The sequence below is a fragment of the Rhodococcus sp. 1163 genome (assembly GCF_002091985.1).
GTDB lineage: Bacteria > Actinomycetota > Actinomycetes > Mycobacteriales > Mycobacteriaceae > Rhodococcoides.
The window spans coordinates 57,672-100,636 of sequence record NZ_MKKX01000037.1 but is presented as its reverse complement, the minus strand read 5'-3'; the positions used below and the strand labels follow the sequence as shown (position 1 = coordinate 100,636).

Below are 42,965 nucleotides of genomic sequence, written 5' to 3'. Positions count from 1 at the left end.
CTGCCGGATTTGTTGGCGTCGGCGGTGGAGCGGAGTCCGGATTCGTCGGCGTTGGTGTGTGGTTCTGCTGAGGTGTCGTATCGGGTGTTGGATTCGTTGTCTTCGCGGTTGGCTCGGGTGTTGGTGGGTGCGGGTGTGGAGGTGGATGGGTTTGTCGGTGTGGCGTTGCCGAGGTCGGTGGATTCGGTGGTGTCGGTGTGGGGTGTGGCGAAGTCCGGTGGTGCTGTGGTGCCGTTCGATCCTGGGTATCCGGTGGAGCGGTTGGAGCGGATGGTGGTGGATTCGGGGGTGCGGGTCGGTGTGACGGTGCGTGAGTTCGTGGGGTTGTTGCCGTTGGGTGTGGAGTGGATCGTGTTGGATGATCCGGCGGTGGTGGCGTTGTTGGCGTCGGTGTCGGGTGATCCGGTGTCGGCGGTGGATCGGGTCGGGCGTTTGCGGGCGGAGTCGGCGGCGTATGTGGTGTATACGTCGGGGTCTACTGGGGTTCCGAAGGGTGTGGTGGTGACGCAGGCGGGGTTGGCGAATTTTGCGGTGGAGCAGCGTGATCGGTATGGGTTGACGGGGGAGTCGCGGACGTTGCATTTTGCGTCGCCGAGTTTCGATGCGTCGATGTTGGAGTTGTTGTTGGCGGTGGGTGCGTCGTCGACGATGGTGGTGGCGGAGGCGTCGGTGTTCGGTGGGGTGGAGTTGTGGGAGTTGTTGGTTTCGGAGCGGGTGTCGCATGCGTTCGTGACTCCGGCTGCGTTGGCGTCGGTGGATCCGGTGGGGTTGGTCGATCTTCGGGTTGTGGTGGTCGGTGGTGAGGCGTGGTCGCCTGAGTTGTTGGGTCGGTGGGCGGTGGAGCGTGGTGTCGGTGGGGAAGTGCGTGAGTTTTTCAATGGGTATGGTCCGACGGAGACGACGATCATGTCGAATATTTCGGGTGCGTTGGTGGCGGGGGACGTGGTGTCGATCGGTGCGCCGATCCGCGGGATGTCCGCCCTGGTGTTGGACGGTGGACTCCAGCCGGTTCCGATTGGCGTCTCCGGTGAATTGTATTTGGCTGGAATGCAATTGGCGCGCGGTTACCACCGCCGATACGGCCTCACTTCGGAGCGATTCGTAGCGAATCCCTTCGGTGTCGATGGTTCCCGGATGTATCGCACCGGCGACATGGTGAGGTGGATCGGCGACGACCGCGGTGAGCCCATCTCGATCGAGTATGTGGGGCGCAGTGATTTTCAGGTGAAGGTGCGTGGTTTCCGGATCGAGTTGGGTGAGATCGATGCTGTGGTGACCTCGTATCCGGGGGTCGAGTTCGCGGTGACGGTGGCGCGTTCGGGGGAGCAGGGTGTGGCGGGTGCGACGGTGTTGGTGTCGTATGTGTTGCCTGCTGTGGGTTCGGATCTGGATGTGTTGGAGATTCGGGGGTGGGTGAAGGAGCGGTTGCCGCGGCACATGGTGCCTTCGCAGGTGGTTGTTCTCGATGAGTTGCCGTTGACTCCGGTGGGTAAGTTGGATCGTGCTGCTTTGCCGGAGCCTGCGGGTGTGGTGCGGGAGTTCCGGGCGCCGGTGTCGGAGTCGGAGCGGGTGGTGGCGGGTGTGTTCGAGGATGTGCTCGATGTCGATCGGGTGGGGCTCGATGACGACTTCTTCGAGTTGGGCGGCAACTCACTCATCGCAACGCAAGCGGTCGCTCGGCTTCGTAGGGTAGCTACGTCCGATGTTCGAGTGCAGTGGTTCTTCACTGATCGGACAGTCGAGGACTTGGCCAGGCGGATCGATGAATTCGATAGCGAGGCAACACGTTCTGCCGGCGACGCACTCGACATTCTTCTTCCGATTCGCGACCACGGAGATGTTGCGCCTGTATTCTGTGTTCATCCGATGCTCGGATTCGCATGGCCGTATGCGGGGCTGATGTCCTTCCTGGATGAAGACCGCCCCATCTACGGACTTCAATCTCCGGGACTCTCGATGTCGGAGGAGGTACCGACTTCGATTCACGAGTACGCGGCCCGATACGTAGTCGAAGTCCGTCGTGTGCGTCCGACGGGGCCTTATCACCTTCTTGGATGGTCGCTCGGCGGTGTCATCGCGCATGCGATGGCAGCGCAGTTACGCGAAGCAGGGGACACGGTGACGTTGACGATGATGGATTCGGTGTTGCACATCGAACGAAGCGAGTTCGAGGCGGAGTTGAAGTCCTTACTCGTTCCGGTGGGCGTGATCGAGGAAGATGAGTCGACACCGACCGTACTGTCCACCGAACAGGCTACTCGGGCCGCCGCTGCCATCGTTCAAGGTCCGGTAGGACTAACTGTGGGACAGGTGCATTCGGTCTACAAGAGTGCAGTCGCGTCTCCTGGCCAGATAAACGACTACAAGCCTGCACGTCTCGATGTGCCGCTGCTCTACTTCACTGCGGGTAGAACGCATCCCGAGGATGTCGAGGCGGCCGCACAATGGACCGATCATGTAGTCGAGGTCAGGGAGGTTGTTGTCGATGCGGCTCACGAGGATATGACAGGTGCGGAGGCCCTCGCGCTGGTCGGGCCAATCCTGAACGAGTACCTGAATACGAGTGACGGGCGTAACGGGTGATGAGACAGACACGATAAACTCTGCGGCTAGTGCAGTGCGCGGGGGGGATCGATGTAGTTCCTGCGCGTCAGCAGGTTGCACGACCGACAGCATTCCCACACAAGGGTATGTCCAACAAGTTAGGTAATCGATTTATGCGGAGAGTCAATTCACGTCCCTCGGCGAGGGGTGCCAAGTTAGCAGTGGCAGCCGCGGCAATGGCTCTGCTGCCGCTTGCCGCAAGTGGTTTCACGGCTTCGGCCGATCCAGTCACCGACAACGGAGACCTCTACGCCTACCCGAGCGCACCCAACGGCTCGAAGATAACCCACACCAAGGTCATGGACGATCAGCATTTGATTGTCTATGTCTATTCCGCTGCGATGGACAAGGAAGTGCCGCTCGACGTATGGCGACCGGCCGACACAAGCGTTCCTCGCCCCACTCTCTACCTCCTCAATGGAGCGGGCGGCGGTGAAGACAGCGCAACCTGGCGCTACCGCACGGATGCGATCGACTTCTTCGCAGACAAGAACGTCAACGTGGTCTCGCCAGTCGGTGGCAAATGGAGCTACTACACCGACTGGAAGCAGGCCGACCCAGTTCTCGGTGTCAACAAGTGGACTACGTTCCTCACCGAAGAACTACCCCCGCTGATCGATGCAGGTCTCGGCACGAACGGCGTGAATTCGATTGCCGGTGTGTCTTCGTCGGGCACCTCGGTTATGCAGTTGGCGATCAACGCGCCGGGGCTCTACAAGGGTGTAGCCGCATACAGTGGTTGCGCTCAGACCAGCGATCCGATCGGCCAGCAGTTCGTCAAGCTCACCACCGAAACGTGGGGTGGAGGCGACACACTGAACATGTGGGGGCCGCCCACCGATCCGATGTGGGCCGACAACGATCCTTATGTACACGCTGAAGGCCTTCGCGGCCTCGAACTTTACATCTCCAATGGCAACGGATTGCCCGGGCAATACGACAACTTGAACGGTCCCGAGATCAACGGGAAGCCGGGCACCCTGGCGAACCAGGTCATCGTCGGTGGAGTCATCGAAGCTGCCACGAACTACTGCACCCACAACATGGCCAACCGTTTGGGCGAACTCGGCATCCCAGCCACGTTCAACTTCCGTGATTCCGGGAGCCACTCGTGGGGCTACTGGCAGGACGATCTGAAGAACTCGTGGCCCGTACTCGCACGATCGCTCGGGGTCTGACAGCAGAGACCCACAGAATAAGGAAGGCCCCATCCGAGAAATCTACGGATGGGGCCTTTTCATGTCGGCGGGAAATGTATCGCTACTGTCCAGTCAGGAACATGGGGCGGCGTTCTTGGTCGAGAAGGTCGGATCGAGCGCGGATTGGACGATATAGGTGACGCGATCATCGAAAGTCAAGCCCTGATGCGGAACTGTGTTGGACTCACAGCCGTCCTGAACCCACATATTCCGGACCTCGGCTGAACCTCTCGGATCGAGGAAAGTTCTTTCCGGAGGTGTGACGACTTTGTCGAACTTGGTGCCCACTACCGTGTACCGCACTCCCGGTTCGACTTCGCCGCCTGCATTGAGTCGTTGCAGGGTGGGTGAGCCGATCAATTGCTGACGACCGGCAGTGCCGAGTCCGGTCAGGCCGAAAAGTACTTCCGAGATGATCGTCTGATCCAGTCCAGCAGCGGCGAGGATCAGGTACATCTGCTCGATACCGCCGAAGTTGGTGCCATGATTAGTGCCACCCAGCGTCACCAGGTTCTCAACCTTGCTGTTGGAAGAATTGACATCGTCGACGCCACCGTTGAACTTCAGATACTGGCGGGCAACTGTTCCGCCCTGCGAATGACCGACGATGTCTACCTTCGGCGCGCCCGTTCGAGCAAGTACCGCGTCGATGAACGTAGCCAAACGCGCTGCCGACGCCGGTATATCTCCGAGGCCCCAGATCACTTGGTTCGGGTCGAGTAGCGTCTGCACGGCGCCGTAGTCGAGTGCGTACACGCAGTAGCCTTCGCCGGCTAATGCAGGCGCCATGGTTTGCCACGTCGTGGCCATATCCACACCGGTGCCATGTACGAGTACCACCGGACGGGGGTGTGCTTCGGATGGGACGCACGACCAGTCGTTCGCACCTGCCGGGGCCGGTCCCATGTCGGAGAACTCGAGAGGCAGCGGGGAAACCGACTCCTCTGCGGCGGCCAACGGAGTCGCAACTGCTGTACTGCCCAGTGAGATCAACGCCGCGGACGCGAGAGCTATGGCGACCCTGCCTCTGTGTTTCGGCACGTACAACGACCCTTCGTTCGGTTCGACTACTCGGAAGTGGCGGCTCAAAGCAAAAACCAGAGGCGAGGTTCGTCTCCGGTTGATCTCTCACGATAACAGCGCCGGGTGCAGGTAAAACAACCTGAAAGCGTAGATAAGTGAACTTTTACCTGCTATCCAGTCTCGGCCGCACGCTTGTAGCCTCGGATTGCGGGGTACAGAAATACCGCCACCATGCCGACCGCCCACGCGAGCGTCTGCAGCACCGGGACCAACACTGGCCCGCCGAGGGATAGGCCGCGCATCGCGTCGACCGCGCACGACATGGGCTGAGCTGCTACGACGGGCTGGAGCCACGGTGGGTACGCAGCGACTGGAACGAACCCGGAATTGAAGAACATCAGCAACGTGCAGCCAATAGAGACGACCTCCACGAGAGGAGTTTGACCAGCGACGGTGGCGAGGAATGTCACCATGACCGCAAAGCCGATCCCGAACGCAATCGGTAGCAACAAGAGTGCAATAGCCGAAGGAATTCCCTGATTGAAGCGGAAACCGAGGACCATGCCCACCGCGACGATGACGATCGTCGTCGCGAACACTCGAATGGCTTCGGCCATCATGCGTCCGACCAGACCGGATGCTCGGTGGGTGGGCGTAGTCGCGAACCGACTGAGCAAACCGCTCGTCTTCTCGCCCTTCAAGCCGACGGCACTGACGATCGATCCGAACATCGCACCGACCAGCGCGATCATAGGAACTGTCCCGTACACGCTCGGTGAGCCGGTCGCGGCGGAGATCGAGTTGCCGAGCACGATCCTGAACATGAGGAGCGTCAAGGCAGGGTAGAGCAGTGCCTGAATCATCGTCGACGGATCGCGAGTCCATCGGATGAGAAGCCGCTTGCACTGAATCAGACTGTGCGCCCATAGTGCGCGGGCAGAATTCTCGGCATAGTCGAGGGTCGGCTCCGGGAACGTCAATCGGCTTACCGGCGGGGTGCTACCGGGCGCGATGGATGAGGCAGTCATGAGCGCCTCGAACTAGCCCACATGGCCAGGGGAATGAATACCGCTAGCAATCCAAAAATCCAAATGAGCGATGGAAACAGTACGTGGAAACTGACGCCGCCCTCGGCCATGTCGCGCATCGAGAACGAAAATTGGGAGATCGGCTGATTCCGCACCCAGGGTCGGATCCATTCGGGAAACCCCGATTCGGGAACGAAGCCGCACGAAGCCATCCCGAGGATCAACTGGGGAAGCGTGAGCATTTGGCTGGTCGATTCCGGACTCTTCGACAGAGTGCCGATCGCGTCTGCGCCGATCGAGAGCATCGTGCTGATCGCCAACGCGAACGTGCAGAACAGGACGGCCTGTCCCAACCCCGCGCTGAACCGGAAGCCGATGACGTAACCGAATGAGAGGGCAGCCGTCAGCGACACCACTGATCGGACGACTCCGGACGAGATCCGTGACACCAGCGGGACTGCGCCTACTACTGGCATGGTCTGCAATCGCATATTGAGCCCACTCAACGATTCGGACGAAGCACGTTGCGACGCTGAGATCGCTGTGAACGCCATCGCCTGGAGCACGATGATCGGCATCAAGAACTGGGCGTAATCGATACCCTGAAGTTGCATGACGAACTTGAGTGGCAGGTAGAAGCCGACGGTGAAGATGAGCGGTGCAATGACCGCCACCACGAGCTCGCCGTGACGCACCATTGTCCATACCGACCGAGCCGTCAGGACCTGCCATTGAACGAAGCCGGACGGGCGGCCCTGTCGTCGGACCGAGGTAGTGGACATCGAAGAACCGCTGACAAGGTCCGAACCGGATACACGCGTGCGTGCGCTCGTCGCCGTCATCGGTACTCGACTTCGGACCCGGTCCGTGTAGTTGGGGGCGTAGGCGGCCCGACCTCGGTCGAAACCGGAACCTCTTCATCACTCGAATGTGAGTGGCCGGTCAGAGTGAGGAAGACATCATCGAGCGAGGGACGGCGAAGTGCGATGTCGGCGAGGGCAATTCCAGCGGTGTCGATGCGTCGCAAGATTTCGGACAAAGTTGCAGCACCGTCCGGGGCAGGGACCGAGAGTTGCACCGCTTCCGGACCGAGGTCGACGCGATTGGCGGGAGGAAGGAGTTCGCCGAGCACGTGGGCGACATGCTGCAACTGCGACGGGTCGAGGGGGACCACTTCGCAGTAACTGCCACCGGTTCGAGCTTTCAACTCGTCCGAGGTTCCCTCAGCGATGACGGTGCCCTTGTCGATGACGATGATGTTGTCGCTCAATACATCGGCTTCCTCGAGATATTGAGTGGTGAGCAGGACTGTGATTCCCTGTGCTTTCAGCGCTTCCACGAGCGACCAGACGCCCTGGCGGCTCCGGGGATCGAGTCCGGTAGTCGGCTCGTCCAGAAACACCACCTGGGGACGGACAACGAGACCGCACGCGATGTCGATTCGCCGACGCATGCCACCGGAATAGCCCCGGACGGGTCGCTTGCCGGTGTCGGCCAGATCGAACTCTTCCAGAAGTGCGAGTGCCCGCGTCTTCGACGCCTTCTTGTCCAAGCCCATCAGACGGCCGAACAATTCGATGTTCTCTCGGCCTGACAAGGTGTCGTCGAGCGCCGCATACTGGCCGGTCATCATGATCGACCGACGCACCGATGCGGCATCGGTGACGACGTCGTGTCCAGCGACCAGAGCTCTTCCCGTGTCCGGGCTGAGCAGTGTCGAGAGGACCTTGACAACGGTGGTCTTACCGGCGCCGTTCGGGCCGAGGATTCCGAGAACCGTCCCTTTGGGCGCCGAGAAACTGATCCCGCGGAGAGCATGAACGTCACCGAACGATTTGTGGACGTCCTCCACAAGTACAGCTACGTCCTCGGATAAGGGCATCGATACTCCGTGCGGTCGGTTCTGGAGCGGGCAGAAGGGCAGTGGAGCAAATTGTGAGGGGCATCCTTCACGTCACTCATCGGGTGCACCACGTCGAAACGTTACCTGCCGGTTGCTCCAACGCAATTTTGTGTCTAAGCCCAATCGATACCGATTTCGTCTTCTACGTCGAGTTTCCTGCACAATGATCGAATTCCGCCGTAGTCCTGAACCAATTGCTTGCGACTGCCGTCCGTCTCGACTTCGCGCAGCATAAGATCCCCGCCGACGATGCCTTCTTGGTGGAGAATCGCAGACCAAGTCGAGAAATCGGTGCTGGAAAATGCGTCCATTCCGTCGGCAAGACCGTCGAGAAACATCCGACGATCTCCCGAATTCAAGGATTCGAACACAATCGCGGCCATCTCGTCGGCGATCGACGCATGGCAGTACTCGTCTCGATTGTGTAGAGCGACAGTGGCACGATTCACCGGTTGGATGAGTGCGTTGTCTTCGATCAGATTCAGGTAGGACGTAATCGATATCTCCGCCACCGTCATGAATGCCAGTGAATTGAGCGCAGCCTCGTTGGAATCGACGGCTCTCGCCTGAGTGGCGTGCCTTCTGCGGACTGTGCCGCTGAGTGGCAGGGTCCGCTCCGGCAGGGCCCAGCCCCTCTTGCGACGCGTCAGCGCGCTCGCATTCAGGTGCATAAGGGTGTGGTACTGCTCGTCGACCATGGCCTGCGTGACGGCAACAGCCAGGACGTCGCCCATACCGATGTCGAACGCATCCTGAGCGAGTAGGGCAAAGCCTGGGTGTACTACATGCTGTTCCACGTCCATGACGTTCTTGTTGAAGGCGATCCAGCCCCACGCTCGCAACTTTGCCCGGGTCGTGTCCGAAAGAGTGCGGTAGACGTCGTGATCGGCGAACGGGATCAAGGCTTCGGGGTAGTCATGCTTCGAGGTGTCGAAAAGATCGTCCAGGTCGGGCTCGCTCTTCTTGACAGTGGCACGTTTGCTCCAGTTGCCTGCCAATCGTGACACGACGGCACTCTCGACGACGTCGTCCGCGTCGAAGTCCGGTAGTGACGGCTTCTCGATCATGATCGATCCCCCTCGCGTGCGGTACCACGAACGATACCGAAAAGGCGGGCACACAGGGCCCGGTACGCAGCGTGGTTCGGGACGGCGGCGCCGGCCTTTCCCATGAAGGAGGTGAAGTCGGTCTCGGATTCGGAGGTCACGATCTCGTTCAATTCTTGGAGTGATTCGGCGAGCGCAGCTCTCGCGCGCTCGGCGTAGGGGTTGCCGGCCTGGACATCCCAGTACACCGCGGGCTCACCGCTGGCGACGCGATCGACGAGAGCCAACAGCGTGGATGCAGGCGGTGGAGCGAGAGAATCGATCGATCTCGGGTCCACTTCGAGCTTCGCCAGGGCCGAACCGAAGGCCAGCACAGTGGCGTGGGTCAGCGCTTGCGTCGCCGCGGCCAGTCGATCGTGCTGGTCCGCATCGACCTGCACGACTCGACCGCCCCAGCCGGAGATTCGGCCGAGGAAGTTCTCGGCAGCGCCTCCGCCGCGGTGAACCACAGCGGCCACTGGGCGGCCGTCCATCCCGAGAGACGGAGCGAACATGGGGTTGATGCCCAGAATCGCACCGGGAGGGTCGGCATCGGCGACCTTCCGGGCGAATCCGGACTTGACCGACAGAGTCTCCACCAGCAGTGAGCGCGCGTCGAGGAAGCCCAGTTCGGTCTCGAAAGCCACCGATTCGGGCACCGCGAGTACGACCAGCGGGGTGGCTCGCAGCACCGCGCGCACTTCGGCGTCGGGGTCGACGATGTCGCCGAAGAGGTGCTCGATGCCGGGCCTCGAAACGGTCGGGACGACCGGGTCGAGAGCGAGCACCGTGTCGCCATCAGCGGCCAGTAGGGAGGCGATCAATCGACCCACCTCACCGCTGCCGCCGATGACCACCGCGTCGAACCTCTTCATAGGAGCAGTATCGCCTCTTCCAGCGCCCGGCATCGCTCAACGGTTGCGGGAGATCCAGACCGTGATGTCGGCGTGCACCACTTCGAGGCCGTGGGCATCGGTGATGGAGACGGGTACGACGAGATCGAAACCGTCGTCGACGGAATCCTCGACCGCGTCGAAGTCGGGAAGTTCGGCCAACTCTGCGACAGCAGTCAACGACGTGGTGGCTTTTGCCAGATAGCGGACGTTCATCGCTTTGGGTATCCAGCGATGGGTTGTCGGTACGGTCGCCTCGGCGAGCATTCCCATGGCAGCTTCGGCGAGATTGCATGCGGCGATGGCGTGGAAGGTCCCGAGGTGGTTTCGGATTCCCCACCATTTCGGAGCCGTCACGGTGCATTTGCCCGGTGCCATCGAGCGCACGCGGGGGAGAACCGAGCCGAAATATGGCACGCGTACACACAGCGCGAGCGAGAACACAGCCGATCCCACGGTATTCCGAGGGAGCCTTGACCAGGCGCGATAGGTGAATCCGGTGGTGGGTAGCGTCGCATCCATGGACCTACCTTACTGCTGGGTAAGTTCGACTGGGAAGTTGATCGTGAGTGTGCACGAGGCCTGATTTGTGCTCGCGCCATGTCTGCGGCATACTGGTCGGGTTGCCTGGACACGGGACGCGGTCTTTCGCGGCCGCACCTGGGTGAGTAGTTCCAAGCAGTTGGATCAAGCATTACGAAGAACCAGCACTCCGAGTGAGTGCGTCCGGTTCTGCAGCTTCGAAAGCGAAAACCTCCGGGTTGGAGCAATGAAGCAACGGTCGAAGTGTGAGTAGAAATGCGACACGCCCGACCGCGTGGACCGGAGAACCATGACAGATGAACAGCGGCAACGGATCGGGTAACGCCTGATCGCCAACGTTCGGTTCGTCGTGTGAGCACGAAGGCAGTTCGAGTTCGACGGCTCCCGAGTCGGCCGGACTCGGGGACTGTGCATACGAGGTGGAGCAGGCCGAACGGCCGGTTCTACGACAAGCGGCAAGAAAAGGACACTAAGCGTGGCGGGACAAAAGATCCGCATCAGGCTCAAGGCCTACGACCATGAGGCGATCGATGCGTCAGCACGCAAGATCGTCGAGACGGTCACCCGTACGGGTGCCCGCGTCGTCGGACCGGTGCCGTTGCCGACCGAAAAGAACGTGTACTGCGTCATCCGTTCGCCCCACAAGTACAAGGATTCGCGCGAACACTTCGAGATGCGCACTCACAAGCGGCTCATTGACATCCTCGACCCGACGCCGAAGACGGTCGACGCGCTCATGCGCATCGATTTGCCTGCCAGTGTCGATGTCAACATCCAGTGAGCGCGGAGACAACGATGACTGATAACAAGAATCGGCCTGCAACAGGAATTCTGGGCACCAAGCTTGGAATGACCCAGGTCTTCGACGAGAACAATCGCGTCGTTCCAGTGACCGTGATCAAGGCAGGCCCCAACGTGGTCACCCAGATCCGCACCATGGAACGCGACGGCTACAGCGCCGTCCAGGTCGCATTCGGTGCGATCGACCCGCGCAAGGTCAACAAGCCGATCACCGGCCAGTTCGAAAAGGCAGGCGTTACGCCTCGTCGTCACGTCGTGGAGTTCCGCGTCGCCGACGCCTCCAAGTTCGCGGTAGGCCAGGAGCTCACCGCTGCAGTGTTCGAGGACGGCGCATACGTCGACGTCACCGGCACCAGCAAGGGCAAGGGCTTCGCCGGAACCATGAAGCGTCACGGCTTCAAGGGTCAGGGAGCAAGCCACGGTACACAGGCTGTGCACCGTCGCCCAGGATCTATCGGTGGCTGCGCCACTCCGGGTCGCGTATTCAAGGGAATGCGTATGTCCGGACGTATGGGCGGCGATCGCGTAACCACGCAGAACCTCTCGGTCCACAAGGTGGACAGCGAGAACGGGCTTCTGCTGATCAAGGGAGCAATCCCGGGCCGTCGCGGCAACGTCGTGATCGTCAAGTCTGCATTGAAGGGTGGTGCACGGGCATGACCAGCCTCGACAAGAAGACCGAAACCAACCTGACGCTGAACGTCAAGGAGCTCGGCGGCAAGACCAACGGAACCGTTGATCTGCCTGCCGCGATCTTCGACGCGCCTGCCAACATCGCGCTCCTGCATCAGGTCGTCGTTGCGCAGCTCGCAGCAGCTCGTCAGGGAACCCACTCCACGAAAACTCGTGGCGAGGTTCGCGGTGGCGGCAAGAAGCCATACCGTCAGAAGGGAACCGGTCGCGCCCGTCAGGGCTCGACGCGTGCACCTCAGTTCGTCGGCGGTGGCACGGTCCACGGACCGAAGCCGCGTGACTACAGCCAGCGCACACCCAAGAAGATGAAGGCTGCCGCTCTGCGCGGTGCCCTTTCCGATCGGGCTCGCAGCGAGCGCATTCACGTCATCACCGAACTGGTTGCCGGGCAGGTTCCTTCCACAAAGGGTGCCATGACGTTCCTCGCCGAGCTGTCGGACCGTAAAAAGGTCCTGCTCGTCGTCGGCCGCGAAGACACTGCAGCGTGGAAGAGCGTCCAGAACCTGGACGGAGTGCATCCCATCGCACCCGACCAGCTCAACACGTACGACGTGCTCGAAGCTGATGACGTCATCTTCAGCGTGGAAGCGCTGAATACGTTCATCGCAGGTCCTGCGAAGAACGAGGAGGATAGCAAGTGACCACCATCGCCGATCCCCGCGACATCTTGCTGGCGCCGGTCATCTCCGAGAAGTCCTATGGGCTGATCGAAGAAGGAACGTACACCTTCCTGGTGCACCCGGACTCGAACAAGACGCAGATCAAGATCGCCGTCGAGAAGATTTTCGACGTCACCGTGACCAGCGTCAATACGATGAACCGTCAGGGCAAGCGAAAGCGGACCCGATTCGGTTACGGCAAGCGCAAGGACACCAAGCGCGCGCTCGTAACGCTCTCCGCCGACAGCAAGCCCATCGAGATCTTCGGAGGTCCGGTCGCGTAAGCGACTGGGACTCTTCGGATATAGAGGACGAGAAGACTCATGGCAATCCGTAAGTACAAGCCGACCACTCCGGGCCGTCGTGGTTCGAGCGTCTCCGATTTCGCGGAGATCACTCGCAGCACGCCCGAGAAGTCGCTGGTTCGCCCCCTGCACGGTCGCGGTGGACGTAACGCACACGGTCGTATCACCACCCGGCACAAGGGTGGCGGACACAAGCGCGCGTACCGTCTGATCGATTTCCGTCGCAACGACAAAGACGGCGTGCCGGCCAAGGTCGCTCACATCGAGTACGACCCGAACCGCACAGCCAACATCGCATTGCTGCACTTCGCAGACGGCGAGAAGCGCTACATCGTTGCACCCAAGGGCATCGCCCAGGGGTCTCCGATCGAATCGGGCGCCAACGCCGACATCAAGCCGGGCAACAACCTGCCTTTGCGCAACATCCCGACAGGTACGACCATTCACGCGGTCGAGCTTCGTCCGGGCGGCGGCGCGAAGATGGCACGCTCTGCCGGTTCGAGCATCCAGCTCCTCGGTAAGGAAGGCGCCTACGCCACGTTGCGTATGCCTTCCGGTGAAATCCGTCGCGTCGACGTGCGCTGCCGCGCAACTGTCGGCGAGGTCGGCAACGCCGAGCAGTCGAACATCAACTGGGGCAAGGCCGGCCGCATGCGTTGGAAGGGCAAGCGCCCCTCCGTCCGTGGTGTCGTCATGAACCCGGTCGACCACCCGCACGGTGGTGGTGAGGGTAAGACCTCCGGTGGCCGCCACCCGGTCAGCCCGTGGGGACAGGCCGAAGGCCGTACCCGCAGTAGGAAGAAGGCGAGCGACAAGCTCATCGTCCGTCGTCGCCGTACCGGCAAGAACAAGCGCTAGGAGGGAGTTCAGAATGCCACGCAGCCTGAAGAAAGGCCCGTTCGTAGACGATCACCTCCTCGCGAAGGTCGACGTCCAGAACGATAAGGGAACCAAGCAGGTCATCAAGACCTGGTCCCGTCGCTCGACAATTCTCCCCGACTTCATCGGACACACGTTCGCGGTGCACGACGGCCGCAAGCACGTGCCGGTGTTCGTATCCGACTCGATGGTCGGACACAAGCTCGGAGAGTTCGCACCGACCCGCACGTTCAAGGGTCATATCAAGGACGACCGGAAGGCGAAGAGGCGATGAGTAAGACCGAAACCGCCAATCCGACTGCCAACCCGACCGCAAAGGCAATCGCGAAGCATGTTCGCGTGACGCCGATGAAGGCTCGTCGTGTCGTGGACATGGTTCGCGGGCGCTCCGTCGAGGACGCGCTCAACATCCTGAAGTTCGCGCCGCAGGCAGCCAGCGAGCCGGTCGCCAAGGTGATCGCTTCAGCAGCGGCAAACGCAGAGAACAACCTCGATCTCGATCCCAGCACGCTGATCGTGGCGACTGCATTCGTGGACGAGGGTGCAACCCTCAAGCGATTCCAGCCGCGCGCTCAGGGCCGGGCATTCCGGATCCGCAAGCGCACGAGTCACATCACGGTGATCGTCGAGAGCCTGCCCAAGACCGGCGGAACGAGTCGTAACCGTCGTAAGGGCCAGGCGTCCAAGGAAGGGGCTCAGTAGTGGGTCAGAAAATCAACCCGCACGGCTTCCGCTTGGGTATCACCACTGACTGGAAGTCGCGTTGGTACGCAGACAAGCAGTACTCGGAGTACGTCAAGGAAGACGTCGCCATCCGCAAGCTTCTTGCCACCGGCATGGAGCGCGCGGGTATCGCGAAGGTCGAAATCGAGCGCACCCGTGATCGTGTCCGCGTGGACATCCACACGGCACGTCCGGGAATCGTCATCGGCCGTCGTGGCGCCGAGGCGGACCGCATCCGCGGAGCTCTCGAGAAGCTGACCGGCAAGCAGGTTCAGCTCAACATCCTCGAAGTCAAGAACGCCGAGTCCGAGGCACAGCTCGTGGCACAGGGTGTTGCCGAGCAGCTGAGCAACCGCGTCGCTTTCCGTCGTGCAATGCGTAAGGCCATCCAGTCGGCCATGCGTCAGCCGAACGTCAAGGGCATCCGCGTCCAGTGCTCCGGCCGTCTCGGCGGCGCCGAGATGTCCCGGTCGGAGTTCTACCGCGAAGGCCGTGTGCCGCTGCACACTCTTCGTGCGGATATCGACTACGGGCTGTACGAGGCCAAGACCACCTTCGGCCGTATCGGCGTGAAGGTCTGGATCTACAAGGGCGACATCGTCGGTGGCAAGCGCGAGCTCGCTACTGCGGCTCCAGCTGCCGGCGGACCCGAGCGCCCGCGTCGCGAACGTCCGTCACGTCCGCGTCGCTCCGGTGCCTCGGGCACCACCGCGACCAGCACTGAGGCCGGTCGCGCAGCATCCGCCGAGGCTCCGGCCTCGTCCGAGCCGAAACAGGAGGGCTGACGATGTTGATCCCACGGCGGGTCAAACACCGCAAGCAGCACCACCCGCGACGTTCGGGTGCCGCCAAGGGCGGAACCGCTGTGACGTTCGGTGACTACGGCATTCAGGCTCTCGAGCCCGCCTACATCACGAACCGTCAGATCGAGGCTGCTCGTATCGCTATCACTCGCCACATCAAGCGTGGTGGCAAGGTCTGGATCAACATCTTCCCGGACCGGCCCCTCACCAAGAAGCCTGCCGAGACCCGCATGGGTTCCGGTAAGGGTTCACCCGAGTGGTGGATTGCGAACGTCAAGCCGGGCCGCGTGCTCTTCGAGCTCTCATACCCGGACGACACCGTTGCGCGTGAGGCACTTACTCGCGCCATCCACAAGCTGCCTATCAAGGCACGCATTATCACCCGGGAGGAGCAGTTCTGATGGCTACCGGAACCCCAGCCGCAGAGCTCCGTGAGCTCACCGGTGAAGAATTGGTCAACAAGCTGCGCGAGTCGAAGGAAGAACTCTTCAACCTTCGCTTCCAGATGGCGACCGGACAGTTGGACAACAACCGTCGCCTGCGCGTAGTACGCCACGAGATTGCTCGTATCTACACGGTGCTGCGTGAGCGCGAGCTCGGTCTGGCCACCGGTCCTGCCGAGGACACTGCAGGTGACGCGGCATGAGCGAGGAAAAGACAGTGACTGAAACACGCAACAACCGCAAGATTCGGATCGGCTATGTCGTCTCCGACAAGATGGAGAAGACGATCGTGGTCGAGCTCGAAGACAGGGTCAAGCACCCTCTCTACAGCAAGATCATCCGTCGCACCACGAAGGTCAAGGCTCATGACGAGAACGGTGTCGCCGGTGTAGGCGACCGCGTTCAGCTCATGGAGACCCGTCCGCTGTCCGCCACGAAGCACTGGCGTCTGGTAGAGGTTCTCGAAAAAGCCAAGTAAGCGGCAGTAAACAGCAAAGCCCTCGTTCGCTATCGCGGACGGGGGCTTTGCTGTGTTCAGACAAGCACACTGGATTCACGACAGGCCGCGCACAGCGGCGCTGTTGTCTTCGTGGGCGGACGTCTCCAATGCAACCAGTCCGGTTACCTCATCCTCGCGCCAATTGGATGACCTCTTCTTCGGTCGGTGGACTCTTCGGGTGATACGACAGGCAGAGCCTGGTTTTGGTGCGTACGAACGAGGACTCCTCGACCGCTGCGTAGAACTCGCCGGCGGGGAGCTTGCCGATGTCGGGAATTGATCCGCCTTTGACCCGCGCAACTTCCTTGGCAGCCTCGATTTGTACCGGTGCGTTGAGTCGACCGTAGAACTGCGTGCCACAGTTTCCTGGGATCTTGTTGTTGAGACCCTTCGGTGCCTGTGTCGCGAAGACCATCCCCAATCCGTATTTTCTGGCCTGCGACACCAGCGCAAGAGTGCTGTGGAGGCAGATCGTCATTCGGTCCGATGGGGCGAAGTTCTGAGCCTCGTCGAGCACGAACAACCCCCCGAGCGGCCGATCGCCGGCCGGGTTCTTCTTGATCCATGCGAACAGTGCCATCTGAAGCTGATTGACGAAGTTCTCCTTTTGCGATGCCGTCGTCAGCCCCGACATGTTGATGACCGAGATTCGTGCGCTCTTACCTGCGCGGGGAGTGAGCAACATCCCTGGATCTGCCGATGATCCCGCACCGCCGAACAGGGGATCGGTAGTCGTGGACGCCTTCAAGTTCTCTGCCAGGTCGGCAGCGATTTTCACACCGTTCTTGAGGGTGCTGGCGCCGTCCGGAAAATTCTCGAGGAGGTCGATGAAATCGTCCAGACTTCCCTGCGAACGATGGCCGAAGTCGACCAGCGCTTGGCGAAGCACGGCCATCATCTGTCGACTCTTGGCCGTCCCTCCCAATGCCATTGCCTGCGGAGCCAACGAGGACAAGGCGCTCTCCACAGCGGAATCGAATTCATCGGGATCGTCGATGACCTCCGCGAAATTCGGCAAAGGCTGAAAGCTCAGTGCTCGACCGGCACTACGACGAGGAGTCCACACGACTACCTCACTGTTGGAGAAATAGTCCGAGGCCTTGGCTTCGTCGTCGCCCGTCCAGTTGCGACTACCGCTGGGCCACTCGACGCCCAGCCTCGACAGGTCGTTGTTGGGATCGAGCACGATTGCCGAGACGCCTTTGAGCGCGCACTCCTCGAGAAGGCGACGGATGAGAACCGTTTTGCCGGACCCGGAACCGGCGAAAATGGCGGTGTGCTTGCGCAGTGTCTCCAGTTCGACGCTGACCTCGGGACCGCCATCTGTCGGTGTTCCCAACGGAATTGCCGTGTCCGAGATCGGTGGTGGCGGCGCCGGTGCAGGCGACTGCTCGGCCGGTCGTACTTCGTGGGCAGGAAACAGGCCGGGGTCGGTAGCAGGTTGGTGAACGACGGTATTCGCTCCCGCTGCTTCGTCGAGCACCGGCGTCTTCGGAAGTACGTCGCGGAACAGAGCGATCTCGTGGGCCGGTTGCCTGGCAACCAGCCACGCCTGCAGGTTCTCGTCCTTCTCGGCGGCGAGGGCTTTCAACGCGGACAGCGCGAGGACATCGCTTTCGGTGAAGGAGACGACGATCCCGCCCGCATCCTCGAAGGCTTGCACCGTCTTTGCGGTCTTGGGCCCACTCGGCCAGGGCGCAGACCGGAGGATCACCAGTCGTCGCTTCTCGGTTCCCTGTGTCAATCCAGCAGCAGTACAGGCCTTTTGGATCCTGTTCTGGACGGAGATCGGATTCCTGGCAGCAATCGCGCGGAATCCCCAGTGCTCTTGGTCGTCCGTGACGTCGTCCAGGACGCGTCGTATCCGTCCGTGTAGGGACGGTTTGCGCCCGGGTTCGGCGTCGCGGGTGAATTTGTGCTCGACGGTGCCGGTTTCGGTGATCCAGGCATCGAGTCCAGCACCGAGCAGTGAGGGCACCGTGTCGTCCTCGTCGTCGGCGTCGAGTGCAGAGAAATCGGCCACGGCAAGCAACTCCGCGAATCGGGCATCGAGTTTTACGAAATCGCCTGGGGGAGCGGGTGGAATTACCACTACCGGGACGGGTGGGTTCAGAGTCGTAAGTTCGGTGATGTCGTTGTTGCGTAGGCAAATTTGGATGTGATCGTCCACGCTGCGCAGCAGTGTGCGCGGATTGTAGAGATTCACATCGTCGAATGCTTCGGGCGCGATGGGCCACGTCGGATGTGGAGGAGTGAATCCAGCCTGTTCGTATCGAGCGGCGAAGCGTTTGGCGACGATCTCGACGCCGATCTCTCTCGTTGGAATCTGATGCAGCGACTCGGCTACGTGGAAGCGGTCTTTCACCGACTCGACCGTGTTGTCGGCAATGAAAGTCCACGCACTGGGTAGCAGTGAAATGACAGCAACGGTACGAACGAGGTTCTGCCGCAACCCCATCAGGCCGTGAGCGATATTGTCGAGCTGGGTGCCCTGCTCTGCTGTGAATACTCCTTTCGGATCACTCTGCATGCGTGACTGCGCTATGAGGGTGTCGATCTGATCGACAGCAACGACTGTGGGCGCACTCAGCGAAAGCAGCCACGAAATATCGACGGCCACTTGTTGTGAGGTCAGCACGGCGTTGGGGAGACCCCAGTACGTCCGCTGCTCGTGGTCGAGTGCATCGTTCGACCGCAGGAACGCGTCGCCCAGATCCTGCAGGTCGAAGTCAGCGCTCGCTGCCAACACCAGTGCCCGCAGTGTGTGACGTGCTTGTTTGAGGTCCGGGTACTTGCGACGCAGTCGATCGATGAACTGCGATATCAAATCGGGGCTGACGGTGCGCTCGCCCTGCAGAGCCCGGCATTCCATGCGGCCGAGTCCGACGTCGGTTCCGAGATCCCAGAGGAGCTTCTCGAGTTGGCTGTCGAAACCTGGTGTCGGTCTTTCGATGTCGGTGAGTATTCCGTGGAGGACCGAGTCCCAGAAAACTTTCTCGTCGAGCAATTCGATCAGGAAGAAGTAACCGCCGGCGCTTTGAACCTTGTCACGAACCTGGCCCAACATGTGAGTCTTTCCCGACCCGGCGGCTCCCTGAATCACCACGCCCAGCGGTTTCGAGGTCGAGCGCTTGTCAGCTTCGTCGAACGAGCGCATGACGCTGCTCAGTGAGTTCTCGTTCATTCCATCGACGTGAAGTTCGTTGGTACGCCAGACGTCGTCGGGGGTGGGGGCCCAGGTCAGTTGAATGGAGGAGAGTGCTGCGTACTGCTCCGCGTCCATCGTCATCAGCGGTCGATCTTCATCATGTGTCGTGACTGGCCGCCGAGATGGAGTGCTGCTGTGCGGTCGTCATCGGTCAAGGTCGCCTGGTTGGCTTCGGGGATCAGGTTGATCTCCTGAGCGCGGTAGAGCGAACTCAGCGCCGCGTCCAGCACCGATCGATCCATGGTTCGCAGGGCTTCGCGAAGTCGCGTCAGCGAGACCCATGCATGCGGCTCACTGGCAAGGCGGTGATAACTGTCGCGAACCAGGTTTTCAGGGTCCGTGCCCTTCTGTGCTGTGTCCGCTGTTGCGGGTAAGAACACCTCATTGGGTTCGATTCCGACGCGATCGAAGTATCGGCGCATTGCGCGCAGCAGGGTGTACAAAGTCTTGCCGCCGCTGCGGCTGGCCTGAGACGGGGCGGGAGCCCCGAACTCCTGGCTTCCGCGGGCCCATCCCTTGTCCGTGAGGTCGACAACAATTCCGCGGCCGACCTTCTCGACCCCGATCAGTTCGGCCCCGAGCAGCTTGTCCCGCGACTTGGCGCTCAGTTCGGAGCCGAGGGTCCTCAACTCCGTGAGCTTCAGTGGCCGAGATTCCGCCATCAGTACGAGCAGCGTGGTTCGTTCGACGAATGTCAGCTCGGTTGTCACTGGAGTGATCCTTCTTTCGTGGCAGTAAGTGTGTTCGGATCGGAGTCACGGATGATGCGGTGTCGGTATAGCGCAGCCTGTATCTCGTCGACAACCTGCCATACGTCTGCATGCACGCGCTCGTTGGGAATACGCAGAATCTCGAAGCCCACGCCACGAAGAATTTCGTCACGCTTGTCGTCCTTTGCCCTACTCCAGGCGGACCGATGTTCGTGACCGTCCAACTCGACGGCGAACAAGTCTTCGAGCCACACGATGTCGAGGAAGTACTTCTGCGCGATGTCGTTGTACTGGAAAGGGTGATTGAGTCGCCGATTCGTGGCCCACGAATGCTTGGAAAGCTCGCGGTCGACGCGTTTCTCGACGTCACTACCCGGGTGAGGCCTTCCAGTGACGGCCCAATACTCGACCGTGGGCCTCGTTCGAGAGCGCTGGCCGGTGTCGTCCACGTCGAGCAGTTCCCGTGGCAACGTCACGAACACGCTGGACAGGCGGTCGACGGCGGGCAGTGGATTGTCGACGAGCCACACGGCGAACCCGCGGGCGGCCAACCACTCCGACGCAGCTGCGAGGGCATGTTGCTGCGTCGATGACTGCTCGTTCGAATCCAGCAGAAGCGCGACCTGTGCACGTTGCCAACTGGCCCCGAGGATGCCGGCCAGGCCTTCCGCCACCTCGGCGTCGCAGAACGGACGTCCCATTGCATTGTTGCCGAGGGATCGTTCGGCGAGATCCGCCAGGAACGGGCCGTAGTGATCGCTGGTCGCGGCCAAGCGGCGTGCGTGGATCCGAACCGCTGCGAAATCCAGCGAGCTGCGACCGGTGATCGACGATGCGTCGGGTAACCATGCGGGAAACAGTTCGATCGCGATCACAGTCAAGGCCGAGAGCACCTGCTCGATCACAGCGGACTGACGATCCCTCGGCTCGACATGAACTCGAATCAAGGCGGGAGCCGTGTCCGGCAGATCCTCGAGTGCGACGGCGATCGCATCTCCGGGTGCGCCCACGAGGCAGACAGCTCGATCGAGGGGGAGACCCCAAGTGTCCACGTGCCCAGTCGTCATGCCGCAGTCACCGATTCGCTCCTGCGATGCGCATACACATCGCAAAACCATACCGGTGGTCCGTTTCGCTTCGCGCAACGAGTTGCCATTTTCGGACTCGCCGATTTGGACTCTTTCGGCCGTTTCCCCTACACTTGACCGGTTGCCTGAGGCAGCGGTGTGTCTTCGTGCCACTGCCGCCCTGGTAGCCGACCGCGCGCGTCGGGACGGAAATCCGCCGCGTAAGCAAATCCAGGTCTAGGAGAAGTTAGTGATTCAGCAGGAGTCGCGAGTACGCGTCGCTGACAACACGGGCGCGAAGGAAATCCTTTGCATCCGCGTTCTCGGTGGCTCGTCACGTCGCTACGCCGGAATCGGCGACATCATCGTAGCTACGGTGAAAGATGCCATTCCCGGTGGAAACATCAAAAAGGGCGAGATCGTCAAGGCCGTCATCGTCCGCACCGTCAAGGAGCGTCGCCGTCCGGATGGCTCGTACATCCGTTTCGACGAGAACGCAGCCGTGCTGATCAAGCCGGACAACGATCCTCGTGGAACCCGCATCTTCGGCCCAGTCGGCCGCGAGCTGCGCGAGAAGAAGTTCATGAAGATCGTTTCGCTCGCCCCGGAGGTGCTGTAAATGAAGGTGCACAAGGGCGACACCGTTCTCGTGATCGCAGGCAAAGACAAGGGTGCGAAGGGCAAGGTCATTCAGTCCTACCCGGACAATGACAAGGTTCTCGTCGAGGGCGTCAACCGCATCAAGAAGCACACTGCGGTTTCTTCCAATCAGCGTGGCGCGTCTTCGGGCGGCATCGTCACGCAGGAAGCCCCGATCCATGTATCGAACGTTGCAGTAGTCGATTCGGACGGAAACCCGACGCGTGTGGGTTACCGGACCGACGAGGAGACCGGCAAGCGCGTTCGGATTTCCCGGAAAAACGGGAAGGACATCTGAGATGACTACCACTGAGAACACCGCGGGCGTACAGCCTCGCCTCAAGGCGCGCTACCGCGCCGAGATCAAAGACGCCCTGAACACCGAGTTTGCATACGAGAACGTCATGCAGATCCCCGGTGTGGTCAAGGTCGTCGTCAACATGGGTGTCGGCGACGCCGCCCGTGACGCCAAGCTGATCAACGGTGCAGTTGCCGACCTCGCAGCGATCACCGGTCAGAAGCCGGAGATCCGCAAGGCTCGCAAGTCCATCGCTCAGTTCAAGCTCCGCGAAGGTATGCCCATCGGCGCCCGCGTCACACTTCGTGGCGACCGCATGTGGGAATTCCTGGACCGGCTGACCTCCATTGCCCTTCCCCGAATCAGGGACTTCCGCGGCCTCTCCGGCACGCAGTTCGACGGCAACGGAAACTACACGTTCGGCCTCAACGAGCAGTCGATGTTCCATGAGATCGACGTGGACCAGATCGATCGTCCGCGCGGCATGGACATCACCGTGGTGACCACCGCAACCAACAACGAAGAAGGCCGTGCGTTGCTCAAGCACCTCGGCTTCCCGTTCAAGGAGAACTGAGTCCATGGCGAAGAAGGCATTGGTCAACAAGGCCAACAAGAAGCCGAAGTTCGCGGTGCAAGGTTACACACGTTGCAACCGCTGCGGCCGTCCCCGCGCAGTATTCCGCAAGTTCGGCTTGTGCCGAATCTGTGTTCGCGAGATGGCACACGCTGGAGAACTTCCCGGCGTTCGCAAGAGCTCCTGGTGATCTGAGGCCCTCGGGCCTCATCACACCACGTTGACGAGCGTGGGTCCCTGAACTGGGACCCACGCTCGTTTTGTTGTATGTGAATCCGGCAACGATCGCACTGACACCTCCGACTCCGGCGATGACGCCGCATGGATCCGGCGAACTCACTGTCCCTTCCGTATCGATCTCGGCTGGTGTCCTCGAGTCCTGTACCACGACCGATTTTGAGAATGACGCCCGGTTCCCTACACTAGAGCGGTTGCCAGGGCTTCGTCGTGCCTGCACGCGAGTTCTTGCAATAGCGAACGCAAACCTCGAGTTCTCCTACACGGAAGCTCGTAACACCTGGCAGTGCAGTGATGCATTGCCAGGAGCGCAACCCCTGACCGGCAACAGTCGGTCAGGACATGTTCACTTCGCTGTAGGCCCACGATGTGACGAGTCAGGCCCTGTACGGGGCACCAGCTCGCGCGTGCTGCATGGGAACCGCTACGAGAAAGGTGCACAGGTCACACCATGACGATGACCGATCCAATTGCAGACTTCTTGACCCGTCTGCGCAACGCCAATTCGGCGTACCACGACGAGGTGAAGCTTCCCCACTCGAAGTTGAAGGCGAATATCGCCGACATCCTCAAGCGCGAGGGCTACATCGCAGATTTCCGCACCGAGGACGCCGAGGTGGGCAAGACCCTCATCGTCGACCTCAAATACGGACCCAGCCGCGAGCGCAGCCTCGCAGGCATCCGTCGTATCTCGAAGCCCGGTCTTCGCGTATACGCAAAATCCACCAATCTGCCCAAGGTTCTCGGCGGCCTGGGCGTGGCGATCATCTCCACGTCCACAGGCTTGCTTACGGAGCGTCAGGCGGCCAAGCAGGGTGTGGGCGGAGAAGTCCTCGCCTACGTCTGGTAGGGGAGGCCACCACCATGTCACGTATTGGAAAATTGCCGGTCACGGTCCCCGCGGGCGTTGACATCACGATCGACGGGCAGAACATCGCGGTCAAGGGCCCCAAGGGTGCCCTCGAGTTGACGATCGCCGAACCCATTCAGATTGCTCGGTCGGAAGATGGCACTCTCGCTGTCACCCGTCCGGACGACGATCGTCGTAGTCGCTCGCTGCATGGCCTCTCGCGCACGCTAGTCGCAAACCTCATCACCGGTGTCACCAACGGTTACACCACCAAGATGGAGATCCACGGCGTCGGCTACCGCGTTGTGGTGAAGGGCAAGGACCTCGAGTTCGCGCTCGGTTACAGCCACCCCGTGCTGATCGAAGCACCTGAGGGCATCACGTTCACGGTCGAGTCGCCCACGCGATTCACCATCATCGGCATCGATAAGCAGAAGGTCGGCCAGATCGCGGCCAACGTCCGTCGTCTGCGGCGCCCCGACCCGTACAAGGGTAAGGGCATCCGCTACGAGGGTGAAGTTATCCGCCGCAAGGTCGGGAAGACGGGTAAGTGATATGAGCCAGCAAACAGCAGACAAAGCGGCCGTCGTGAAGCGCACTCCGCGCGGCACGGACGTGTCGACGAAGCGTCGCCTGTCGAAGGCACGCCGTCATTTCCGCCTTCGGAAGAAGATCTCCGGAACGCCCGAGCGTCCTCGCTTGGTCGTCAACCGTTCTTCGCGTCACATTCACGTCCAGCTGGTCGACGATCTTGCGGGCCGTACGCTCGCGAGCGCCTCGAGCATCGAAGCCGACGTGCGTGCACTCGATGGCGACAAGAAGGCCGTCAGCGCCAAGGTGGGCGAGCTCATCGCCAGCCGTGCGAAGGCTGCTGGAATCGACGCTGTCGTATTCGACCGCGGCGGAAACAGCTACAGCGGCCGCATCGCGGCTCTGGCAGAAGCAGCTCGCGAAGGCGGGTTGACGTTCTGATGATGACAATGACCGAAAACGGAAGGACAGCCTGATGCCGGGACGTCAACGGCGTGACGGCGGAAGCGGCCCCGCCGGACAGAACAGTGGCCCGAACGCAGCCGGCGGTGACAACAGTCAGCGCGGTGACAATCGCGGTGGTCGTGACCGTCGCGACAACTCGCGTGGCGGAAACGCTGCCGACAAGTCGAACTTCATCGAGCGCGTGGTTGCCATCAACCGCGTCTCCAAGGTGGTCAAGGGTGGTCGTCGCTTCAGCTTCACCGCCCTCGTCATCGTCGGAGACGGCAACGGTTTGGTCGGCGTCGGCTACGGCAAGGCCAAGGAAGTTCCTGCGGCGATCCAGAAGGGTGTCGAGGAAGCTCGCAAGAGTTTCTTCCGCGTTCCGATGATCGCTGGCACCATCACGCACCCGATCCAGGGTGAAGCGGCAGCAGGCGTTGTCATGTTGCGTCCGGCCAGCGCCGGTACCGGCGTCATCGCCGGTGGTGCTGTCCGCGCCGTGCTGGAGTGCGCTGGGATCCGCGACGTGCTGTCGAAGTCGCTCGGTAGCGACAACGCCATCAACGTCGTGCATGCCACCGTCGCAGCACTCAAGGGTCTGCAGCGTCCCGAGGAAGTCGCGGCTCGCCGCGGTCTGACCCTCGAAGAGGTTGCACCCGCCGGAATGCTGCGTGCACGTGCACAGGCAGGAGCGGTCAAGTAATGGCGCAGCTCAAGGTCACCCAGATCAGAAGCACCATCGGCCAGCGCGCAACACAGCGTGACACCTTGCGGACTCTCGGACTCAAAGGCATTCGCCAGACGGTCCTCCGCGAGGACAACTCGCAAAATCGCGGTCTGGTCAACAAGGTGCGCCACCTCGTAACAGTTGAGGAGGTCTAACCATGACCATCAAACTCCATCATCTGCGCCCAGCGCCCGGATCCAAGTCGACGAAGATTCGCGTCGGCCGTGGTGAAGGCGGCAAGCGCGGTAAGACCGCAGGTCGCGGTACCAAGGGAACCGGCGCTCGCAAGAACGTGCCGGCACGCTTCGAGGGTGGGCAGATGCCTCTCCAGATGCGGCTTCCGAAGCTCAAGGGGTTCACCAACCCCAACCGCGTCGTGTTTCAGGTTGTGAACCTTCGCGACATCGAGCGGCTCTTCCCCGAAGGTGGCCAGGTCAGCCTCGCTGACTTGATCGCCAAGGGTGCAGTCCGTAAGAACGAGCCCGTCAAGGTGCTCGGCGACGGCAAGATATCGGTCAAGGTCGATATCTCCGCCAACAAGTTCACTGGTTCGGCCAAGGAAAAGATCGCCGCAGCCGGCGGTTCTGTAACCGAGGTTTAGCCACATTCGACTTTGGTCGAGTGAGCTCATCGTGTGTCGATGGCCGCAGCGACAAGCCTTAACGGGCCAACGCTGCGGCCATCGCTGCCTCACCGGTATCTCTACATCGGGCGGCCGGGTAGGGCGGCGACTGACCGACAGGTCGACTGCTGCACACTGTTAGAGTTCTAGAGTTCACGAAAGTGCTTTTCCATGCGGACGATACATATTGTTCGCAGTCCATGGTCGAGTGTCGCCGAGGCCGGTAACGGCTCCGCAGACACCTACCACCAACGCAGTCGTGCCAGGAGGATCTTTGCTTTCCGCCTTCGTGTCGGCCCTCAGGACTCCTGACCTGAGACGGAAGATCCTTTTCACCCTCGGGTTGGTTGCCCTGTATCGCTTCGGCGCTACGCTCCCATCCCCAGGCGTGGATTACGCCAACGTCAAGGCGTGCATCGATGAGGTATCAGGCGGCGATCAAGCCGGTATCTACTCGCTGATCAACCTGTTCTCCGGTGGCGCGCTGCTACAGCTGTCCGTGTTTGCGATCGGCATCATGCCGTACATCACGGCGAGCATCATCGTGCAGTTGTTGACCGTCGTCATCCCCAAGTTCGAGGAACTCCGCAAGGAGGGCCAGTCGGGCCAGGCGAAGATGACCCAGTACACGCGTTATCTGTCGATCGCTTTGGCGATCCTGCAGGCGACCGGTCTGGTGGCTCTCGCGTCCCGAGGCCAACTACTCCAGGGCTGTCAGCAGGACATCATTGCCGACAAGAGCATTTTCGGTCTGATCATCATCGTCCTCGTCATGACCGCAGGTGCTGCAGTGGTGATGTGGTTCGGCGAGGTCATCACCGAGCGCGGAGTCGGAAACGGCATGTCGCTGCTGATCTTCGCAGGAATCGCCTCGCGCATCCCGTCCGAAGGCAAGTCCATCCTGGATAGCCGCGGCGGCCTCGTATTCGGTCTGGTGTGCGTTGCTGCACTCCTCATCATCGCGGGCGTTGTGTTCGTCGAGCAGGGGCAGCGTCGAATTCCGGTGCAGTACGCCAAGCGGATGGTCGGCCGAAAGATGTACGGCGGATCGTCGACGTATCTTCCGCTGAAGGTCAACCAGGCCGGTGTCATCCCGGTGATCTTCGCGTCCTCGCTGCTGTACCTGCCCAACCTGATCGCACAGCTCACCTCCGCCAGTACGGCGACGGACCCGAGTTGGTGGCAGCGAATCATCAACGAGTACCTGGTCAACCCGGCGAATCCGGTCTACATTGCCATCTACTTCGGACTCATCGTCTTCTTCACTTACTTCTACGTCGCGATCACGTTCAATCCAGAGGAACGTGCGGATGAGATGAAGAAGTTCGGTGGTTTCATCCCGGGTATTCGGCCGGGTAAGCCGACCGCCGATTACCTGAACTATGTGCTCAGCCGCATCACGTTGCCGGGCGCTATCTACCTGGGCACCATTGCCGTGCTGCCCAACCTGTTCCTCGACATCGGGAGCTCCGGCGGCGCACAGAACCTGCCGTTCGGTGGCACTGCTGTGCTGATCATGGTCAGCGTCGGCCTCGATACCGTGAAGCAGATCGAAAGTCAGCTGATGCAGCGCAACTACGAAGGGTTCCTCAAGTGAGACTTGTTCTTCTTGGTCCTCCCGGTGCCGGCAAGGGCACCCAAGCCGAGATCCTGTCCGAGAAGCTGGGTGTACCTCACATCTCGACCGGCGATCTCTTTCGCGCGAACATCGGCGAGAAGACCGCCCTCGGGATCGAGGCGAAGAAATACCTCGACGCCGGAGACCTCGTACCGAGCGAGCTGACCGTCGATATGGTTCGTAGTCGCTTGGCCGAACCGGACGCCGTCAACGGCTTTCTTCTCGACGGATTTCCGCGCTCGGTGGGTCAAGCAGAGTCGCTCGTCACTATCCTTGCCGATATGGGTGCAGAGCTGGATGGTGTGTTGTCGTTCGTCGTCGACGAAGACGTCGTGGTTGCTCGCATGCTCTCCCGTGGGCGCGCCGACGACAAAGAGGACGTCATCCGTAACCGGCTGAAGGTCTACCGCGATGAGACGGCGCCGCTGCTCGACTACTACAAGGACCGGATCCTCACCGTCGATGCAATCGGTGAGGTCGAAGAAGTCAGCGCACGTGCGTTGAAGGCGATCGAGGATCTCGACAACTGATGGCTTTCGGTCGTAAACGTAAGGTAGTGCCGTTCCGCAGCGCGGGCGAGTTGGATGCGATGGCTGCAGCAGGCGCGATCGTCGGTTCAGCGTTGGTTGCCGTGCGAGATGCGGCCAAGCCCGGTGTGTCGACCCTCGAATTGGACAGGGTTGCCGAGGCTGTCATTCGTGACGCCGGTGCGGTCCCTTCCTTCCTGGGGTATCACGGGTTCACCGGAAGTATCTGCTCGTCCGTCAACGACCGAGTCGTGCACGGTATCCCGTCGGCCGAGGACATCCTCGTTGTCGGAGATCTGATCTCGATCGACTGCGGTGCAGTTCTCGACGGTTGGCACGGCGACTCGGCGTGGACGTTCGGAATCGGAGACCTCATCGAGGCCGACGAGTTGCTCAGCGAAGCGACGCGTCTGTCGATGGAGGCTGGAATCGCGGCGATGCTCCCAGGCAATCGGCTCACCGACATTTCGCACGCTATCGAGAACGGAACACGCGCGGCGGAAAAGGTTCACGGTCGCGCTTACGGAATTGTCGACGGTTACGGCGGTCACGGCATAGGCCGTGAAATGCATATGGACCCGTTCCTGGCGAACGAGGGCGCTCCGGGTAAGGGGCCTGAACTGGTTGTGGGATCGACGTTGGCAATCGAGCCGATGCTCACCCTAGGTACCTACGAGACCGAGATCCTGTCCGATGATTGGACAGTGGTGACAACTGACGGCTCGCGAGCGGCGCATTGGGAGCACACCGTTGCGGTCACGGACGACGGCCCCCGGATCCTGACTCTGCGCCCCTGAATTGCTTCGGCCGCCGCGTAGCAGTGGTTCCGTTTGGCTTCACCGACCTGATCTTCTGGTGGCGGGCGTCTCGATTCCGTGGCGCTTGGGTGCAGCCTATCAAGGCCATCTCGGATGAATTTCCGCTTCTTTCGCTCACTTACGGATGACCTCATTTGGCCTGGTGAGGGTTTGCCGGTAACATAGGTCGACGGTGCGCCATGCGCGCCGGTTGCTCGCATGCCTACGTAAGTTCGCTAGCGGTCGACCGGCCGATACTGCCAGCTCAGACAATAAAAATTGCTGCTCGTGTAATCGATGTTGCCGGTTCTGAAAGTTGAAGTTGCCAGCCTCGGCTGAGCGGCGGCGTGAGCATCACGGTAAACGAATCACATATGCAATCAACCAGGTGTACAAAGCCAGGATCGCGGAGGATATGGCAAAGAAAGACGGCGCCATCGAGGTAGAGGGCCGAGTTGTCGAACCCTTGCCCAATGCGATGTTTCGCATCGAGCTCGAAAACGGCCACAAGGTACTCGCTCACATCAGTGGGAAGATGCGGCAGCACTACATCCGTATCCTTCCCGAGGATCGCGTCGTAGTGGAGCTCTCTCCATATGACCTCACGCGTGGGCGCATCGTTTACCGCTACAAGTAAGAGCTTCTTCGGCCAGGTCCGGTCGAAGAGAACCATGCTCGGACGTGTCGGATTCGCTCCTCGCGAACGGTCCGGCGCGCACGAGCTACACACAGGAGATCAACGACGTGAAGGTTCAGCCGAGCGTCAAGAAGATCTGCGAAAAATGCAAGGTGATCCGCCGTAACGGGCGAGTCATGGTGATCTGCGACAACCTGCGTCACAAGCAGCGTCAGGGATAACCACCGAGCATTTCGCTTTCTGCTTGGCACATAGCTAGAAGATGACCTCCCAGCACCAACCGCGACATACGCGTCGCGGCATACCCCCGGCACGGAGGCCGGGGCCCCACTGAGTTTTAGAAGACGGTTGCTTCGAGAAGGATCTGTTTTCGGCAGTACAGAGGCACAGGGGACGGACTGGGAGCAGACCTCCGGACACGAAAAGGATTGCCACATGGCACGTCTCGCAGGTGTGGATCTTCCGCGCGAAAAGCGCATGGAGATCGCACTGACATACATTTACGGCGTTGGCCGTACCCGTTCCAAGGAAATCCTGGTTGCGACAGGGGTCAATCCCGACCTGCGCAGCAAGGACCTGTCCGATGAAGATCTGGGCAAGCTCCGCGAGTACATCGAGGAGTCCCTCAAGGTCGAGGGCGACCTGCGCCGCGAGGTTCAGGCCGACATCCGTCGCAAGATCGAAATCGGCTGCTACCAGGGCCTTCGCCACCGTCGTGGTCTGCCCGTCCGAGGACAGCGCACCAAGACCAATGCGCGCACCCGCAAGGGCCCCAAGCGCACCATTGCCGGCAAGAAGAAGGCGAAGTAATGCCCCCTAAAGCACGCGGTACAGGTCCTAAGAAGACACAGAAGACGCGTCGCAGGGACAAGAAGAACGTCCCGCACGGATCTGCTCACATCAAGAGCACGTTCAACAACACGATCGTCTCGATCACCGACCCCGCAGGCAACGTCATCTCCTGGGCGTCCTCGGGCCACGTGGGCTTCAAGGGCTCGCGTAAGTCGACTCCGTTCGCGGCCCAGCTTGCAGCCGAGAGTGCTGCTCGCAAGGCGCAGGAACACGGTGTCAAGAAGGTCGACGTGTTCGTCAAGGGTCCCGGCTCCGGCCGTGAGACCGCTATTCGTTCGCTTCAGGCCGCAGGCCTGGAGGTCGGCACCATCTCCGATGTCACCCCCCAGCCGCACAACGGTTGCCGTCCGCCGAAGCGGCGTCGGGTCTAGCGGGAAGGAAAGGTTTAGAAAATGGCACGTTATACCGGTCCTATCACCCGCAAGTCTCGTCGTCTGCGCGTTGACCTTGTTGGAGGCGACCAGGCATTCGAGCGTCGTCCCTACCCGCCCGGCCAGCACGGCCGCGCGCGGATCAAGGAGAGCGAGTACCTGCTCCAGCTGCAGGAGAAGCAGAAGGCTCGCTTCACCTACGGCGTGATGGAGAAGCAGTTCCGTCTCTACTACAAGGAAGCCAACCGTCGCCCCGGCAAGACCGGTGAGAACTTGTTGACAATCCTGGAGACGCGTCTCGACAACGTCGTGTACCGCGCTGGTCTGGCACGCACGCGCCGTCAAGCACGCCAGCTGGTCACCCACGGTCACTTCCTTGTGAACAACAAGCGAGTGGACATCCCCAGCTACCGCGTCTCGCAGTACGACATCATCGATGTCCGCGAGAAGTCCGCGCAGACACTGCCGATCCAGATCGCTCGTGAAAGCTACGGGGATCGTCCGGTGGCCGCATGGTTGCAGGTAGTTCCGAACCGTCTTCGCATCCTCGTTCACCGGGTGCCGGAGCGCGCACAGATCGATGTGCCGCTCCAGGAGCAGCTCATCGTCGAGTTCTACTCGAAGTAAGACGCACCACGCATGTGAGCTTTCGACAAGCTCACATGCGTATGCGTCTCCATACCTGGACGTCAAATAGCGGACGTCCGTACAGGAGGAACACACAATGCTCATTTCACAGCGCCCGACGCTGACCGAAGAGGTCATCGCCGACAATCGCTCGAAATTCGTCATCGAGCCGCTCGAGCCTGGCTTCGGTTACACACTCGGCAACTCGCTCCGCCGTACCCTGCTGTCGTCGATCCCCGGCGCTGCTGTCACCAGCATCCGTATCGACGGCGTCCTCCACGAGTTCACTACTGTTCCGGGAGTAAAGGAAGATGTCACCGACATAATCCTGAACCTCAAGGGCCTCGTCGTGAGCTCCGAAGAGGACGAGCCGGTCACCATGTACGTCCGCAAACAGGGCCCAGGCGCTGTCACCGCAGGCGACATCGTTCCTCCGGCCGGCGTCACGGTGAACAATCCGGATCTGCATATCGCGACTTTGAACGACAAAGGCAAGCTGGAGATCGAGCTCGTAGTCGAGCGCGGTCGCGGCTATGTCCCTGCCGTCCAGAACAAGGCATCAGGCGCCGAAATCGGCCGTATCCCGGTCGACTCGATCTACTCGCCCGTGCTCAAGGTCACGTACAAGGTGGAGGCCACTCGCGTCGAACAGCGCACCGACTTCGATCGGCTCGTTCTCGACGTGGAGACCAAGAACTCCATCACCGCGCGGGACGCGCTCGCTTCGGCGGGCAAGACCCTGGTTGAGCTCTTCGGCCTCGCCCGTGAGCTGAACGTCGAAGCAGAAGGAATCGAGATCGGACCCTCGCCCGCCGAGGCCGATCACATTGCTTCCTTCGGACTCCCTATCGAGGATCTGGACCTCACAGTCCGTTCCTACAACTGCCTCAAGCGCGAGGGTGTTCACACCGTCGGCGAGCTGGTTGGTCGTACCGAGTCCGATCTGCTGGACATTCGTAACTTCGGACAGAAGTCCATCGACGAGGTGAAGGTCAAGCTGCATTCGCTTGGTCTTTCACTCAAGGACAGCCCCGCGTCCTTCGATCCGACGACCGTGCCCGGATACGACGCCACCACGGGTACGTGGAGCGACACCGACGCCGGATCCTTCGCTGAAAGCGAAGGCGCCGAGCAGGACTACGCCGAGACAGAACAGCTGTAACCAGCTCGCTGGAGCTCTTACTAGGAGATTCAACATGCCCAAGCCCACCAAGGGCCGCCGTCTCGGCGGGTCGGCGTCGCACCAGAAGGCCATTTTGGCCAACCTCGCGACGGCACTCTTCGAGCACGGCCGCATCACCACCACCGAGTCGAAGGCCAAGCGCCTTCGTCCCCACGCCGAGAAGCTCGTGACCCATGCGAAGCATGGCGATCTCGCTCATCGTCGTGAGGTTCTCAAGATCATCAACAACAAAGATGTCGTACATAAGCTCTTCGCCGAGATCGGGCCGTTTTTCGCCGATCGCGACGGTGGCTACACGCGCATCATCAAGACCGTTCCCCGCAAGGGTGACAACTCGCCGATGGCCATCATCGAGCTCGTCAACGAGCAGACGGTGTCCAACGAAGCAGATCGCGCTCGTCGCGTGAAGGCTTCGCAGGCTGCTCCAGCTGCCGAGGCACCTGCCGCGGACAACGTCGTCGAGGCTGTCGAGGCCGACGCGACCGAGGCCGAGGTCGACAACGCCGAAGCTGTAGTCGATGGCATCGAGGACAACGACGCTCACGCGTCGGACGCCGCCGATGCCGAGGCTGTGTCGACTGAAACCGAAGCCAAGAAGGACTAGTCCTCTTGAGTTTCATGCACGACCGAAGCGGACCCGCCATTCCTTCCGAGGATGGCGGGTCCGCTTCTTTGCGGTCCGCCACCCGACTTCGCTTGGACATCGCTTACGACGGCACGGATTTCTCCGGCTGGGCACGACAGCCCGGCATCAGGACGGTATGCGGAGTGCTGGAGGATGCATTTTCGACCGTGCTGAGGCAGCGCATCGAGCTGACGGTCGCAGGCCGAACCGATGCCGGTGTGCACGCTTTCGGGCAAGTTGCACACTTCGATGTCGTCGGTGGTATCGACGAGCCGGAGCGTTTGGTACGCCGGATGGCGAGGTTCTTGCCCACCGATGTTCGGGTGAAGGCGATCTCGGTCGTGTCGGAAGATTTCGATGCGCGCTTTTCGGCGCTTCGCCGACACTACGAATACAGGTTCAGTACCGCTCGCTACGGAGTCGACCCACTCGAAGTGCGAGGCGTGGTGGGATGGGCGCGAGAGATCGACCTCGATGCGATCCGCGATGCATCGTCGAGGTTGCTGGGCCTGCACGATTTCGCGGCATTCTGTAAGCGCAGGGATGGCGCGACCACCGTCCGCGAACTCCAACGATTCGACTGGGAACGCACTGGAGACCGCGTCAGTGCCTATGTCAGCGCCGACGCGTTCTGCTGGTCCATGGTTCGCAGTCTCGTGGGCGCGATGCAAGCAGTGGGTGAAGGTCGTCGGACTCCGGAGTGGATCGAAGCGCTACTGATCACGCGATCGCGGTCGAGTGAAATAACAGTTGCGCCCGCGCACGGACTGTCGCTGATGGCTGTCGACTATCCGGCCGAGGGTGACCTCGTAGCGCGGAACCGGGCGACGCGCGAAGTGCGTTCGGCGATCATCCAGCCGGGCGGGTGCTGTTAGCCGATCGGTCGGTCGATGGTGGAACCGGGGCTACTAGGCTTTCACAGTGACCATGGACCCGATCGGACTTGCCGTCGTTCTAGCCAGTGTCCGACCAGGACGCGTCGGGCCCGTCGTTGCTGATTGGTTCTTGCGGACCGTTACCGAGCGCAACGACGTCGTGGCTACGAAGATCGACCTGATGGATGCTGCGCTCCCCGCGGACTTGTCGCCGTCTCCTGCAGGGGAGGCGTTCGCAGCAGCGATCGGAGAGGCCGACGCGGTGGTGGTGGTTACGCCCGAATACAACCATGGATATCCTGGGGCGCTCAAGACGGCACTCGATACTGTGAAATATCAGTGGAGGGGCAAGCCGATCGGATTCGTGTCGTACGGCGGACTCGGTGGAGGACTGCGCGCAACGGAGCAACTGCGTCAGGTAGCGGCAGAGTTGCACATGGTGGCGGTCCGCGACAGTGTCGGCTTTCACCGGATACGCACCGCGTTCGATGAGAGCGGTCATACCGACGACAGTGCTGCGGTCGACGCTGCCGGCCGTATGTTGAGCCAATTGCATTGGTGGGCAACGGCATCGAAAGTTCAGTCGAGAGCGTTTCCGTATCCGGGTTGAGTGAGATCGGCAGGGCGTCGCACGCTGCGGGGCCTGCCGATGAACGCGGTTTCCTGGGAAATCGTCACGAGCATCAACTCGGTCTCGTTTCGACCTGCGCGAACCATGATGCGGTCACCTGCGGCGCCGGGTTGGACGATGGAGAGGTCTGGATCCGACATCGGTTCGCGAGGTGGACGTTCGGTCACGGTCATCACCGTGGTGCCGTCGGGTCGCGAGCGCGCGGGCACCACGACGGCGTCGGCGAAATCCTGCACGAGTACGTCGAATCCTCCGGTGCCTCGGGGTGGGCCGCCGTCGATGAGGAGCCTGTCCGCTGTCGCAATCGAGTCGACAAGTGGGCCCCATGCATGTGGTCGATCGGATCTGATCAGAACACGTGCGCCGGTGGACAGTGCGCGAAATACGAGTTGCTGAGCCACATACAGTTCACCTGCCACCAGCACGGTGTCGATGCCTCTTCCATGTACCCGCGCTGCGACGCCATGGCCTGCAGTGTCCGACCCGAGAAGCTGGCCGCACCCGGAGGTCGGAAGGTTCAGGCGCTCGACGATGCCGTAAGGAAGGTCTCGGATAGGCTCTGCATGGCCACGAGCGAAGATTGCGAGTGGGAGGGACGCAATCAATGCTTCACGGTGGCGCCCGTTCATCGACACCGCACCGGGGATATGGGGTCGGGGAGTGGCCCCACGGTTCACGAAACGGCATGCGCCACTGATGCGCACACGGCTGGAGTTCGAACCCGGGGTCAGGCGAAACGCGATCGTTGTCGACAGCGACGGAATTGCCCACAACTCGGTGAGGACAGCGGTGTCGATTTTGCGACAGTCGAACCCGAATCCGGTGTCGATCACACCGGGAAGTGGTGCGGATCCCCAGTTCTCGGTCAGACGGTTGGCGGCGACACCCCGACACATATGGGAAGCGGTGGACTGAATCTCGCTGCGCACCAGCATCCGCGAACTGATTCCCTTCGCCTCGAGGGCGCGGGCGACCCGTTCGGATGCGACCCACACAGCACGCGATGCCCCCAATAGGCCGCCTCCGCGCGCGTCGATCGCAGCACGATTGTGCGAGATCTCCAGAGTGACGGTGACCCACACCGTGCGTGTCGCGACTGCTGGAAGCGGCCCGATCAATCGTTCGTAGACGTCGGTTGCCGGTGTACCCGACGCTGTTCGCATACCGTGAGCGACGATGTCGATGCTGCTCACGGAAATATCGTGCTGAGAAAGACACTCGGCCAGTGCAGAGAGATCGAGTCCGGTATCGGTGGATGCTTCCGCACGGCCGAGCCTTGTCATCGCCGCACTGGGAGGGTGTAGTTCGAGAACACACGATACGGTTCCGCCGCGCCAGTGGATTCCGGCTGCTCGACCATCGTCTTCCGAGTAGTCGCGTGTAACACCGGGATTCGATGTCGTACGGGATGCGTAACGAGACCCCGTGGTGGCCCAGTCGAGGACCGGCCGCCCGGCGATCACCAGAAATGGAACTGCCGTTGCGGGTGCGGCGACCGACACGATGACGGCAAGCGAGGCGTCGAACGCGACCGCGATCGCCACGCCGACAGCAAGGACTGTCTCGAGTCCGACCAATCTGGCGATCCTGGGAATCCGCAGTGAAACGAAGTACAACGAGGAACGCGCGGACATCTGACGGTTGTCACCCGACCCAGATCTGCCGCGAGAACGTGTTGGCGCAGACAAAATTAACTTTTCCTCCCCCCGAAGGCCACGTAGTCGAGCAGCAGAGCAGCTCGTCGACTCGTGTCCGAGACTGTACCGGTTCTTCCCGCGCGCTGCCCTCGTCAGGTGCCACGGGCGTGGAGGAGCTTCTCTTCGCCTGGGGGCTGTAGTCTTTCGCGCGGGAAGGGCTCGTATGGGGATCGAGCCCGCAGCGCAGCAGGGGGGTCTCGTGGCGGCAACGCCTACAACCAAGTGGCAGGTCGGCGGGTATCGATTTCTCGTCCGACGGATGGAACACGCCTTGGTGCGTCGCGATGTGCGGATGCTGCACGATCCGATGCGCTCACAATCGAGGGCGTTGGCGGTAGGCCTCGTAGTGGCGTGTCTGGGTCTTGCCGGATGCGCCGCATTGGCATTGCTTCGGCCCCAGGACAAGATCGGCGACGCGACGATCGCGGTGGGGAAGGACTCGGGTGCGATGTTCGTCCGAGTGGAGGAAGCGTTTCATCCGGTTCTGAATCTGGCCTCGGCGCGGTTGATCGTCGGTAGCCCGGACAGCCCTGTCATCGTCAAGGAATCCGAGTTGGCCAAACTTGATCGGGGTTCGCTGGTGGGGATACCCGGAGCGCCGTCGAGCCTGCCGCATGAGGAGTCCGGCTCACCGGAGTCATGGACCGTGTGCGACACGCTCGACTCCACGGGTGCCGTCGCCGGTACGACCGTAGTGGTGGGGGACCCGCGCTACGACGACAGAATCGGTCCACTCGAGGACGGCGAAGCCTTCCTCTGGAGCACGACGGACGGAACGTACCTGGTGTACGACGGCGTCCGTGCACTGATCGATCTGGGCGATCGCTCGGTCGTGCGTGCACTCGGGCTCGAGGGCGTGCGGCCGTCGAGTGTCAGTGACGGACTTGCGAATGCTGTTCCTGTGGTGCCGGCGATCGTCCCACCGGCGATCGCGCGTGCAGGCGAGATTCCGGCCTACCCGATTGCGGGGAAGACGATCGGTTCGGTCGTGAAGGTGTCGGGTGTCGACGTTCGGTATTACGTCGTGTTGGAAAACGGTATCCAGGCGATCACGGAGTCGACGGCGCAGCTGATCAAGTTTGCCGATTCACAGGGCAGCCCCGAGATCGATTCCCTCAACCCCGACGTGTTGCCTTCGGCGCCGACGGTGACAGGGTTGCCGGTCGAGATGTATCCGCGGGTGGCCCCGAAGATCGTGAATACGGCCGCCGAGCCGGTCGGATGTTCGACGTGGATTCCTCAGGCTGCCCCCGACGGTGGTCCTACTGCACAGTTGGTCATGTCGGCTGGGCGCACTCTTCCTATCGTCGGCTCGGCGCGTCCGGTGCGTCTTGCGCAGGCAGACGGGGGAGGAGCGGCTGCCGATGAGGTCTACCTCGAGCCTGGCAGCGGTGGTTTCGTGCAGACCACCGGCATCGAACCGACGAGCTTGCGACAGGACGCGTCGTTCTTCGTTGCCGATACCGGAGTTCGGTTCGGCGTGCCCGACGCTGATGCCGTCGATGCGTTGGGTCTTGGTGTTCCTGCCCCTGCGCCGTGGCAGATCGTTCGATTATTGGGCACTGGGCCCACATTGAGTCGTGCCGCGGCACTGACTGCTCACGACGGTGTTGGACCCGATCCCGATGCGGCGCGCCTCCCGACAGGGTGACCACTGAGGTTTCGGCGCCGAAGCGGCATCGCAATTCCCAACCCCAGTAGGAGTACGACCCCTACGAGGATGGATCCCGTCGTAGCAATCGTCCGTGGCCGAAGATCCGGTGGGTCGGGTACGACGGGCGCCGGCATCGACACCGGGTCCACCGCGGCTGCTGATGCGATTCCTTCCACTTGTGCGGTTACGGCTGCGAGTGGATCGACGATTCCGTGACCGATCAGTGGATTCCAGCCATCCGCGGGCTTGTGCGCTGTGGCCTCGATACGTTCGATCACTTGCATCGCGGTCAGCTCGGGCCGGTGAGCCCGAATCAGCGCCGCTACTGCGGAGACAAGGGGAGCGGCGAAGCTGGTGCCCTGGATCGGCACAGTATTGCCCTGCCCGTCGACTGTGCCGTTGGTCAAACCGCCGCCCGTCGGGGACAGTGAGGTCATCGAGGTACCAGGCGCTGCAACGTCCACCCAGGGGCCACCGAGGGTGAAGGCTGAGGGTCGTCCGTCCGGGTCTACCGATCCGACGGTCAACACCTGCTCGTCGAACCACGCAGGGGTGGCGATGGTCGCGATTCGATCCCATTGCTCGGCATCGGGATCGGCTGGATCGGGTGGAGGGTTCTGACTGCGACATTGGGCTTCACCGCTACCGCCGGTGTTGCCGGCGGCCGCGACGACAACCACGTTGCGGATGCGAGCGGCATAGTCGATCGCCGCGCCGAGGGGCCCGTCGGCGATCCCCCTACCGCTCGGAACGCACGCGACCTCGGAGATGTTGATGACGGAAGCGCCGGAATCTGCGGCGGTGCGCACGGCCTGCGCCATCGTCATGACGTTGCCGTATCCGGATGCGTTGTCAGCTGGTGTCTCCGCCTCCTCGTCCCCTGCAGTTCTCTCACGTTGAAATGCGTTGCTGGACTGACGTATCGACAGAATTTGGGCGTCGGGAGCTCCACCGGCGAAACCGCTGCCGGGGACACTCTGTGCAGCGATGAGTCCCGCTACCAAAGTTCCGTGCGCATCACAGTCCGACAACCCGTCGCCGGTAAATACATAATCTCCTCCCGGCCGGAGGCCGGGTAGTCGGGGGTGTGGTGAGACCCCGGTATCGATGACAGCGACTATTTGACCGGCACCACGCGTGATCGGCCACACGGCACGGAAATCGAGTACACCCTGTGCATCGGGTACGGCGGGGCCGTCCGGGGTGGGCGAAGCGGGCACACAGAGATTTCGTTGTTCGGTTGGCTCCGGTGGCGCAGGTGGAGCCGGTTCGGGGAGCAGCGCGGGGTCGACGAACGGCCTGTCCGCGGATGCCGCTCCGCCGCCGAGAAAGGATGCAGCCACGACGACCGCGACGCCGATCGCACCCATCGTCCGTCGCGTCAGGGCTTTCACAGCCCGCGCATCGCCGCGTACAGGCCGCAGACCCAGCAGACGATGGGAACGATCGCAGCGATCGCCGCGTACTCGACGAGTTCTCCGGCGCGTCGGAGCACTGGTGAGTATTCGCGTTGGGGAACGAACGATCCGAAGACGAGTGCGATGACGGTGACACCGATGGCAGCCGCGAAGGGGATGATCGGTCGATCGGGAATGGCAAACACCCATGTCGTCGACACGGCGAGAACGATGATCGAACCGGCAGCAACAACCGGGACTGCATGGTCGAGTTCGGCGAACGTGCGACCGCGAAGGACGAGTACTAGCGCAGTCAGCAACGCCAGGACGACTCCCGGCCAATAGATCTCGGAAATCGGGTGGCCGGAAAATGCTGCACAGAACGCACCGACGGTCGCGGCAGCCGAACAAGCGCAGACGAAACCGGTGAGGTAGCTACGCGCAGTGCGTGAGACGTCCTCCAGATCTTGAAAGGAATTCGAATCCGTCTCGCCCTCTCCGTCGAGCGATGCACCAGCGGTCGGCACCGGGGGCAGTGGCATTCGCGCCTGCATCATCGACATCCGCGGCGCAGCGGCCAGCCCCAACAACGCCACCGCGGTGGCGCCGGCACCGACTGCGGACGGTGAAAGAGAGCCGAACAGCATCACTGCAGAAGCTGCTACAGCAATGCCTGAAAGCGCAGCAATACCGGTGAACAATGCCCCGCCATGTCCACCGAGGCGGAGGGCAAGGACAGCGACTGCTCCCGCGACCGCGGAGCCGAGCATCAGATGCGCACCGCCCAGCGCACCTGGGACGAAAAGCACACCCGAGGAGAACACCAGTGGCAGAGCGCATCCCGACAAGAAAATTCCGGTGCGCTCGTCCGAGTAGGCACGTCCGACTATCGAGCCGGCGACCAAGAACATCAGTCCGACAAATGCAGCTGCGATAGCAAGGAAGATATCCGGGGTATACCCGGGACCTCGAGACAACGGCTCTCGAAGAAGACCGAAACAGGTAATCAGAAGTGCGACAGCGGCGATACCGAACCCGACCGACCGGGCAGTCCGGGGCGTCCACAGTCGACTCTCGGTAGCTCCCGACATCGCAACGGCATGCATCAAGTCGTCGAACAGCGGTGGCGGGGCTGGAGATTCGGCATCGCCGAGGACGAGAAGTTCACCGTCGCGGACTACTGCGTCGCTCAGCGTCTGAGTTGCCTCCAGCGGCGGTTGACCGACTCTGGAAAGAACCCATGCCGCCGGCCGACGGCTCTCGGTGTCTGCAGCCTCGCCGCGCGCTGCTCGGTTCCCCGCCAGATCGACGATCCCCGGGATCATCAGCGCGATCGGCACATCGGTGGGAAGCGCCATATCCACTTGCACCGACCGGGCAAGAATCGTCAGTCGGCACAGCTCCATGGCCGCTATCGGCGCGGACGTGCCGACCGAGCGGCGACGCTCCCCACCCGTGACGCGAAGACCGGTGTGGTCGACGGACTCGACAAGGTTCCCTGTCATCAAGTTCCCCCCGGAATTGATTACGGCAAATCACCGCCGCATTCCGCACGAATGCCGGCAGCGAGAGACTGTACCGTCCCGGAGTCGTCGAGGGTGTATCAGCTACCGCGAACGAAGCTCGGTCGGGGCCGAGATCAGACGGGGGCCAGTTCGCTGACATCGGCGAGGAGCTCGAACGAGCGCAGCCACGACTGTCGATCCACGACGCCGGAAGCAACGATCAGCTCGTCGGCGTTCGCGTGACGCGCGAACCCGTCCAAGTACTCACGAACCACCTCGGGCGTGCCGACGGCGGAGTACGTCGTCATTTGGTTGATCTGGCGTCCCTGGGGCGAATCGAGCAGCATATCGGCTTCTTCGTCGGTGAACTTGCGTCCGCGGCCGAGGAGGAGACTCACTCGGCTTCGCTTGGTGGCGAGGAATTGTCGCTGAGCGTCCTCGTCGGTATCGGCGGCGATGACGTTGACGCCGGCGATCACGTGTGGTGCTTCCAGCTGCGCCGACGGCTTGAAATCACGTCGATAGATTGCGACGGCCTGCTCGAGTGCGTCGGGTGCGAAGTGCGAGGCAAACGCGAACGGGAGTCCGAGTGCGGCAGCGAGCTGGGCGCCGAAAAGCGAAGAACCGAGAATGTAGAGGGGCACGTGCGTTCCCGCTCCTGGGGTGGCGCGCACTCCTGGAATCAACGATTCGTCCGACAGGTATGCCTGCAGCTCTTGCACATCTTGTGGGAAGCGCTCGGCCGACGACGGGTCGCGGCGCATCGCGCGCATGGTGGCTTGGTCGCTGCCCGGTGCACGTCCGAGACCGAGATCGATTCGGTCAGGGTGCAGAGTGGCCAGCGTGCCGAACTGTTCTGCGATGGTCAGCGGGGCGTGGTTGGGCAGCATCACGCCGCCGGATCCCAATCGAATACGGCTGGTGTTCGCAGCCACGTGTCCGATCAGAACACTGGTCGCCGACGAGGCGATCGTGGTCATGTTGTGGTGCTCGGCATACCAAATGCGTTGGTAGCCCCATTCTTCGGCTCGCTGCGCGAGCTCCACGCTGGCGTCGAAACTGTCTTTGACGCTCTCGCCTTCGCCGATGAAGGCCAAATCGAGAATCGAGAGTGGAACGGACACGGTGTACGCCTGCCTTTCGCGGAGGAGCTCGAGTGCGAAGTGACACACCGGTAAGAGTGTGAGTACTCACTTCCTGCGGTAATCAACCGTGCGAGAGGTAGTCCTATTCCGCCTCGGTAAGCAGCGGGTGGTCGGTGGCAGTGAAGCACCGAATGAGTTAGCCTTTCGCGAAACATACTGCTCGTTGGGGAAACGTGAAGTGTGCGCGGTAATGGGGATACCGACCGGTGGGGGCATCGAGGCGTGAATACTGTTCGGTTCGTTCGTGGTGCACGGCGTGAAGTTCCACGCACTCCTGGCGGCGAGGTGACGCTTCAGACGCCACCGGAGATACCTCGGGTGGTCCCGGGAAACTTGCTGATGAAGCTGATGCCCCTGGTCATGGTGGCAGCAATGGTCGGCATGGTCGCGTTGATGTTCACCTCCGGCATGGCAGCCAACCCGATGATGCTGATGTTTCCGGCGATGATGCTGGTGTCGATGCTGGGCATGGTTGCCGGTGGTGGTCGAGGTGGTGGCGCCAGAACGGCGGAGTCGAACGAAGACCGCAAGGACTATCTGCGCTACCTCGACCAACTGCGCAGGGATGTGGCGACAACCGCGACCAGCCAGCGTGAGGCGCTCGAGTGGTCGCACCCTGACCCGGCGATTCTGTGGTCGTATGCGGGCACCCCGCGGATGTGGGAGCGCCGCACCTCCGATCCGGACTTCTGTCATGTTCGGATAGGTCGGGGAGACCAGCGTCTGGCGACGCGCCTCGTTCCCCCGGAGACCGGACCCGTCGAAGAACTCGAACCAGTCTCTGCGGTGTCACTGAGGCGGTTCGTGCGGGCACATTCCGTTGTGGGTAGTCTC

General features: G+C 61.6%; 51 protein-coding genes (1 of these 51 only partly in view). 37 read left to right on the top strand and 14 right to left on the bottom strand.

The window, feature by feature from the left end; all coding sequences use genetic code 11:
- A partial coding sequence (locus BJD99_RS17680; RefSeq protein ID WP_143542218.1) for an amino acid adenylation domain-containing protein occupies positions 1-2,583 on the top strand: 2,583 nt, incomplete at its 5' end.
- Positions 2,584-2,717: 134 nt separating this feature from the next.
- Positions 2,718-3,782: an alpha/beta hydrolase family protein gene (locus BJD99_RS17675; RefSeq protein WP_084348495.1), complete on the top strand. Its 1,065-nt coding sequence runs from the start codon at positions 2,718-2,720 to the stop codon at positions 3,780-3,782.
- 93 nt (positions 3,783-3,875) lie between these two features.
- On the opposite strand, the gene BJD99_RS17670 is transcribed toward BJD99_RS17675, so the two are convergent.
- The 7 genes from BJD99_RS17670 to BJD99_RS17640 form a co-directional block, all read right to left on the bottom strand.
- Positions 3,876-4,844, bottom strand: coding sequence for a triacylglycerol lipase (locus tag BJD99_RS17670; protein ID WP_084348494.1), 969 nt, complete (start codon positions 4,842-4,844; stop codon positions 3,876-3,878).
- 152 nt (positions 4,845-4,996) lie between these two features.
- On the bottom strand, positions 4,997-5,854 hold the full coding sequence (locus BJD99_RS17665) for an ABC transporter permease (protein WP_084348493.1): 858 nt from the start codon (positions 5,852-5,854) through the stop codon (positions 4,997-4,999).
- Positions 5,851-6,636, bottom strand: coding sequence for an ABC transporter permease (locus BJD99_RS17660; RefSeq protein ID WP_256895902.1), 786 nt, complete (start codon positions 6,634-6,636; stop codon positions 5,851-5,853). Before BJD99_RS17660 ends, BJD99_RS17665 begins: the two co-directional genes overlap by 4 nt.
- Before the next feature lie 56 nt (positions 6,637-6,692).
- The gene (locus tag BJD99_RS17655) at positions 6,693-7,736 is read right to left on the bottom strand and encodes an ATP-binding cassette domain-containing protein (protein ID WP_084348491.1); all 1,044 of its coding nucleotides are present in this window, start codon (positions 7,734-7,736) and stop codon (positions 6,693-6,695) included.
- A gap of 134 nt (positions 7,737-7,870) precedes the next feature.
- Positions 7,871-8,824 (bottom strand): diiron oxygenase, encoded by a 954-nt coding sequence (locus BJD99_RS17650; protein ID WP_084348490.1) that lies wholly within the window; start codon positions 8,822-8,824, stop codon positions 7,871-7,873.
- Entirely contained in the window at positions 8,821-9,717 is an 897-nt protein-coding gene (locus BJD99_RS17645; RefSeq protein ID WP_084348489.1) for a prephenate dehydrogenase dimerization domain-containing protein, read from the bottom strand. Before BJD99_RS17645 ends, BJD99_RS17650 begins: the two co-directional genes overlap by 4 nt.
- A 36-nt stretch (positions 9,718-9,753) precedes the next feature.
- Entirely contained in the window at positions 9,754-10,257 is a 504-nt protein-coding gene (locus BJD99_RS17640) for a hotdog fold domain-containing protein (protein WP_084348488.1), read from the bottom strand.
- 496 nt (positions 10,258-10,753) lie between these two features.
- Between BJD99_RS17640 and rpsJ the strand changes: the two genes are divergently transcribed.
- From rpsJ to rpsQ, 11 genes are read left to right on the top strand one after another with little or no spacing between them, the layout of a single operon-like run.
- The gene (rpsJ, locus tag BJD99_RS17635) at positions 10,754-11,059 is read left to right on the top strand and encodes a 30S ribosomal protein S10 (protein ID WP_003938093.1); all 306 of its coding nucleotides are present in this window, start codon (positions 10,754-10,756) and stop codon (positions 11,057-11,059) included.
- A gap of 14 nt (positions 11,060-11,073) precedes the next feature.
- On the top strand, positions 11,074-11,739 hold the full coding sequence (gene rplC / locus BJD99_RS17630) for a 50S ribosomal protein L3 (protein WP_084348511.1): 666 nt from the start codon (positions 11,074-11,076) through the stop codon (positions 11,737-11,739).
- On the top strand, positions 11,736-12,413 hold the full coding sequence (rplD, locus tag BJD99_RS17625) for a 50S ribosomal protein L4 (protein WP_084348487.1): 678 nt from the start codon (positions 11,736-11,738) through the stop codon (positions 12,411-12,413). The genes rplC and rplD overlap by 4 nt, the downstream gene beginning before the upstream one ends.
- Positions 12,410-12,715, top strand: coding sequence for a 50S ribosomal protein L23 (gene rplW, locus BJD99_RS17620; protein ID WP_027496310.1), 306 nt, complete (start codon positions 12,410-12,412; stop codon positions 12,713-12,715). The genes rplD and rplW overlap by 4 nt, the downstream gene beginning before the upstream one ends.
- A 39-nt stretch (positions 12,716-12,754) precedes the next feature.
- Positions 12,755-13,594, top strand: a complete 840-nt coding sequence (rplB, locus tag BJD99_RS17615) for a 50S ribosomal protein L2 (RefSeq protein ID WP_084348486.1) — start codon at positions 12,755-12,757, stop codon at positions 13,592-13,594.
- A 13-nt stretch (positions 13,595-13,607) separates the two neighbouring features.
- Entirely contained in the window at positions 13,608-13,889 is a 282-nt protein-coding gene (gene rpsS / locus BJD99_RS17610) for a 30S ribosomal protein S19 (protein ID WP_008718309.1), read from the top strand.
- Complete coding sequence (gene rplV, locus BJD99_RS17605) at positions 13,886-14,317, top strand: 50S ribosomal protein L22 (RefSeq protein WP_084348485.1); 432 nt, start codon at positions 13,886-13,888, stop codon at positions 14,315-14,317. Before rpsS ends, rplV begins: the two co-directional genes overlap by 4 nt.
- Positions 14,317-15,123 (top strand): 30S ribosomal protein S3, encoded by an 807-nt coding sequence (rpsC, locus tag BJD99_RS17600; RefSeq protein WP_084348484.1) that lies wholly within the window; start codon positions 14,317-14,319, stop codon positions 15,121-15,123. The genes rplV and rpsC overlap by 1 nt, the downstream gene beginning before the upstream one ends.
- Positions 15,124-15,125: 2 nt before the next feature.
- Positions 15,126-15,542 carry a 50S ribosomal protein L16 gene (rplP, locus tag BJD99_RS17595; protein ID WP_084348483.1) on the top strand — a complete coding sequence of 139 codons (417 nt, stop codon included), beginning with the start codon at positions 15,126-15,128 and terminating at the stop codon, positions 15,540-15,542.
- Positions 15,542-15,787: a 50S ribosomal protein L29 gene (rpmC, locus tag BJD99_RS17590; protein WP_072806568.1), complete on the top strand. Its 246-nt coding sequence runs from the start codon at positions 15,542-15,544 to the stop codon at positions 15,785-15,787. Before rplP ends, rpmC begins: the two co-directional genes overlap by 1 nt.
- Positions 15,784-16,062 carry a 30S ribosomal protein S17 gene (rpsQ, locus tag BJD99_RS17585; protein ID WP_084348482.1) on the top strand — a complete coding sequence of 93 codons (279 nt, stop codon included), beginning with the start codon at positions 15,784-15,786 and terminating at the stop codon, positions 16,060-16,062. Before rpmC ends, rpsQ begins: the two co-directional genes overlap by 4 nt.
- A gap of 148 nt (positions 16,063-16,210) precedes the next feature.
- On the opposite strand, the gene BJD99_RS17580 is transcribed toward rpsQ, so the two are convergent.
- From BJD99_RS17580 to BJD99_RS17570, 3 genes are read right to left on the bottom strand one after another with little or no spacing between them, the layout of a single operon-like run.
- Positions 16,211-19,372: a helicase HerA domain-containing protein gene (locus BJD99_RS17580; protein ID WP_143542217.1), complete on the bottom strand. Its 3,162-nt coding sequence runs from the start codon at positions 19,370-19,372 to the stop codon at positions 16,211-16,213.
- Positions 19,372-20,001 (bottom strand): hypothetical protein, encoded by a 630-nt coding sequence (locus BJD99_RS17575; protein ID WP_084348481.1) that lies wholly within the window; start codon positions 19,999-20,001, stop codon positions 19,372-19,374. The genes BJD99_RS17580 and BJD99_RS17575 overlap by 1 nt, the downstream gene beginning before the upstream one ends.
- Entirely contained in the window at positions 19,998-21,068 is a 1,071-nt protein-coding gene (locus BJD99_RS17570) for an endonuclease domain-containing protein (RefSeq protein ID WP_179142393.1), read from the bottom strand. Before BJD99_RS17570 ends, BJD99_RS17575 begins: the two co-directional genes overlap by 4 nt.
- Before the next feature lie 250 nt (positions 21,069-21,318).
- Between BJD99_RS17570 and rplN the strand changes: the two genes are divergently transcribed.
- The 22 genes from rplN (at position 21,319) to BJD99_RS17460 (ending at position 34,712) form a co-directional block, all read left to right on the top strand.
- Entirely contained in the window at positions 21,319-21,687 is a 369-nt protein-coding gene (gene rplN, locus BJD99_RS17565; RefSeq protein ID WP_084348479.1) for a 50S ribosomal protein L14, read from the top strand.
- Complete coding sequence (gene rplX, locus BJD99_RS17560; protein WP_084348478.1) at positions 21,688-22,005, top strand: 50S ribosomal protein L24; 318 nt, start codon at positions 21,688-21,690, stop codon at positions 22,003-22,005.
- Between the two features lies 1 nt (position 22,006).
- Entirely contained in the window at positions 22,007-22,579 is a 573-nt protein-coding gene (gene rplE / locus BJD99_RS17555; RefSeq protein ID WP_084348477.1) for a 50S ribosomal protein L5, read from the top strand.
- A 4-nt stretch (positions 22,580-22,583) separates the two neighbouring features.
- Positions 22,584-22,769 (top strand): type Z 30S ribosomal protein S14, encoded by a 186-nt coding sequence (locus BJD99_RS17550; protein WP_084348476.1) that lies wholly within the window; start codon positions 22,584-22,586, stop codon positions 22,767-22,769.
- A 498-nt stretch (positions 22,770-23,267) separates the two neighbouring features.
- Positions 23,268-23,666, top strand: a complete 399-nt coding sequence (rpsH, locus tag BJD99_RS17545; protein ID WP_084348475.1) for a 30S ribosomal protein S8 — start codon at positions 23,268-23,270, stop codon at positions 23,664-23,666.
- Positions 23,667-23,680: 14 nt separating this feature from the next.
- Positions 23,681-24,220: a 50S ribosomal protein L6 gene (gene rplF / locus BJD99_RS17540; protein WP_084348474.1), complete on the top strand. Its 540-nt coding sequence runs from the start codon at positions 23,681-23,683 to the stop codon at positions 24,218-24,220.
- Between the two features lies 1 nt (position 24,221).
- Complete coding sequence (gene rplR / locus BJD99_RS17535; RefSeq protein ID WP_084348473.1) at positions 24,222-24,638, top strand: 50S ribosomal protein L18; 417 nt, start codon at positions 24,222-24,224, stop codon at positions 24,636-24,638.
- A gap of 34 nt (positions 24,639-24,672) precedes the next feature.
- Positions 24,673-25,344, top strand: coding sequence for a 30S ribosomal protein S5 (gene rpsE, locus BJD99_RS17530; RefSeq protein ID WP_084348472.1), 672 nt, complete (start codon positions 24,673-24,675; stop codon positions 25,342-25,344).
- Positions 25,344-25,523, top strand: coding sequence for a 50S ribosomal protein L30 (gene rpmD / locus BJD99_RS17525; RefSeq protein WP_084348471.1), 180 nt, complete (start codon positions 25,344-25,346; stop codon positions 25,521-25,523). Before rpsE ends, rpmD begins: the two co-directional genes overlap by 1 nt.
- 2 nt (positions 25,524-25,525) lie before the next feature.
- Positions 25,526-25,969, top strand: coding sequence for a 50S ribosomal protein L15 (rplO, locus tag BJD99_RS17520; protein ID WP_084348470.1), 444 nt, complete (start codon positions 25,526-25,528; stop codon positions 25,967-25,969).
- Between the two features lie 295 nt (positions 25,970-26,264).
- Positions 26,265-27,587: a preprotein translocase subunit SecY gene (gene secY / locus BJD99_RS17515; protein ID WP_084348469.1), complete on the top strand. Its 1,323-nt coding sequence runs from the start codon at positions 26,265-26,267 to the stop codon at positions 27,585-27,587.
- Positions 27,584-28,138, top strand: a complete 555-nt coding sequence (locus BJD99_RS17510) for an adenylate kinase (protein WP_084348468.1) — start codon at positions 27,584-27,586, stop codon at positions 28,136-28,138. Before secY ends, BJD99_RS17510 begins: the two co-directional genes overlap by 4 nt.
- Positions 28,138-28,932, top strand: coding sequence for a type I methionyl aminopeptidase (map, locus tag BJD99_RS17505; protein ID WP_084348467.1), 795 nt, complete (start codon positions 28,138-28,140; stop codon positions 28,930-28,932). Before BJD99_RS17510 ends, map begins: the two co-directional genes overlap by 1 nt.
- Before the next feature lie 415 nt (positions 28,933-29,347).
- Positions 29,348-29,569, top strand: coding sequence for a translation initiation factor IF-1 (infA, locus tag BJD99_RS17500; protein ID WP_005140011.1), 222 nt, complete (start codon positions 29,348-29,350; stop codon positions 29,567-29,569).
- Positions 29,570-29,676: 107 nt separating this feature from the next.
- On the top strand, positions 29,677-29,790 hold the full coding sequence (gene rpmJ / locus BJD99_RS17495; RefSeq protein ID WP_025347279.1) for a 50S ribosomal protein L36: 114 nt from the start codon (positions 29,677-29,679) through the stop codon (positions 29,788-29,790).
- Between the two features lie 214 nt (positions 29,791-30,004).
- A complete protein-coding gene (gene rpsM / locus BJD99_RS17490) occupies positions 30,005-30,379 on the top strand; it encodes a 30S ribosomal protein S13 (RefSeq protein ID WP_084348466.1) in 375 nt (124 codons plus the stop codon).
- Positions 30,379-30,792, top strand: a complete 414-nt coding sequence (gene rpsK, locus BJD99_RS17485) for a 30S ribosomal protein S11 (RefSeq protein WP_084348465.1) — start codon at positions 30,379-30,381, stop codon at positions 30,790-30,792. Before rpsM ends, rpsK begins: the two co-directional genes overlap by 1 nt.
- 21 nt (positions 30,793-30,813) lie before the next feature.
- A complete protein-coding gene (rpsD, locus tag BJD99_RS17480; RefSeq protein ID WP_084348464.1) occupies positions 30,814-31,419 on the top strand; it encodes a 30S ribosomal protein S4 in 606 nt (201 codons plus the stop codon).
- A 97-nt stretch (positions 31,420-31,516) separates the two neighbouring features.
- Positions 31,517-32,581, top strand: coding sequence for a DNA-directed RNA polymerase subunit alpha (locus BJD99_RS17475; protein WP_084348463.1), 1,065 nt, complete (start codon positions 31,517-31,519; stop codon positions 32,579-32,581).
- 34 nt (positions 32,582-32,615) lie between these two features.
- Entirely contained in the window at positions 32,616-33,206 is a 591-nt protein-coding gene (gene rplQ, locus BJD99_RS17470; protein ID WP_084348462.1) for a 50S ribosomal protein L17, read from the top strand.
- Positions 33,207-33,220: 14 nt separating this feature from the next.
- The gene (gene truA, locus BJD99_RS17465; protein WP_084348461.1) at positions 33,221-34,102 is read left to right on the top strand and encodes a tRNA pseudouridine(38-40) synthase TruA; all 882 of its coding nucleotides are present in this window, start codon (positions 33,221-33,223) and stop codon (positions 34,100-34,102) included.
- Positions 34,103-34,154: 52 nt separating this feature from the next.
- The gene (locus BJD99_RS17460) at positions 34,155-34,712 is read left to right on the top strand and encodes an NADPH-dependent FMN reductase (RefSeq protein WP_084348509.1); all 558 of its coding nucleotides are present in this window, start codon (positions 34,155-34,157) and stop codon (positions 34,710-34,712) included.
- Here BJD99_RS17460 and eccE read toward each other — a convergent pair.
- Positions 34,682-36,367 carry a type VII secretion protein EccE gene (gene eccE / locus BJD99_RS17455; RefSeq protein WP_084348460.1) on the bottom strand — a complete coding sequence of 562 codons (1,686 nt, stop codon included), beginning with the start codon at positions 36,365-36,367 and terminating at the stop codon, positions 34,682-34,684. The two genes, BJD99_RS17460 and eccE, sit on opposite strands and share 31 nt — an antisense overlap.
- A 262-nt stretch (positions 36,368-36,629) precedes the next feature.
- Between eccE and eccB the strand changes: the two genes are divergently transcribed.
- The gene (eccB, locus tag BJD99_RS17450) at positions 36,630-38,081 is read left to right on the top strand and encodes a type VII secretion protein EccB (RefSeq protein ID WP_084348507.1); all 1,452 of its coding nucleotides are present in this window, start codon (positions 36,630-36,632) and stop codon (positions 38,079-38,081) included.
- On the opposite strand, the gene mycP is transcribed toward eccB, so the two are convergent.
- The 3 genes from mycP to BJD99_RS17435 form a co-directional block, all read right to left on the bottom strand.
- On the bottom strand, positions 38,030-39,469 hold the full coding sequence (gene mycP, locus BJD99_RS17445) for a type VII secretion-associated serine protease mycosin (protein WP_373270557.1): 1,440 nt from the start codon (positions 39,467-39,469) through the stop codon (positions 38,030-38,032). The genes eccB and mycP overlap by 52 nt on opposite strands.
- A gap of 5 nt (positions 39,470-39,474) precedes the next feature.
- The gene (gene eccD / locus BJD99_RS17440; RefSeq protein WP_084348459.1) at positions 39,475-40,986 is read right to left on the bottom strand and encodes a type VII secretion integral membrane protein EccD; all 1,512 of its coding nucleotides are present in this window, start codon (positions 40,984-40,986) and stop codon (positions 39,475-39,477) included.
- A 134-nt stretch (positions 40,987-41,120) separates the two neighbouring features.
- Positions 41,121-42,110 carry an LLM class flavin-dependent oxidoreductase gene (locus tag BJD99_RS17435; RefSeq protein ID WP_084348506.1) on the bottom strand — a complete coding sequence of 330 codons (990 nt, stop codon included), beginning with the start codon at positions 42,108-42,110 and terminating at the stop codon, positions 41,121-41,123.
- A gap of 243 nt (positions 42,111-42,353) precedes the next feature.
- Here BJD99_RS17435 and eccCa point away from each other — a divergent pair, with 243 nt between their 5' ends.
- Positions 42,354-42,965 carry the beginning of a type VII secretion protein EccCa gene (eccCa, locus tag BJD99_RS17430; RefSeq protein ID WP_084348458.1) on the top strand. The gene runs 3,387 nt beyond the window's last position, so only the first 612 of its 3,999 coding nucleotides appear in the window; it begins with the start codon at positions 42,354-42,356; the stop codon falls past the right edge of the window.

What these genes read in the sequence shown, in the direction of transcription:
- BJD99_RS17675 (WP_084348495.1), top strand. Translation starts at nt 2,718, where the DNA reads ATGCGGAGAGTCAATTCACGTCCCTCGGCGAGGGGTGCCAAGTTAGCA.
- BJD99_RS17665 (WP_084348493.1), bottom strand. Translation starts at nt 5,854, where the DNA reads ATGACTGCCTCATCCATCGCGCCCGGTAGCACCCCGCCGGTAAGCCGA.
- BJD99_RS17660 (WP_256895902.1), bottom strand. Translation starts at nt 6,636, where the DNA reads ATGTCCACTACCTCGGTCCGACGACAGGGCCGCCCGTCCGGCTTCGTT.
- BJD99_RS17655 (WP_084348491.1), bottom strand. Translation starts at nt 7,736, where the DNA reads ATGCCCTTATCCGAGGACGTAGCTGTACTTGTGGAGGACGTCCACAAA.
- BJD99_RS17650 (WP_084348490.1), bottom strand. Translation starts at nt 8,824, where the DNA reads ATGATCGAGAAGCCGTCACTACCGGACTTCGACGCGGACGACGTCGTC.
- BJD99_RS17645 (WP_084348489.1), bottom strand. Translation starts at nt 9,717, where the DNA reads ATGAAGAGGTTCGACGCGGTGGTCATCGGCGGCAGCGGTGAGGTGGGT.
- BJD99_RS17640 (WP_084348488.1), bottom strand. Translation starts at nt 10,257, where the DNA reads ATGGATGCGACGCTACCCACCACCGGATTCACCTATCGCGCCTGGTCA.
- rplC (WP_084348511.1), top strand. Translation starts at nt 11,074, where the DNA reads ATGACTGATAACAAGAATCGGCCTGCAACAGGAATTCTGGGCACCAAG.
- rplD (WP_084348487.1), top strand. Translation starts at nt 11,736, where the DNA reads ATGACCAGCCTCGACAAGAAGACCGAAACCAACCTGACGCTGAACGTC.
- rplB (WP_084348486.1), top strand. Translation starts at nt 12,755, where the DNA reads ATGGCAATCCGTAAGTACAAGCCGACCACTCCGGGCCGTCGTGGTTCG.
- rpsS (WP_008718309.1), top strand. Translation starts at nt 13,608, where the DNA reads ATGCCACGCAGCCTGAAGAAAGGCCCGTTCGTAGACGATCACCTCCTC.
- rplV (WP_084348485.1), top strand. Translation starts at nt 13,886, where the DNA reads ATGAGTAAGACCGAAACCGCCAATCCGACTGCCAACCCGACCGCAAAG.
- rplP (WP_084348483.1), top strand. Translation starts at nt 15,126, where the DNA reads ATGTTGATCCCACGGCGGGTCAAACACCGCAAGCAGCACCACCCGCGA.
- rpmC (WP_072806568.1), top strand. Translation starts at nt 15,542, where the DNA reads ATGGCTACCGGAACCCCAGCCGCAGAGCTCCGTGAGCTCACCGGTGAA.
- rpsQ (WP_084348482.1), top strand. Translation starts at nt 15,784, where the DNA reads ATGAGCGAGGAAAAGACAGTGACTGAAACACGCAACAACCGCAAGATT.
- BJD99_RS17580 (WP_143542217.1), bottom strand. Translation starts at nt 19,372, where the DNA reads ATGACGATGGACGCGGAGCAGTACGCAGCACTCTCCTCCATTCAACTG.
- BJD99_RS17570 (WP_179142393.1), bottom strand. Translation starts at nt 21,068, where the DNA reads ATGACGACTGGGCACGTGGACACTTGGGGTCTCCCCCTCGATCGAGCT.
- rplX (WP_084348478.1), top strand. Translation starts at nt 21,688, where the DNA reads ATGAAGGTGCACAAGGGCGACACCGTTCTCGTGATCGCAGGCAAAGAC.
- rplE (WP_084348477.1), top strand. Translation starts at nt 22,007, where the DNA reads ATGACTACCACTGAGAACACCGCGGGCGTACAGCCTCGCCTCAAGGCG.
- BJD99_RS17550 (WP_084348476.1), top strand. Translation starts at nt 22,584, where the DNA reads ATGGCGAAGAAGGCATTGGTCAACAAGGCCAACAAGAAGCCGAAGTTC.
- rpsH (WP_084348475.1), top strand. Translation starts at nt 23,268, where the DNA reads ATGACGATGACCGATCCAATTGCAGACTTCTTGACCCGTCTGCGCAAC.
- rplF (WP_084348474.1), top strand. Translation starts at nt 23,681, where the DNA reads ATGTCACGTATTGGAAAATTGCCGGTCACGGTCCCCGCGGGCGTTGAC.
- rplR (WP_084348473.1), top strand. Translation starts at nt 24,222, where the DNA reads ATGAGCCAGCAAACAGCAGACAAAGCGGCCGTCGTGAAGCGCACTCCG.
- rpsE (WP_084348472.1), top strand. Translation starts at nt 24,673, where the DNA reads ATGCCGGGACGTCAACGGCGTGACGGCGGAAGCGGCCCCGCCGGACAG.
- rpmD (WP_084348471.1), top strand. Translation starts at nt 25,344, where the DNA reads ATGGCGCAGCTCAAGGTCACCCAGATCAGAAGCACCATCGGCCAGCGC.
- rplO (WP_084348470.1), top strand. Translation starts at nt 25,526, where the DNA reads ATGACCATCAAACTCCATCATCTGCGCCCAGCGCCCGGATCCAAGTCG.
- map (WP_084348467.1), top strand. Translation starts at nt 28,138, where the DNA reads ATGGCTTTCGGTCGTAAACGTAAGGTAGTGCCGTTCCGCAGCGCGGGC.
- infA (WP_005140011.1), top strand. Translation starts at nt 29,348, where the DNA reads ATGGCAAAGAAAGACGGCGCCATCGAGGTAGAGGGCCGAGTTGTCGAA.
- rpsM (WP_084348466.1), top strand. Translation starts at nt 30,005, where the DNA reads ATGGCACGTCTCGCAGGTGTGGATCTTCCGCGCGAAAAGCGCATGGAG.
- rpsK (WP_084348465.1), top strand. Translation starts at nt 30,379, where the DNA reads ATGCCCCCTAAAGCACGCGGTACAGGTCCTAAGAAGACACAGAAGACG.
- rpsD (WP_084348464.1), top strand. Translation starts at nt 30,814, where the DNA reads ATGGCACGTTATACCGGTCCTATCACCCGCAAGTCTCGTCGTCTGCGC.
- BJD99_RS17475 (WP_084348463.1), top strand. Translation starts at nt 31,517, where the DNA reads ATGCTCATTTCACAGCGCCCGACGCTGACCGAAGAGGTCATCGCCGAC.
- rplQ (WP_084348462.1), top strand. Translation starts at nt 32,616, where the DNA reads ATGCCCAAGCCCACCAAGGGCCGCCGTCTCGGCGGGTCGGCGTCGCAC.
- truA (WP_084348461.1), top strand. Translation starts at nt 33,221, where the DNA reads ATGCACGACCGAAGCGGACCCGCCATTCCTTCCGAGGATGGCGGGTCC.
- BJD99_RS17460 (WP_084348509.1), top strand. Translation starts at nt 34,155, where the DNA reads ATGGACCCGATCGGACTTGCCGTCGTTCTAGCCAGTGTCCGACCAGGA.
- eccE (WP_084348460.1), bottom strand. Translation starts at nt 36,367, where the DNA reads ATGTCCGCGCGTTCCTCGTTGTACTTCGTTTCACTGCGGATTCCCAGG.
- eccD (WP_084348459.1), bottom strand. Translation starts at nt 40,986, where the DNA reads ATGACAGGGAACCTTGTCGAGTCCGTCGACCACACCGGTCTTCGCGTC.